The sequence below is a fragment of the Brevibacillus sp. B_LB10_24 genome (assembly GCF_046036945.1).
Taxonomy (GTDB): domain Bacteria; phylum Bacillota; class Bacilli; order Brevibacillales; family Brevibacillaceae; genus Brevibacillus_C.
The window spans coordinates 57,672-115,342 of the sequence record NZ_JBJQOQ010000008.1; the positions used below are offsets into that span (position 1 = coordinate 57,672).

55 protein-coding genes, 1 other RNA gene, 1 riboswitch and 1 other annotated feature (1 of these 58 only partly in view) are annotated in these 57,671 nt (G+C 54.8%); of the genes, 47 read left to right on the forward strand and 9 right to left on the reverse strand.

Annotated features, from left to right (window positions below; all coding sequences use genetic code 11):
* Positions 1 to 10: 10 nt before the first annotated feature.
* Positions 11 to 598, forward strand: a complete 588-nt coding sequence (locus ACI7RC_RS09780) for a Spo0B domain-containing protein (protein WP_408108058.1) — start codon at positions 11 to 13, stop codon at positions 596 to 598.
* Between the two features lie 12 nt (positions 599 to 610).
* Complete coding sequence (gene obgE / locus ACI7RC_RS09785) at positions 611 to 1,888, forward strand: GTPase ObgE (RefSeq protein ID WP_408108059.1); 1,278 nt, start codon at positions 611 to 613, stop codon at positions 1,886 to 1,888.
* 87 nt (positions 1,889 to 1,975) lie between these two features.
* Positions 1,976 to 2,089, forward strand: a riboswitch (SAM riboswitch).
* 64 nt (positions 2,090 to 2,153) lie between these two features.
* Here obgE and ACI7RC_RS09790 read toward each other — a convergent pair.
* The gene (locus ACI7RC_RS09790; protein ID WP_408108177.1) at positions 2,154 to 2,315 is read right to left on the reverse strand and encodes a hypothetical protein; all 162 of its coding nucleotides are present in this window, start codon (positions 2,313 to 2,315) and stop codon (positions 2,154 to 2,156) included.
* Positions 2,316 to 2,490: 175 nt separating this feature from the next.
* Between ACI7RC_RS09790 and ACI7RC_RS09795 the strand changes: the two genes are divergently transcribed.
* The 7 genes from ACI7RC_RS09795 to ACI7RC_RS09825 all read left to right on the forward strand — a co-directional run bounded on the left by ACI7RC_RS09795 (position 2,491) and on the right by ACI7RC_RS09825 (position 9,355).
* Positions 2,491 to 2,937, forward strand: coding sequence for an ACT domain-containing protein (locus ACI7RC_RS09795; protein ID WP_019120135.1), 447 nt, complete (start codon positions 2,491 to 2,493; stop codon positions 2,935 to 2,937).
* 25 nt (positions 2,938 to 2,962) lie between these two features.
* Positions 2,963 to 4,267 (forward strand): homoserine dehydrogenase, encoded by a 1,305-nt coding sequence (locus ACI7RC_RS09800; protein WP_408108060.1) that lies wholly within the window; start codon positions 2,963 to 2,965, stop codon positions 4,265 to 4,267.
* Complete coding sequence (gene thrC, locus ACI7RC_RS09805) at positions 4,264 to 5,346, forward strand: threonine synthase (protein WP_408108061.1); 1,083 nt, start codon at positions 4,264 to 4,266, stop codon at positions 5,344 to 5,346. Before ACI7RC_RS09800 ends, thrC begins: the two co-directional genes overlap by 4 nt.
* A gap of 5 nt (positions 5,347 to 5,351) precedes the next feature.
* Positions 5,352 to 6,287 (forward strand): homoserine kinase, encoded by a 936-nt coding sequence (gene thrB, locus ACI7RC_RS09810; RefSeq protein ID WP_408108062.1) that lies wholly within the window; start codon positions 5,352 to 5,354, stop codon positions 6,285 to 6,287.
* Between the two features lie 19 nt (positions 6,288 to 6,306).
* Positions 6,307 to 7,182 (forward strand): prephenate dehydratase, encoded by an 876-nt coding sequence (gene pheA, locus ACI7RC_RS09815; RefSeq protein WP_408108063.1) that lies wholly within the window; start codon positions 6,307 to 6,309, stop codon positions 7,180 to 7,182.
* A gap of 197 nt (positions 7,183 to 7,379) precedes the next feature.
* Complete coding sequence (gene safA / locus ACI7RC_RS09820) at positions 7,380 to 8,318, forward strand: SafA/ExsA family spore coat assembly protein (RefSeq protein ID WP_408108064.1); 939 nt, start codon at positions 7,380 to 7,382, stop codon at positions 8,316 to 8,318.
* 11 nt (positions 8,319 to 8,329) lie between these two features.
* Positions 8,330 to 9,355 carry a phosphotransferase gene (locus ACI7RC_RS09825; protein WP_408108065.1) on the forward strand — a complete coding sequence of 342 codons (1,026 nt, stop codon included), beginning with the start codon at positions 8,330 to 8,332 and terminating at the stop codon, positions 9,353 to 9,355.
* Positions 9,356 to 9,422: 67 nt separating this feature from the next.
* On the opposite strand, the gene ACI7RC_RS09830 is transcribed toward ACI7RC_RS09825, so the two are convergent.
* On the reverse strand, positions 9,423 to 11,681 hold the full coding sequence (locus ACI7RC_RS09830; protein WP_408108066.1) for a bifunctional 2',3'-cyclic-nucleotide 2'-phosphodiesterase/3'-nucleotidase: 2,259 nt from the start codon (positions 11,679 to 11,681) through the stop codon (positions 9,423 to 9,425).
* A gap of 318 nt (positions 11,682 to 11,999) precedes the next feature.
* On the opposite strand from ACI7RC_RS09830, the gene ACI7RC_RS09835 reads away from it, so the two are divergent.
* The 15 genes from ACI7RC_RS09835 (at position 12,000) to yajC (ending at position 23,121) form a co-directional block, all read left to right on the forward strand.
* Entirely contained in the window at positions 12,000 to 12,569 is a 570-nt protein-coding gene (locus ACI7RC_RS09835; protein ID WP_408108067.1) for a 50S ribosomal protein L25, read from the forward strand.
* Between the two features lie 81 nt (positions 12,570 to 12,650).
* The gene (locus ACI7RC_RS09840) at positions 12,651 to 13,214 is read left to right on the forward strand and encodes a BofC C-terminal domain-containing protein (protein WP_408108068.1); all 564 of its coding nucleotides are present in this window, start codon (positions 12,651 to 12,653) and stop codon (positions 13,212 to 13,214) included.
* A gap of 79 nt (positions 13,215 to 13,293) precedes the next feature.
* Positions 13,294 to 14,568: an ATP-binding protein gene (locus tag ACI7RC_RS09845; protein ID WP_408108069.1), complete on the forward strand. Its 1,275-nt coding sequence runs from the start codon at positions 13,294 to 13,296 to the stop codon at positions 14,566 to 14,568.
* 7 nt (positions 14,569 to 14,575) lie between these two features.
* The gene (locus ACI7RC_RS09850) at positions 14,576 to 14,809 is read left to right on the forward strand and encodes a response regulator (RefSeq protein WP_408108070.1); all 234 of its coding nucleotides are present in this window, start codon (positions 14,576 to 14,578) and stop codon (positions 14,807 to 14,809) included.
* Positions 14,806 to 15,183 carry a DNA-binding domain-containing protein gene (locus ACI7RC_RS09855; protein ID WP_408108071.1) on the forward strand — a complete coding sequence of 126 codons (378 nt, stop codon included), beginning with the start codon at positions 14,806 to 14,808 and terminating at the stop codon, positions 15,181 to 15,183. Before ACI7RC_RS09850 ends, ACI7RC_RS09855 begins: the two co-directional genes overlap by 4 nt.
* Before the next feature lie 90 nt (positions 15,184 to 15,273).
* Positions 15,274 to 15,465, forward strand: a complete 192-nt coding sequence (locus ACI7RC_RS09860) for a hypothetical protein (RefSeq protein WP_408108072.1) — start codon at positions 15,274 to 15,276, stop codon at positions 15,463 to 15,465.
* Positions 15,466 to 15,602: 137 nt separating this feature from the next.
* On the forward strand, positions 15,603 to 16,103 hold the full coding sequence (ruvC, locus tag ACI7RC_RS09865; protein WP_408108073.1) for a crossover junction endodeoxyribonuclease RuvC: 501 nt from the start codon (positions 15,603 to 15,605) through the stop codon (positions 16,101 to 16,103).
* A complete protein-coding gene (gene ruvA, locus ACI7RC_RS09870) occupies positions 16,100 to 16,717 on the forward strand; it encodes a Holliday junction branch migration protein RuvA (protein ID WP_408108074.1) in 618 nt (205 codons plus the stop codon). The genes ruvC and ruvA overlap by 4 nt, the downstream gene beginning before the upstream one ends.
* A gap of 6 nt (positions 16,718 to 16,723) precedes the next feature.
* The gene (gene ruvB / locus ACI7RC_RS09875; RefSeq protein ID WP_408108075.1) at positions 16,724 to 17,722 is read left to right on the forward strand and encodes a Holliday junction branch migration DNA helicase RuvB; all 999 of its coding nucleotides are present in this window, start codon (positions 16,724 to 16,726) and stop codon (positions 17,720 to 17,722) included.
* A complete protein-coding gene (locus ACI7RC_RS09880; RefSeq protein WP_408108076.1) occupies positions 17,719 to 17,937 on the forward strand; it encodes a DUF2905 domain-containing protein in 219 nt (72 codons plus the stop codon). The genes ruvB and ACI7RC_RS09880 overlap by 4 nt, the downstream gene beginning before the upstream one ends.
* Before the next feature lie 146 nt (positions 17,938 to 18,083).
* On the forward strand, positions 18,084 to 20,165 hold the full coding sequence (locus ACI7RC_RS09885) for a SpoIID/LytB domain-containing protein (protein WP_408108077.1): 2,082 nt from the start codon (positions 18,084 to 18,086) through the stop codon (positions 20,163 to 20,165).
* Positions 20,166 to 20,192: 27 nt separating this feature from the next.
* Complete coding sequence (gene queA, locus ACI7RC_RS09890; RefSeq protein ID WP_408108078.1) at positions 20,193 to 21,221, forward strand: tRNA preQ1(34) S-adenosylmethionine ribosyltransferase-isomerase QueA; 1,029 nt, start codon at positions 20,193 to 20,195, stop codon at positions 21,219 to 21,221.
* Positions 21,222 to 21,361: 140 nt separating this feature from the next.
* Positions 21,362 to 21,559, forward strand: coding sequence for a hypothetical protein (locus ACI7RC_RS09895; protein ID WP_408108079.1), 198 nt, complete (start codon positions 21,362 to 21,364; stop codon positions 21,557 to 21,559).
* A gap of 104 nt (positions 21,560 to 21,663) precedes the next feature.
* Positions 21,664 to 22,794 (forward strand): tRNA guanosine(34) transglycosylase Tgt, encoded by a 1,131-nt coding sequence (gene tgt, locus ACI7RC_RS09900; protein ID WP_408108080.1) that lies wholly within the window; start codon positions 21,664 to 21,666, stop codon positions 22,792 to 22,794.
* Between the two features lie 18 nt (positions 22,795 to 22,812).
* The gene (yajC, locus tag ACI7RC_RS09905) at positions 22,813 to 23,121 is read left to right on the forward strand and encodes a preprotein translocase subunit YajC (protein ID WP_408108081.1); all 309 of its coding nucleotides are present in this window, start codon (positions 22,813 to 22,815) and stop codon (positions 23,119 to 23,121) included.
* 58 nt (positions 23,122 to 23,179) lie between these two features.
* Here yajC and ACI7RC_RS09910 read toward each other — a convergent pair whose 3' ends face one another.
* Positions 23,180 to 23,551, reverse strand: coding sequence for a TIGR04086 family membrane protein (locus ACI7RC_RS09910; protein WP_408108082.1), 372 nt, complete (start codon positions 23,549 to 23,551; stop codon positions 23,180 to 23,182).
* 130 nt (positions 23,552 to 23,681) lie between these two features.
* On the opposite strand from ACI7RC_RS09910, the gene corA reads away from it, so the two are divergent.
* Positions 23,682 to 24,659 (forward strand): magnesium/cobalt transporter CorA, encoded by a 978-nt coding sequence (corA, locus tag ACI7RC_RS09915; RefSeq protein ID WP_408108083.1) that lies wholly within the window; start codon positions 23,682 to 23,684, stop codon positions 24,657 to 24,659.
* Positions 24,660 to 24,662: 3 nt separating this feature from the next.
* Here corA and spoVB read toward each other — a convergent pair whose 3' ends face one another.
* Positions 24,663 to 26,243, reverse strand: coding sequence for a stage V sporulation protein B (gene spoVB / locus ACI7RC_RS09920; RefSeq protein WP_408108084.1), 1,581 nt, complete (start codon positions 26,241 to 26,243; stop codon positions 24,663 to 24,665).
* 117 nt (positions 26,244 to 26,360) lie between these two features.
* Here spoVB and ACI7RC_RS09925 point away from each other — a divergent pair, with 117 nt between their 5' ends.
* The 8 genes from ACI7RC_RS09925 (at position 26,361) to ACI7RC_RS09960 (ending at position 37,325) form a co-directional block, all read left to right on the forward strand.
* Positions 26,361 to 26,618 carry a post-transcriptional regulator gene (locus tag ACI7RC_RS09925; RefSeq protein ID WP_408108085.1) on the forward strand — a complete coding sequence of 86 codons (258 nt, stop codon included), beginning with the start codon at positions 26,361 to 26,363 and terminating at the stop codon, positions 26,616 to 26,618.
* Positions 26,619 to 26,725: 107 nt separating this feature from the next.
* Entirely contained in the window at positions 26,726 to 27,961 is a 1,236-nt protein-coding gene (gene secD / locus ACI7RC_RS09930) for a protein translocase subunit SecD (protein ID WP_408108086.1), read from the forward strand.
* Positions 27,951 to 28,895, forward strand: coding sequence for a protein translocase subunit SecF (gene secF / locus ACI7RC_RS09935; protein ID WP_408108087.1), 945 nt, complete (start codon positions 27,951 to 27,953; stop codon positions 28,893 to 28,895). Before secD ends, secF begins: the two co-directional genes overlap by 11 nt.
* A gap of 59 nt (positions 28,896 to 28,954) precedes the next feature.
* A complete protein-coding gene (locus tag ACI7RC_RS09940; RefSeq protein WP_408108088.1) occupies positions 28,955 to 29,896 on the forward strand; it encodes a cation diffusion facilitator family transporter in 942 nt (313 codons plus the stop codon).
* A gap of 73 nt (positions 29,897 to 29,969) precedes the next feature.
* Positions 29,970 to 32,330 (forward strand): single-stranded-DNA-specific exonuclease RecJ, encoded by a 2,361-nt coding sequence (gene recJ, locus ACI7RC_RS09945; RefSeq protein ID WP_408108089.1) that lies wholly within the window; start codon positions 29,970 to 29,972, stop codon positions 32,328 to 32,330.
* Positions 32,331 to 32,345: 15 nt separating this feature from the next.
* Entirely contained in the window at positions 32,346 to 32,858 is a 513-nt protein-coding gene (locus ACI7RC_RS09950) for an adenine phosphoribosyltransferase (RefSeq protein ID WP_408108090.1), read from the forward strand.
* A 329-nt stretch (positions 32,859 to 33,187) separates the two neighbouring features.
* A complete protein-coding gene (locus ACI7RC_RS09955; RefSeq protein ID WP_408108091.1) occupies positions 33,188 to 35,356 on the forward strand; it encodes a RelA/SpoT family protein in 2,169 nt (722 codons plus the stop codon).
* A 766-nt stretch (positions 35,357 to 36,122) separates the two neighbouring features.
* Positions 36,123 to 37,325, forward strand: coding sequence for a copper amine oxidase N-terminal domain-containing protein (locus tag ACI7RC_RS09960; RefSeq protein ID WP_408108092.1), 1,203 nt, complete (start codon positions 36,123 to 36,125; stop codon positions 37,323 to 37,325).
* Positions 37,326 to 37,441: 116 nt separating this feature from the next.
* Here the strand turns inward: ACI7RC_RS09960 and ACI7RC_RS09965 are convergent, their stop codons facing one another.
* Positions 37,442 to 38,293 (reverse strand): hypothetical protein, encoded by an 852-nt coding sequence (locus ACI7RC_RS09965; protein WP_408108093.1) that lies wholly within the window; start codon positions 38,291 to 38,293, stop codon positions 37,442 to 37,444.
* Positions 38,283 to 38,867 (reverse strand): sigma-70 family RNA polymerase sigma factor, encoded by a 585-nt coding sequence (locus tag ACI7RC_RS09970; protein WP_408108094.1) that lies wholly within the window; start codon positions 38,865 to 38,867, stop codon positions 38,283 to 38,285. Before ACI7RC_RS09970 ends, ACI7RC_RS09965 begins: the two co-directional genes overlap by 11 nt.
* Positions 38,868 to 39,215: 348 nt before the next feature.
* On the opposite strand from ACI7RC_RS09970, the gene dtd reads away from it, so the two are divergent.
* Entirely contained in the window at positions 39,216 to 39,656 is a 441-nt protein-coding gene (dtd, locus tag ACI7RC_RS09975; protein ID WP_408108095.1) for a D-aminoacyl-tRNA deacylase, read from the forward strand.
* Positions 39,657 to 39,721: 65 nt separating this feature from the next.
* Here dtd and ACI7RC_RS09980 read toward each other — a convergent pair whose 3' ends face one another.
* Positions 39,722 to 41,308: an N-acetylmuramoyl-L-alanine amidase family protein gene (locus ACI7RC_RS09980; RefSeq protein ID WP_408108096.1), complete on the reverse strand. Its 1,587-nt coding sequence runs from the start codon at positions 41,306 to 41,308 to the stop codon at positions 39,722 to 39,724.
* 184 nt (positions 41,309 to 41,492) lie between these two features.
* Between ACI7RC_RS09980 and ACI7RC_RS09985 the strand changes: the two genes are divergently transcribed.
* The 13 genes from ACI7RC_RS09985 (at position 41,493) to ACI7RC_RS10045 (ending at position 55,371) form a co-directional block, all read left to right on the forward strand.
* Positions 41,493 to 41,666: a hypothetical protein gene (locus ACI7RC_RS09985; RefSeq protein ID WP_408108097.1), complete on the forward strand. Its 174-nt coding sequence runs from the start codon at positions 41,493 to 41,495 to the stop codon at positions 41,664 to 41,666.
* A gap of 82 nt (positions 41,667 to 41,748) precedes the next feature.
* A complete protein-coding gene (locus ACI7RC_RS09990; protein WP_408108098.1) occupies positions 41,749 to 43,263 on the forward strand; it encodes a coproporphyrinogen III oxidase in 1,515 nt (504 codons plus the stop codon).
* 75 nt (positions 43,264 to 43,338) lie between these two features.
* Positions 43,339 to 43,577, forward strand: a binding site (T-box leader).
* A gap of 66 nt (positions 43,578 to 43,643) precedes the next feature.
* On the forward strand, positions 43,644 to 44,912 hold the full coding sequence (gene hisS / locus ACI7RC_RS09995; RefSeq protein ID WP_408108099.1) for a histidine--tRNA ligase: 1,269 nt from the start codon (positions 43,644 to 43,646) through the stop codon (positions 44,910 to 44,912).
* Positions 44,913 to 44,926: 14 nt separating this feature from the next.
* Positions 44,927 to 46,714, forward strand: coding sequence for an aspartate--tRNA ligase (gene aspS, locus ACI7RC_RS10000; protein WP_408108100.1), 1,788 nt, complete (start codon positions 44,927 to 44,929; stop codon positions 46,712 to 46,714).
* 53 nt (positions 46,715 to 46,767) lie between these two features.
* Positions 46,768 to 46,953: non-coding RNA, 6S RNA (ssrS, locus tag ACI7RC_RS10005), on the forward strand.
* Between the two features lie 55 nt (positions 46,954 to 47,008).
* Entirely contained in the window at positions 47,009 to 47,764 is a 756-nt protein-coding gene (locus ACI7RC_RS10010) for a tRNA threonylcarbamoyladenosine dehydratase (protein ID WP_408108101.1), read from the forward strand.
* A 438-nt stretch (positions 47,765 to 48,202) separates the two neighbouring features.
* Positions 48,203 to 48,946, forward strand: a complete 744-nt coding sequence (locus ACI7RC_RS10015; RefSeq protein ID WP_408108102.1) for a GntR family transcriptional regulator — start codon at positions 48,203 to 48,205, stop codon at positions 48,944 to 48,946.
* Positions 48,947 to 49,225: 279 nt separating this feature from the next.
* Positions 49,226 to 50,071: a PfkB family carbohydrate kinase gene (locus ACI7RC_RS10020; protein WP_408108103.1), complete on the forward strand. Its 846-nt coding sequence runs from the start codon at positions 49,226 to 49,228 to the stop codon at positions 50,069 to 50,071.
* 34 nt (positions 50,072 to 50,105) lie between these two features.
* The gene (locus ACI7RC_RS10025) at positions 50,106 to 51,401 is read left to right on the forward strand and encodes an ABC transporter substrate-binding protein (RefSeq protein ID WP_408108104.1); all 1,296 of its coding nucleotides are present in this window, start codon (positions 50,106 to 50,108) and stop codon (positions 51,399 to 51,401) included.
* A 63-nt stretch (positions 51,402 to 51,464) separates the two neighbouring features.
* Entirely contained in the window at positions 51,465 to 52,340 is an 876-nt protein-coding gene (locus ACI7RC_RS10030; protein WP_408108173.1) for a carbohydrate ABC transporter permease, read from the forward strand.
* Between the two features lie 20 nt (positions 52,341 to 52,360).
* The gene (locus ACI7RC_RS10035) at positions 52,361 to 53,197 is read left to right on the forward strand and encodes a carbohydrate ABC transporter permease (RefSeq protein ID WP_408108105.1); all 837 of its coding nucleotides are present in this window, start codon (positions 52,361 to 52,363) and stop codon (positions 53,195 to 53,197) included.
* Between the two features lie 346 nt (positions 53,198 to 53,543).
* Positions 53,544 to 54,518, forward strand: a complete 975-nt coding sequence (locus ACI7RC_RS10040) for an SIS domain-containing protein (protein WP_408108106.1) — start codon at positions 53,544 to 53,546, stop codon at positions 54,516 to 54,518.
* A 19-nt stretch (positions 54,519 to 54,537) separates the two neighbouring features.
* The gene (locus ACI7RC_RS10045) at positions 54,538 to 55,371 is read left to right on the forward strand and encodes a sugar phosphate isomerase/epimerase family protein (RefSeq protein ID WP_408108107.1); all 834 of its coding nucleotides are present in this window, start codon (positions 54,538 to 54,540) and stop codon (positions 55,369 to 55,371) included.
* 73 nt (positions 55,372 to 55,444) lie between these two features.
* On the opposite strand, the gene ACI7RC_RS10050 is transcribed toward ACI7RC_RS10045, so the two are convergent.
* Positions 55,445 to 57,106 carry a methyl-accepting chemotaxis protein gene (locus ACI7RC_RS10050; protein ID WP_408108108.1) on the reverse strand — a complete coding sequence of 554 codons (1,662 nt, stop codon included), beginning with the start codon at positions 57,104 to 57,106 and terminating at the stop codon, positions 55,445 to 55,447.
* Between the two features lie 163 nt (positions 57,107 to 57,269).
* Positions 57,270 to 57,671 carry the 3' end of a substrate-binding domain-containing protein gene (locus tag ACI7RC_RS10055; protein ID WP_408108109.1) on the reverse strand. It continues 516 nt past the right edge of the window, so only the last 402 of its 918 coding nucleotides appear in the window; the start codon falls outside the window, past its right edge; its stop codon occupies positions 57,270 to 57,272.

Sequence of the window (57,671 nt, forward strand, 5' to 3'; positions counted from 1 at the left end):
GTGGGGAAAAATGAACGAACAGCAAAAGGTTTTCACCCGGCAGGCGGATCTGTTGTTAACAGTGCTGAACCAGCAGCGGCACGACTGGTTAAACCATGTCCAGGTACTGCTCTGTCTGCTCCAATTGGGAAGAGTGGAAGAGGGGACGGCTTACTTGCGCCGCATCACCGAGAAGACCCACCTTGAAAGCGGAATAGCGCGAATCAATTCCCCCCTCCTGTCTGTTTTTTTATTGACGTTCAACGCGCTGCATAGCAAGCTGCAGCTTGAAGTAGAGGCAGATCACAAGGTAAATCTGGCTCGGCTGCAGGTGGATGCAAACGACCTGTTCCACTTCGTCAGCGATCTCGTATTTACCGTGATGAAGCATGTCAGAGAGGATCAGGCAGAACCGGCGAGCTTGCTCGTCTCTTTTCAGGCCGCCGAAGAAACGGCGGTACAGCTTCGCTTCGACCTGGCTGACGGCTTGCCCCAGTCGGCGAAGCCGGACATCCGGCAAATCATCGGCAGGGTGAACGGATTGGGAGCCTCTGTAATGACATCGATACATAGTGAAGCGGAATGGGTAGCGGAATTTCTATTTCCCTGCCAGACGTAATGAGGTGAACGAATGTTTGTCGATCAGGTAAAAATATATGTAAAAGGCGGCGACGGCGGCAATGGCGCCGTTTCCTTCCGACGTGAAAAATACGTCCCATTGGGCGGACCGGCAGGCGGCGACGGCGGCCGCGGCGGCAACGTCGTATTCGTCGTCGATGAGGGGCTGCGCACGCTCATCGATTTCCGCTATCAGCGCCATTTCAAGGCCGCGCGCGGTGAAAACGGGCGCAACAAGTCACAGCACGGCGCAGGGGCGGAAGACCTTGTGGTACGGGTGCCGCAGGGCACGGTGGTCAGCGATGCGGATACAGGTGAAGTGATTGCCGATTTGACCGAACACGGGCAGCGCGCCGTCATCGCCAAAGGCGGCCGGGGCGGCCGCGGCAATATTCGCTTCGCCACCTCAGTCAATCCTGCTCCAGAGATTGCCGAGAACGGCGAACCGGGGCAAGAGCGCAACGTGGTCCTGGAATTAAAGCTGCTTGCCGATGTCGGCTTGGTAGGCTATCCCAGCGTAGGCAAATCGACACTGCTGGCCAGCGTAACCGCCGCCCGCCCGAAAATCGGGGCCTACCACTTTACTACGATCACGCCCAACCTTGGGGTGGTTGACCTCGGAGAACAGAGCTTCGTGCTTGCCGACCTTCCCGGCTTGATCGAAGGGGCTCACGAGGGCGTGGGTCTCGGCCATCAGTTCCTGCGCCACGTCGAGCGTACAAGGCTGATCATCCACGTACTTGACATGGCCGGTTCGGAAGGACGGGACCCGTATGAGGACTACGTGCGCATCAACGAGGAGTTGAAGCGGTACAATGCCCGCCTAGAGGATCGTCCGCAGATCATCGCGGCCAACAAGATGGATTTGCCCGATGCCGAGGAACACTTGGCGCGCTTTAGGGAAAAGGTACCCGATGCCCGGATTTACACGATCTCGGCCGCAACCCGGCAGGGCGTGAACGAACTGATGCGGGCGGCAGCCAACCTGCTCGCCGAGCTTCCGGACAAGCCGGTGCTGGAAGAGGTTGCCGAAGTGGAAGAGCGGGTTATTTTCAAAGCGGAGCCGGAGCAGGCCCAGTTCGAGATTTTCAAGGAGAACGAGGTCTTTGTCGTCAGCGGGGAGAAAATCGAAAGGCTGGCCAAGATGACCAATCTCAACAGCTACGATTCGATTCAGCGGTTCGCCCGGTTGATGCGGTCGATGGGCGTCGATCAGGCGCTGCGTGAGCGCGGAGCCCAAGACGGCGATACGGTTCGCATCGGCGATTTTGAATTCGACTTTGTCGAGTAAGATGCTTTGGCATCTGAAGTGATTGACAAACGGAGAAAATCCAGGTAAGATAGGTTCAATTTCAAGAGAATGACAATTTCATACGACTTCTTATCAAGAGAGGCGGAGGGACTGGCCCGATGATGCCCGGCAACCGATCGGATGCGAAAGCGAACGATACGGTGCCAATTCCTGCAAAGCGACGGCTTTGAGAGATGAGAGGATTTGACTTACGAGATGTAACCAAGCCTTCTTCGTCTGCCGAAGAAGGCTTTTTTGTATCCGTTCAGCCTCCGCGCTCGTTGCCTTCCGTGACGCGGGATGAAGCTGACATGCGCCTGCCCCGGATATCGCCGCCAAACTGATCGAGATCGCTCGGTTTGGCTGGGGGTTGGTTATTGCGGCGCTCCGATTTATCGTACTTGCCTCGTCCGCCCATCTGATTCACCTCGCTTTCTCGTACTGGCTTTTAGTCTGTGCAGAACCTGTCGCAGTCATGTAGGGGCGGAAAAAAGCGGGCAGCGCCCGTTTTCACATGTTTTCTCAATTTGGGGTTGTCACCGGGAGAGGAGTTGGTTATAATGTCCTCTATAGAAAAACAAATGTATTCACATGGAGGACAAATGAGTAAACGGGAAGAAAAGTTTTATTTGATCCGTGCGGACATCCTGCCCGAATCCATCGCAAAGACGATTGAAGTGAAGAAGCTTTTGGATTCAGGTGAAGCGGATACGGTAAACGAGGCGGTTGAGCGCGTCGGCCTCAGCCGCAGCGCCTTTTACAAATACAAGGATGGCATTTTTCCGTTTAACGCCTTGATGAGCGAACAGATCATGACGATTCACTTAACGTTGGATGATCGCTCAGGCGTCCTGTCCAAAGTGCTTCAATGTGTTGCAGAAAACGGGGGGAGCATTTTGACGATCAATCAGACGATCCCCCTGCAGGGAATCGCCAGTGTATCCATGTCGGTCGACATGGCAAAGCTGAAGGTTCCCAGTACCGAGTTTTTAGAAAACTTGCATCGTTTGGACGGTGTCCGCAAAGCGGCGATCATCGGCCGCGGCTGATGGGATGAGGATAGGAGGAAAAGGGATGGAAAAACAAACAGTCAACGTGGGATTATTGGGTCTTGGTACGGTAGGAACCGGTGTAGTTCGCATCATTCAAGGCCATCAGGAAGATCTGCAGAAGCAGACAGGACTCGGGATTAACATACACAAGATCCTCGTTCAGGACAAGGATAAGCCTCGCTCGATCGATACGGTGTCAGAATGGATCACGACGGATGCAAATGAGCTTTTGTCCGATCCGCTGATCGACGTAATCGTAGAAGTAATCGGCGGCATTTCGCCCGCGAAGGAATACATTCTGCAGGCGCTCGAACACGGCAAGCACGTGGTTACCGCCAACAAGGATTTGATGGCGCTGCACGGCGCAGAAATCCTGCAAAAGGCTCAAGAGAGAGGCTGCGACGTCTTTTACGAAGCCAGCGTTGCCGGCGGAATTCCGATTCTGCGGGCATTGGTAGAGGGCTTCTCCTCTGATCGGATCACCAAAATGATGGGGATCGTCAATGGTACGACGAACTACATTTTGACGAAGATGACCCAGGAAGGCGCTGACTACGCCGAGGTGTTGAAGGAAGCACAGGAGCTCGGCTACGCGGAAGCGGACCCTACCTCTGACGTAGAAGGGCTGGATGCCGCCCGCAAGATGGCAATCCTCTCAACCCTTGGATTCAGGGCTTCGGTCGACTTGGCGGAAGTAGACGCCAAAGGGATCAGCAGCGTGACCAAGGAAGACATCGCCTACGGAAAGAAACTGGGTTATGTCGTCAAACTGCTGGGGCTTGCCCGTCGTGACGACGATGAAATCGAAGTGAGCGTTCAGCCGACGATGATTCCCAAGGAGCATCCGTTGGCATCGGTCAACGGCGTATTCAACGCGGTCTACGTGCACGGTGAAGCAGTAGGCGAGACGATGTTCTACGGGCCTGGTGCAGGTGAACTTCCCACTGCGACGGCGGTCGTCTCCGATCTGGTGACGGTGGTGAAAAACAAGAAGTTAGGAGTGAACGGACGCGGTATGGTAGCTCCCTACAAAGAGAAAAAACTAAAAACCGACGATAAAAAACTTTCCAAATATTTCCTGCGCCTGATCGTTGCCGACGAACGCGGGGTGCTTGCCCAAATTACCAAAATACTGGCTGACGCGGACATCAGCCTCGAACAAGTTCTGCAGCAGCCGTACAACGGCGGAAAGCAGGCGGAGATCATCATGGTGACACATGTTGCAGCCAAGAGCTCGCTTGACCAGGTAATCGGCACGTTCAGCGACCTGTCGGTGATCAAAGAAGTAAAAAGCTGCTACCGCGTAGAGGGAGGAAGCGTAGAATGAGCCAGTTCAATTCCAGCGTACCACGTCAATCAGGCATCATCAGCCGTTACCGGGAGTTTTTGCCGGTAACGGACCAGACCCCGGAGCTAACCCTGCATGAAGGCAGCACTCCGTTGATCTACGCTCCCAATCTGTCCAAAGAGTGGGGCGTGCAGCTCCATTTTAAATACGAAGGTTTGAATCCGACCGGTTCTTTCAAGGACCGCGGCATGGTGATGGCGGTTGCGAAAGCGATTGAAGAGGGCAGCACGACGATCATGTGCGCTTCGACCGGCAACACCTCCGCCGCTGCCGCCGCTTATGCGGCACGTGCCGGCCTGCGCTGCATCGTGTTGATACCAAGCGGCAACATCGCTCTTGGCAAGCTTGCCCAGGCGATCGCGTACGGAGCAGAAGTCATCGCCATCGACGGCAACTTTGACGAAGCCCTGAACATCGTCAGGGAGATTACAGAGCGCGAGCCGATCACGCTGGTCAACTCGGTCAATCCGTACCGGATCGAAGGGCAGAAGACGTCCTCCTTCGAAATCTGCGATGCGCTTGGACAGGCGCCGGATATCCTGGCGATTCCGGTGGGCAACGCCGGCAACATCACCGCTTATTGGAAAGGGTTTAAGGAGTATAAAGAGGCAGGCCGCATCGAAGCGCTGCCCCGAATGTTCGGATTCCAGGCGGCTGGAGCCGCTCCACTGGTGCACGGCCAGCCGGTGCCCAATCCGGAGACGATCGCTACCGCCATCCGAATCGGCAATCCGGCCAGCAAAGAGGGCGCGCTCAGGGCACTGCGCGAGTCGGACGGGCAGATCGAGGCGGTTACCGACGAAGAGATCCTGGAAGCGTATAAGATGTTGGCCCGTTCGGAAGGCATCTTCTGTGAACCGGCATCTGCGGCTTCACTGGCCGGCATCATCAAGCTGCGCCGCGCCGGCAAATTGGCAGACAATTTGACCATCGCCTGCGTCCTTACCGGAAACGGGCTGAAGGATCCCAATATCGCGATGAAGACAGTGGCAGCTGAGCCGAGTGCGGTTCCGGCGACACGAGAAGCCGTTCTGGCTTTGATTCAACAAAGCAGGTGAATATGGTGAAGAACAAGGTGGTACGGGTCAAAGTACCGGCAAGTACGGCCAATCTGGGTCCGGGTTTTGACGCGATCGGGATGGCGTTTCAATTGTATACTACGCTGGAGATGCAGTTGGCGGAGCAGACGGAAATTCATCTGGTCGGAAATGAACTGACGGCTTTACCCGCGGACAAAAGCAACTTATTATATATAGTAGCGGCAGACCTGTTTGAGCAAGCAGGTCTCAGCGTACCTGAACTGCATATCACTGTAAGCACAGAGGTGCCGTTGACGCGCGGATTGGGAAGCAGTGCAGCGGCGATCGTCGCCGCATTGACGGCTGCCAACGCGCTTGCCGGTGAACCTTTCAGCCGCGAGCAGCTGTTCGCCATGGCCAGCCGCCGGGAGGGGCATCCCGACAATGTCGGCGCGTCCCTGTTTGGCGGCATCGTAGTGGCTGCGATGCCGGAGCAAGCAGACGCGGACGTGCCATATGTCCGGCTGGCTGTGCCCGAGGGGTTGGAGACGCTGGTCGTCATACCGGACTTTTGGCTCTCCACGGAAAAGGCCCGCTCGGCTCTGCCGGACAAATACGAGCGCCAGGACGCGGTCTACGCCGTCGGACACAGCAGCTTGCTGGTGGCGGCGCTGGCACAGGGCCGACTGGATTTGCTGGCGGAGGCGATGCGCGATCGCCTGCATCAGCCGTACCGGTCGGCGTTGGTCCCGGGTCTCGCGGAGATGCTCGCTGACGCTGCCAAACATGGAGCACTCGGGGCAGCGCTCAGCGGGGCTGGGCCGACGATCCTGTTTTTCTTCTCAGGGGAATCCGCTCGCGAATCGCTGCTCCGGTTTGTCGCCCGGACGATGGCCGCCAACGGCATCTCTTACCGGACCATGGTGCTTGCACCCGATCAGTCAGGTACAGAGATAGAGGTGCTGGATCTGTCAAGATAGCACCGGTTAGGAGAGAACCATGGCTAAGCAGATAGCAATATTAGGGCCGCTTGGAACGTTTACGGAAGAAGCCGCCCGTTCCTTTCCCTTACAGCAGGAATACCACCTGAAGACTTTTCCCAGCATCGTAGACGTACTGGCTGCAGTCTCCAAAGACGAGGTCGAATACGGCGTCGTTCCGCTGGAAAATTCAATTGAAGGCTCTGTCACCTCGACGCTCGATTGGCTGCTTCACGAGGTAGAACTGCCGATTTTAGCCGAGTTGGCCATGCCTATTTCCCAACATTTGGTAGTTGCTCCGCGTGAGCAGCTCCTTTCGTTTGCCGAAATCAAAAAGGTCGTCTCACATCCCCAAGCGATTGCGCAGTGCCGCAATTTTTTGCAGGAGCACCTGCCGCACGCCGAAATCGAGTACATGAACAGCACGGCGACAGCGGCCCAGTACGTGAGCGCCCACCCGGACGAACCGCTGGCAGCGATCGGCCCGCGGTTGACCACAGAGATCTACCCGCTGGTGTTTGCCCGCCAAAACATCGAGGATTATCAGAACAACTTCACCCGGTTTGTGCTCGTCGGCAAACAGCCGATCGAATTGCCTCCATCGGAGCGGGAGAAGACGACCGTGCAGGTTACGCTGCCGGAGGATTTTCCGGGGGCGCTGTACCAGGTTCTCGCTGTTTTTGCCTGGCGTAAAATCAACCTCTCGCGAATCGAGTCGCGGCCGACGAAGAAGGGCCTCGGCAGCTACCATTTTGTCATCGATATCGAGCAGCGCATGGATGAGGTGCTGATGCCAGGAGCCTTTGCCGAGATCGAGGCACTGGGCTGCCAGGTGCGTCAGCTTGGCACGTACCCTGCTTATCTGCAGCAGCACACTGTCAAGGAGACTTGCTAGGCAAGCGGTAAGGGACTCCCCCTGCTGCATCATCTTTCACAGAACGCGGTTTTCCCTAAGGGGAGAACCGCTTTTTTCTGCCTTCCGCCGTTCTCCCTTTTATAAAACTTGGGCGCGGCCCGCAGGCGTCTAAGTGAGCAAATCGCCTATGGGTGCATACCATGGTAAGGACCTAGAACGAGGAAGGAGACAACGAAGTGAAAATTCACATTGCTCAAAAAGGCGATACCATGTGGAAAATCGCAAACGAGTACGGTGTCGATTTTCAGGAGCTGCTTCGCACGAACAGCCAATTGAAGAATCCCGATCGAATTTCCCCTGGTGTCAAAATAAAGCTGCCGGCAAAACAAGTCCCGCTCAAATCACGTGAAGACGCCCGCCTTGAAGAGGCGGAGGAGAAGATGCAAGAACTGCCCTCTGCAACAGCCAGTGTACGGGAGGACACGGCGGTAGAGCCGACGGTGCAAACCGTATCGTCTACGGAAAAAGTGACGAGTGCAAGCCCGGTTCCCCCCGCCGGGTGGCCAAGGTGGCCACAGTGGCCGCAAGAGCAGTATCCGGCCGCACAACCAGCCAATCCGTATCAAAACTATGCGCCGATGAGCGCCAGCCCGTATGATCATGTCATGCCGCCTGCCTATCCGCAAGGCCAGGTACCGATGTTTCCCACGCTTCCTTATCCGCAAATCATGCCGCAATACATGCAGCCAGCTGTACAAATGTATCAGGATTCTTCCATGTATTACGGCTCCCAGGGCTACTATGGGGGGCCGATGAACCAACCGGCGCTTGCACCCTACCAGATGCCTGGGCACGATCAGGGAATGGCGATGTCACCGCAGTATCCGTCAGCCATGACGGGCTCGGCGGGCGCCCCGGAATCCCACTATTTTCACAATGATGCCATGGCCAGGATCCACCCGTACGGACACATCCAGGATACGTCCTACTATCATCACGAACCGCCGAGCCGGTCCCAGTGCGGCTGCTCGAGCGGCGGCATGTCACAACCGGCGGTCCCCTCCTACATGAAAGGATCTGCTTTTCCGCCTTACTACGGGATGCCGCCTGCGCCAACTCCTGACGTGTCGCCCAATTGGAGCTACCATTACGATGAATCCTCCTCCTCTTATTAAGGGGCATTCTTATGAATAAAGCGTTTCTTCCCACTTTTGAACGGGTCTTTCGGGTTCATATATACGGGGTGAAGCAGCGCAGAAATGTTTATATGTTAAGGACGAATCGCGGCATGTGGGTAGTCAAAGGCTATAAAGATGAGGAAAAGGCGCAATGGGTGACCACTGTTGCAGAACAACTGCGGGTAAGGGGATTCACCAAGACTGTGGAGTACGTCCAAAGCGTCAGCGGGGAAACTGTCATCCCGATCGGGTCTAGTTATTATACAGTGATGAAAGCGATTGACGGAGAAGAAGCCAGCTACATGTCATTGACCGACGTCAAGAGAGCGATGGCGACCCTGGCCCGGTTCCACCTTGCAGCGCGAGGCTTTCCGCCCGCCCCGGATATGTTCCACTACAAACCGCCGCTCATCGAAAAGTGGGAGTTGCGGCTGGCCGATTTTGAGGAAATCGCCCATTCGGTCGAGCAAAAAGGGGCGCAAAACCGCTTTGAAGAGCTGGTGCTAAAAATGGCTCCTGAAGTGTTGGAAGACGGCTACCAAATTATCAAGAACGCCTTTTACCTGCCGCTGCTGCCGGAGATCCACCAGGCTGCGATGTTCGGGACGCTTGCTCATCGGGACGTCGCCAGCCACAATTTCCTGATCAAGGCCCAGGGAAGCTGCTACATGATCGATTTGGATACGGTAAGCTACGACATGCAGCTGGTTGACGTCGTCCAATTGATCAGTCGAATGATGCTGCTTCAGGGATATGAGATGAATGCCTTCTCGCAGGCGATTGAGCAATACATGATGATCTGTCCGCTGTCTGACCAACAGATTAAACTGATTCATCAACTGCTGCGATACCCTGACAACTTTTTGCGTGAAGTGACCGGCGTCTACCAGAAACGGCCGGGGTACAATCTTCGCGGCGTGATGCAGCTCCTGCAATTGGAATACAAGCTGCGAAACCAGCGGCGTCAGTTTCTGCAGGCCGAGCAGCCGTTGTTTACAGGCGGAGGGTGGGCAGGCTACCTTGGAGCGGGTTGAAACGGGTGACCAAAGGCGAAAAAAGCTGACGACGCGAAGTCATCAGCTTTTTTTGTTTCGGCTTGTGTTACCCAACTTCCACGTCAAAGGCGTCTTCCAGAACAGAGGCCGGCAGGTAGAGGCGGCTGTTCACGACTTTTGCTTCTACAGGAACATCCTTCCCGTTGATGTTGGCCTGGGAGGCGTACAGGATGTAGATGAGCTTGGCATCGCCTTTGGTCAGCGTCACTTGCCGTGTCTTGGCATCGTAATCAACAGTGATGCCGACCGAGTCCGCTGTAGCCCGCACGGGAACCAGTGCGTCTGCTTTTGGTGCCTCCTCTTTCGGGACAGTTGGAGCTGAAGCCGAAGCTTCGTCTTTTGCGGTCAGGTCGAGCGAATACTTGGCAAAGCCGTCCGACTCCTCGGCCAAAAATTTCATGCCGCCCAATTTTTCCGCGAACGGCTTCGCGTCGACAGAGGTTCGGAATGTTACGGTGACATCGCCGTTGATTGGTACGAACGACCAGTTGTTGTCTGCGGTCGGATTGATCGTCTTGTTTGAAGTGATGTAGTCGATAATGATTTGACGGGTTTCGTCCGGTGAATCGACGACGATGTTTTTGCCGTCCAGACCGGGGAAGTTTCCGCCTCCGCCCGCCCGATAGTTGTTGGTCGCAACGAGGAACTTTTGCTCCTTTGTCACCGGTTTGCCCTCGAACTGCAGGTTTTTGATCCGGTTTGCGCCGGGATTGACCAGTGTGCCCTTCAGATCGTAGCGGGACGGTTCCGTCAGATCGATTTGATACGTGACGCCGTCGATGATGTCGTAGTTGTACGTCGGGAAGTTTTCATTGACCAGCGGCTGTTCGCCCGATTTGTTCGGATCAATTTGGTTAAACTGGCCGGCCGAGCGCTCCAGCCATTCTTTCAACTGGCTGCCGTCGACGAGTACCGCTTTTGCCGTATTCGGGTAGACGTACAAGTCAGCCACGTTTTTCACCGCCAGCGTACCGGCCGGGATGTTGGTGTAGTAACTTGCGCCGTTGCGGCCGCCGGCCTTAAACGGGGCACCTGCGGAAAGGACGGGGATGCCGTCGTATTCCGTTCCCTGGATGTTCTTTTCGATGTACCATTTTTGCGCATTTGTAACGATTTGGACGGATGGATCGTCATGTACTAATGAGAAGAAGCTGTTGATCGGAGCCGTCGTCGTGCCGACAGGTCCGCGAACGTATTCAAGGGTTTTGGCATGCTCGTCTTTCACTGCGTCGACGATCTCCTGGTCGACTTCCACAAGCGGTTTCTTATTGGTTTTGTCGTAGATGGGGCGCGCTTCTGTCTGGGCGTCGACGACTTTCCACTTGCCGTCCACCTGCTGCAAGGTCAGATCGACGACGCCGAGATGATCTCCCCAGAAGCCGGGCATGACGGCAGGAATTCCGTTGATTGTCCCTTTGGCCGTATCTACGCCCGCAATGCCTTCAAAGTCTGCGCTTGGGAACAGCTTATGGGCGTGGCCGAAGAGGATCGCATCGATGCCCGGCACGCTGCTCAGATAGTAGGTTGCATTCTCGTCATTGCCTTGCGGAGTTGCCTGTTCGAATCCGGAGTGCGGGATGGCGACAATGATATCGGCGCCTTCTGCTTTCATCTTTGGCACGAACTTTTTCGCCGTTTCGACGATGTCCTTGGCGATCACTTTGCCTTCCAGGTTGGCTTTGTCCCAATTCATGATTTGCGGCGGCGTAAAGGCGATCACCCCTACCTTGAGCGTCACGTCCTTGCCGTTTTCGTCTTTAAAAGTCTTGGTCAGGATTTTGTAAGGCTCAAAGTAGTTTTTGTCGTTGTCCGGGTTGCCGTCTTTGTCGTCGTAGTAGACGTTGGCGTTGACGACGGGAAAATTGGCGCCGGACAAGCTCTGTCCCAGAAAGTCGAGGCCGTAGTTGAACTCGTGGTTACCGATTCCCCCGGCATCGTATTCAAGCAGGTTCATCGCCTTGTAGACGGGATGGGTCTCCCCTGGCTTAAGCGGATTGATTTTGGCGACGTAATCGCCCAGCGGATTCCCCTGAATCAGGTCGCCGTTGTCGAACAGCATGCTGTTCTCCACTTCCTGCCGGGCAGCGATGATCAAGGAAGCGGTCTTTGCCAGGCCAAATTCGTCTGTCGGCATGTCCTGGTAGTAGTCGTAGTTGACGATGTTCGTGTGGATGTCGGTCGTTTCCAGGAGTCTCAGCTTCAACGTCGGCCCCTGGGACTCTGCACCTGCCAGCCCCGGCAGGACAAGAGTACCGAGGAGCAGAGACACAGCCAGAAAACTGCTGGTAATCCCCTTTTTGTTCAAAATGAATCCTCCCTCTATGATCAGATGATAGTATCACAATTTGATATTAGCATATGCGATTCCTCCCGAGTAATGAATTTTCGTAAAGCTTACATAGAATGCGGAGGATTTGACGGGAAATCTATGGAATCAGGCCGAAGCCCCGGTTATCTGCGGCGCAGCCTTGAAAATCCTGAAATCTGCAGGGATTCCGCTTTTTATCCTGCCCGCCCGCAATGATAGAATAAAAGGGCGACGTGTTCGCTATTGTCGTAGTCTAAAAAGGAATCCAAGCACTTCTGCAGATGGCGGGAGGGGCTGGAGAAGGAGGAATTGGCGATGAAGACAATCACAGCGGAGAAACGAGCATTACATGGAAAGAGCGGAGCAAAAAAAATCCGCAAAGCAGGGCGTGTACCGGGAGTGCTGTACGGTCCAGGTCAAGAATCGCAGCTCTTGCAGGTCGAAGGACGGCAGCTGATGGCGATGATTCGGGCGAATGGCTCAAACCGCCCGTTCCGGTTGAAACTGGGCGCCGGCGAAGTGCCGGTCATGATAGCCGAAATGCAGCAAAAGCCGACGTTGCCTGATATCCTGCACATTGATTTCAAGCAGATCAACATGGATCAAGGGATTGCTGCCAGCGTTCCGCTGGTGATCACCGGCAAACCGGATTCGGGGCAGGCGATCCTTCACCTGCACGAGATCGATGTCACTTGTCTGCCAAGCGATATCCCGGCTGAACTGGCCATCCCGGTCGAGGGGCTTCATGTCGGCGATACTGTGACGGTTGCCGATCTGAAGGGTTTACAAAACGTGGAAGTCATGCGAGAGCCTGAGGCCGTCCTGGTCACGATTGAGGAGGCAAGGGGTGCGGCAGATGATGCCGCCGAAGAGGCCGAGGAATAAGAATTGCAGGTTTTATAGACAACGTATAACGACCCCTTTTCATGGCGAAACTGAAAGAAAAGCCGTAAAAGGGGTATTTTTATGAAGCGAATTGGGAAATTACTGATTGTTTCCGCTATGGCAATCGGGGTGTTTGGCGGCACACCCTATCTGGCAAACGTGATCAAAACATGGCAGCAGACTGACCAGCCGGCCGCCGGGCGACTTGAGGCTGAACAAATAGAGCTGGTCCTGCGCCGTTCCTACCTGTGCGGCACCAAGGATGAAGAGAAGCAGCTGTCAAACGGCAAGTCGGCAGAACAACTCCTGTCCGAACACACTGACTGGGAGGTCGTCTCGGTCGAGCCTGAGAGACTGGTCCTGCACAAGCAGGTGAACGATCTTTCCCCCGTCTGCAAAGAGAACGGCTATTTTGGCGTTTCTAGGGACGGCATGCTGGCGCTGTTTAACGGAGTACCGAGCGAAAACAAGGTTATCCAGACGTTTTACCAGATCAATACGGCACGGATGGAGGCAAGTCTGCCGAAGGAAGAGATCGCACACCTCAAAAGCGGCATCAGGGTGCGGGATCTGGCGGAATACAACAGCATTTTATCTACATACAGCGAATTTCAGCTCCGCAAAGAGGAAAAGAAAAGCCAGTAGCTCAGTGCTTGCCGACGCGCTTTTGGCAAAGGTACAATAGGACGAGATTGACCTACAAGCGCGAAAGGGAGGGGCTGCAGTGTACCGTTGGCTGTTGGCTGTTATCGCCGTCATGACGGCGACGGCGATTGCCGGAGAATTGAAGTTCAGCCCGTTTTTTGGCGCTTTTCGCATCAGCCTGGGGAGCGCTGTTTTCTATTTCATGCTGCTGCTGTTTCGGCCCAAATACTTGCCTGCGGTGGGTGTGCTGGTCGGGGTTTTCGTCAGCCTGTTTCGGATGACGCTAGACTGGGGGATGGGCGTGACAGAGAACTGGGCGGCGAGCTACACTGCCCACATGCCGTCAGCCTGGTATTACGTCGCGTTTGCCCTGCTGCTGCAGATCGTGCGGTATCCCCGCTTCCTGTCGTCTCCGCTGATGCTGGGACTGCTTGGCGGAGCGATTGATTTCACTTCCAACCTGGTGGAGCTGGCGGCCCGGATGCTGCTCGAGGGTCGGGACATCGACCCGATCGCCAATTCATCGCTCCTGTTCCTGCTCGGACTGTTGCGCAGCTTTTTTGTCGTGGGGATTTATAATATTCTTGAAATCCGTCAGCTGCGGGCGGTCAGCAAGGAACAGCAAAAGCGGATGGAAACGCTGCTCCTGATCTTGTCCGAACTGCATGAAGAGCGCCTCTACCTGCAGAAGATGATGAAGCATGTCGAGCAGATAACGGCTGGAAGCTACAAGCTGTACCGCAGTTTGGCGGGGGACGTGCGGGCGCGTGAAGCCCTGCGGCTGGCGGAAGAGGTGCATGAGGTGAAAAAAGACGCGCAGCGAATCGCGGCCGGTCTGTCCAAGCTGATCAAACAGGAGCGGGTAACCAATCGCATGACCCTGCAGGATGTTGCGCAGCTGGTGGCGAAGGCAAATACAAAATACGCGGAACATTTGGGGAAGTCCGTCGATATCGAATTCAACCTGCAGGCCAACCGGGAGACAAATCGCTTTTATTCCTTGCTCTCCGTCATGAACAACATCGTTGCCAACGCGATCGAGGCGATCAGGGAGGAAGGCAGAATCACCATCGATATCTTTCCGCGCGGGCAAGACATCTGGGTCGAGATCAGCGATGACGGGCCAGGAATCGTCCAAGCGGATCGCGAATTGATCTTTCAACCGGGATACACGACCAAGTACGATCACGCCGGAAATGCCTCCACAGGCATCGGTTTGACTTATGTAAAATCAACGCTGGACGAATTGGCCGGGTCTGTCGAAGTGACGGAAAACAGGTGGGGCGGTGCCCTGTTCCGCATCATCATTCCGATCAGCTCGCTTACGGCCAGGATCGGCAAAAGGACGGAGTGACAGGACCATGACGAGCTTCTTTCTGATCGACGACGATGTTGCTGCCCGGTGCATGCTGGCGACGATCATCGAGGACAGCGACCTGGGCCGGGTGGTCGGCGAGGCGGAGGATGGCTACGAGATGGAAGAGACGGTGATCCGCTACGCTCCGGACATGCTGATCATCGACTACCTGATGCCCAAACAGGACGGAATTGAGACGATCCGCCGCCTCAGCGGGCTCGGGTATGCCGGGATGTGACCCAGATCATCCAGAAACTGGCCGACAGCGGACCCCACTACGACGAACGCAATTTTCCCGCCTTGAAGGACCTGTATGCCAGCATACTGCCTGACGCTCCTTCTCCCACCCTGGTCGAAAAAGAGGTGAAGGCGATCGAACAGCGCGTCCGACGCTCGGTAGCCCAGGCGCTGCTCAACGTCGCTTCGCTGGGATTGACCGACTACGGCAACCCGACGTTTGAAGGGTATGCCACCAGGTACTTCGACTTTGCCGACGTGCGGCAAAAGATGCGGGAGATTGAAGAAGAGGAACCGCATTCCCGCGTCCGGCTCAATTTGAAAAAATTTTTGTATGCGCTTTACCTGGAGGTGACGGCAAAGGCAAAATCCTGATCAGGCAAAAGCGTCAACTTTTGCCAACATAATCGGGATGATTTCGCCCATAATGAAACGTAACGGCGTTTAAAAAGGGGGAGTCTGTGTATGTCTTCAATGCCACGCGGAAGCTACAAAGACCAGTTCCACCAGCGCTTGTACGTTCAACTGAACCAGGGGCACAACAAGCTTGATTACCGCAGAATCAACATGATTCAGGGCGACATGCGCGAAGGCGTAGACGAATACGCCCACATGCAGCATGACATCAGCGATGCCTTGGGGATGAACAAACACTAGCCGCGCCGTCAGGCCTGACCCGAATCCGGGTTGGGTTTTCTTGTTTTCTGCAGGGCGAGGGGAAATGCATGTTCGCTTTTGCTCCGCGTTGTGATACAGTTAAAGGGAGCATGACGAAAGATAAGCGGAGAGAAAAGATGCGAATATTAGGAATTGACCCAGGAATTGCCATCGTCGGATTCGGCTTGATCGAAAAAACCGGCAGCCGGATCAGACCTGTCCAGTATGGCAGTATCCAGACGCAGGCCGGCTTGACCGTGTCCGTCAGGCTGAAGCAGATCTTTGAGGCGATGCAGCGCTTGATCGAGACCTATCAGCCGGATGAGATGGCGGTAGAGAAGCTGTTCTTTAACCGCAATGTGACGACGGCCTTTACCGTCGGCCAGGCTCGCGGCGTCATTTTGCTGTCTGCCGAGATGGCGGGAGTCCCGATCTACGAATACACGCCGCTGCAAGTCAAGCAAGCAGTGACGGGGTACGGTGCGGCTGAGAAAAAGCAGATCCAGGAGATGGTCCGCCTGCTGCTGCGCCTGAAAGAGACGCCCAAGCCGGACGACGTAGCGGATGCGCTGGCGATCGCGCTGACCCATGAGCAGTTTCGCCCATATATCGACATAGCGGAAGGTGTGCGAACATGATTGATTTTATCGAAGGGGCGATCGCCTACATCGATTCAGAATACATAGTCGTAGAAACAGCGGGAATTGGTTACCGGCTGTTCTGCCCCAACCCTTACGCATTTGTTTCGCGCGAGGGGCATCAACAGCGGTTTTTTACCCATCACCATGTGCGGGAGGACGCGATCAGCCTGTACGGCTTTGGGTCGCGCGACGAGCGTGACTTGTTCCGCCGCCTGCTGGACGTGACAGGGATCGGTCCGAAGGGAGCACTGGCGATTTTGTCTGCGGCGACACCGGAGCAAATCGTCATGGCCGTCGAGCAAGAAAATGTTGCATACCTGACGAAGTTTCCCGGCATCGGGAAAAAGACGGCACAGCGGATGATTCTTGATTTGAAAGACAAGCTGAAGGGCTTTACGCCTTCTTTCATCACCTCTGCCGCCGCTGCCTTGTCCGCTTCCCCTGATGCCGGAACCGGCAGCCTGCAGGAGGCGCTGGAAGCGCTGACCGCCCTTGGCTATACGGATGCGGAACTGGTTAAAGTAAAGGGAGCGCTGACTGAACAGGCTCAGCAGGGCGGCACTGTCGAACAGCTGATCAAACAAGCTCTGGTGCTTTTGGCAAGGGGGTAGAGACAGGTGGAGGAGCGGATTATTACCACCCATATGCAGTGGGAGGATGAAGGGACCGATCTCAGCCTTCGCCCCCGCTTTCTGTCGGAATACATCGGGCAGCAGCAGGTAAAAGAAAATCTGAAAGTCTTTATCGAAGCGGCCAAAATGCGGCGGGAAGCCTTGGATCACGTACTGCTGTACGGCCCGCCTGGGCTGGGCAAGACGACGCTGTCGCAGATCATCGCCAACGAGCTGGGGGTAAACATCAGGACCACTTCGGGGCCGGCCATCGAGCGTCCGGGCGATCTGGCGGCCATCCTGACCAATCTGCAGGAAGGGGACGTCCTGTTCATCGATGAAATTCACCGCCTGAACCGCAGCGTGGAAGAAGTTCTTTACCCGGCGATGGAGGATTTTGTGCTGGACATCATCATCGGCAAAGGACCGAGTGCCCGCAGCGTCAGGCTGGACTTGCCGCCGTTTACCCTGATCGGCGCGACGACGAGAGCGGGACTGCTCTCCTCGCCGCTGCGGGACCGATTCGGCGTGGTCAACCGTCTGGAGTTCTACACCGTCGAAGAACTGGCATTTATCGTCAGCCGGGCCGCCGATATCCTGCAGATCGGCATCGCCGAGGGGGGCGCTGTCGAGATCGCGAAGCGTTCCCGCGGCACTCCGCGGGTCGCCAACCGGCTGTTGAAGCGCGTCCGCGACTTTGCCCAGGTAAGCGGCGAAGGGGTAATTACCGAGGAGATCGCCAGAGAAGCGTTATTGCGGCTGCAGGTAGACGCCTGCGGTCTGGATAACATCGATCACAAGCTGTTATTGGCGATTATGGATCAGTTCGCCGGCGGGCCTGTCGGTCTGGATACGATCGCCGCGACGATCGGTGAAGAGGCCCAGACAGTTGAGGACGTATGTGAACCGTACCTGCTGCAGATCGGCTTTTTGCAGCGGACTCCGCGGGGGCGCATGGCTACCCCGGCGGCATACCAACATTTTGGACGGGAGATGAAAGCGTGAATCCGGTTGCCAAAGTGCTCATTATCGCCGGAGTGGTGCTGGTCATAGCTGGCCTTCTTTGGCAGGTAGGAGGGCGGTTTTTCCCGCTTGGCCGGCTTCCGGGCGACATCGTCGTCGAGAAGCCAAACTTCCGGTTTTACTTTCCGATCGTTACCTGTATCGTGATCAGTGTTGTGCTGTCGCTGATCAGCTATTTGTTTCGGCTGTTTAAATAAGCGAGGGAGAACCGGATGCGTTCTGCCTCGTTTCTCCTTTTTTGGCCAGAATCCAGGAAGGAATTGGCTCAATTTTTGTCGAATCAATCAAGTTGATTCATAAAAATTCGACAAGCGAGTCAGTCTGGGGAGGGGAACGAGGCGCGATGAAAATGTGCAGGATAGCGAAGCAGGCCTTTTTGTTAGCGAGCGCTCTGGCTTTGGCTATCGGTTTCAATAGCGGGCCCGCAGATGCAGCGGAAAAAAACATCCGGGTCGCACTGTTTATCGATGACGGACAGGGGTACCGCAATACCATCCCCGCCGTCACACTGGAGAGCACGAACGACCTAAGAGTAGAGCTGTCCGGCAATGGAGGGAGCTACCAGCTTCCCCGTGTTCGTTCGGCTCGCTTCTCCGTGGACCAATTTGCCATCGTCGCACTGGAGACGGGCAATCTGACAGAAGCGGAGCGAATCGCCCAACAGCTCAGCAAACAAAAGAAAGACGCTTCGATCACGGTGAAGTCGCGCGGCGAGGGTCAGCTGTACCGCGTGGTCAGCGGTTCGTTTCAGACGCTGGAGCAGGCTAATGCCGGGGTTCAGGCAGTAGCTGCGATCACCGGGAAGACGCCAAAGGTGACGGGGCCGTATCATCTCGAGGCGAACACGTTCGCGAGCCGCAGCGAGGCGGAGCAGTGGGAGGCGAAGTTTGAAAGCTCCGGCATCTCCGCTCATACCGTCCTCGTGGAGAGAGGCGGCGACCTGGCTTATGCCGTCTGGGTGGGCGATGAGGTGTCGGAGGCCGCCCGGGATCGCCTGGCGCAAACGGTATCCGGCATGTACCCCGGGTTTGGCTACAGGCAGCCTGCCGATACCGCTTATACGCTCGTTGATCGAGAGGTTGTCGGGAGCGAGCAGATCGATCGGTACGTCTTTTCTCCACGTGCAAAGCTCGGCGTGACAGCCGCGAATGGCGGCGGCGTGCCGCTGGTCACGGTGGCGGAAAGAGAGGGGCGGCAGTACCGCGGTACAATCGAGTTGTCCGCGTACAAGGGAAAATTGGCAGTGGTCAACGACTTGCCCCTGGATGAATACCTGTACGGCGTCGTCGGGGCGGAGATGGTCACCGGATGGCCTCTGGAGGCGCTGAAAGCGCAAGCCGTGCTGGCCCGGACCCGGGCAGTCAGCCAGGGGAACAAGTACGGGATTGCCAATCTGTCCGATACGGTGCTGGAGCAGGCCTACTACGGTTACAGCCGGGAGGCGGGAGATATTCGCCGCGCCGTCGACGAGACCTCTGATGAAGTGATCAAATACCAGGGCAAAGTGATTGAAGCCCTGTTCTACTCCAATGCCGGCGGCCTGACCGCCGATGGGACAGAAGCGTGGGGGAACGCTGTGCCGTATCTCAGGCCGGTAGAGAGCAAAGATACGTATCCACAGGAGACAGCCAATACGTGGTATCTGGTAGAGCTAGCCGACGGGACCATCGGCTACGTCAGGAATGACTACATCAACCTGCTGCAAGCGAGAAACGCAGCGGGACTGCAGCTCGGGGAAGTGAATACCGACAACCTCAACCTCCGGACGGGACCTAGCCCGACGGTCTTCAAAAGCCTGTTCACACTGCCGGTAGGGACCCAGGTGACGGTGATTACCTCTGTTCCGGAGGAGAATGCTTACTCATGGACGAGAGGACCATACACGCCGCAGGAGATCACCGCGATGATCAACGCCAGTCAGCAGCGAAACGGAGGCGCCGCGTTCGGAGTGCCGATTTCCCAATTGGAAGTGACAAAGCGCGGACCGTCCGGACGCGTACTGGCGATGACAGCAAACGGAATGGCGATCGCCGTCTCATCTCCCGACTCTTTCCGCTCCGTCTTTCAGCAGGGGACAAGCAGCCTGCGCAGCACAAAGTTTGACGTGGAGCAAATGGGCACGCTTTCCGTGTTGGGAGCAAACGGCCAGCTCGTCACCCGTTCCACCCAGGGCGGCGCCTTGCAGGCGATTGGCGCAGGCTATTCGCGTCCAGTCAGCGTCGGCGGATCGCGCGAAGACTTCCTCGTCTTCGACGGCAAGCAGTGGCGCGTGGCTTCCAAGCAGCAGAAGTTTTTAATCCGCGGTAACGGAAACGGCCATGGACTCGGACTTTCCCAATACGGGGCAAAGGCGATGGCTGAGGACGGGTATGACTACATCCAAATCTTGCAACACTACTATTCAGACGTAACGATTGAACCGTAAGTTTGACCTCATAAGGAGCACATACACGTGGACATTAACCTTTTTGATTTTGACCTGCCTGAACATCTGATCGCACAGCACCCGCTGCCGGAGCGCACGGCGTCACGGCTGCTGGTGCTGCATAAAGATACCGGGGAGATCGAACACAAGAGCTTTACCGATCTGATCCACTATCTGGAGCCGGGCGATCTGCTGGTGCTGAACGACAGCCGCGTGCTGCCCGCCCGCCTGATCGGGGTGAAGGAAGAGACAGGAGCGAAGGTGGAAGTTTTGCTGCTCAAATCTCTTGGGGATGACCGTTGGGAGACTTTGGTGAAACCTGGAAAAAGAGTCAAACCGGGTACACAGATCGAGTTTGGTGACGGCGTCCTGCGCTGCGTTTGCGAGGACGTGACGGAATCGGGAGGACGCATCGTCCGCTTCCACTATCAAGGCGTCTTCTACGAAGTGCTGGAACGGCTGGGGACCATGCCGCTGCCGCCGTATATCCACTCCCAACTGGACGATCAGGAACGGTACCAAACGGTCTACGCCAAGGAGCGCGGCTCTGCTGCCGCGCCTACAGCCGGACTGCACTTTACCCGTGAATACCTGCAGCAGCTGGAGCAAAAAGGCGTAAAGTTGGCATTTATTACCCTGCACGTCGGCCTTGGCACCTTTCGGCCGGTCAGTACAGAGAACATCGAAGAACATGTCATGCACGCTGAGCACTACGACATATCGCCGCAGACGGCCAAGCTCATCAATCAGGCCAAAGCGGCCGGCAAAAGGGTGATTGCCGTCGGAACCACCTCCTGCCGAACGTTGGAGACAGCGGGTCAGGCACATCAGGGAAAAGTAGCAGCAGCTTCGGGCTGGACAGACATCTTTATCCGCCCCGGCTACACATTTTCGGTGATCGACGGACTGTTGACCAACTTTCATCTGCCCAAGTCAACCCTGGTCATGCTGGTCAGCGCGCTCGCGGGGCGGGAGAATGTGCTGTCCGCCTACCGCAGTGCGGTCGACCATGAGTATCGGTTCTTCAGCTTTGGCGACGCCATGCTGATCGTGTAAAGAAAAGAGGATACGCTGCAGGGGGTGTTCTCGGACACGACTGTCCGGGAGCACCCTTTCTACGTGGATATAATTTAGGCAATGACAGGAAATACTGGAGGGGAAAGCCGTTTAAGTACGAGCCACAGGGGATCAATCTGATGGAAAAGAACATCAAGGTTGCTTACTACTCCATCGGCACCTCCATCTTGATTATTCCCGGACCGCTTGCCGAAATGGTCAAACGTTTCAATCTACGGAGTGGTTCTGCCCCTGGTGCTGCTCGGAGCGTACGCGCTTCGAAAGAGAGCGGGCAGGGGTTAAATACGGGTGTCGGACAAAAACAAATCGGGTCTTGACCGATTTTTGGCTGAACTTTCCTTGTGATTCATTGCCAATCACACTATAATAGAGTTGGCTTATATCTTATTTGACTTAACGACAGATTGAGGAGTGCACAAGTTTGGCCGTTCGCTACGAATTGATAAAAACCTGCAAGCAGACAGGAGCCCGACTGGGCAAGCTCTATACTCCGCACGGAACGATTGACACTCCTGTGTTTATGCCGGTAGGCACACAGGCTACGGTCAAGACGATGAGCCCGGAAGAGGTTCGCGAGATGGGCGCGGGGATTATTCTCAGCAATACATACCACTTGTTTTTGCGGCCGGGACATGAAATTGTCCGCGAAGCCGGCGGCCTGCACCGCTTTATGAATTGGCCGGGAGCGATTCTGACGGACAGCGGCGGATTCCAGGTCTTTAGTTTGAGCAAGCTGCGAAAAATCACGGAGGAAGGGGTCTCCTTTCGCTCCCATCTGAACGGAGAAAAGCTGTTTATCGGTCCGGAAGAGTCGATCCAGATTCAGAACGCCTTGGGAGCAGACATCATCATGGCGTTTGACGAATGCGCCCCGTATCCGGCGGAGTACGATTACGTCAAGAAGTCGATGGAGCGGACGACCCGCTGGGCCGAGCGCTGTTTGCGAGCCCATGCCCGACCCGGTGATCAGGCGCTGTTTGGCATCGTCCAGGGCGGCATGTATGAGGATTTGCGCCAACAGAGTGCCCGCGAACTGACGGCGCTTGACTTTCCTGGATACGCCGTCGGGGGCCTCAGCGTAGGTGAACCGTTTTCGCTCATGTATGAGATGCTGGACTGCACGGTTCCCCTGCTTCCTGCGAACAAGCCGCGCTATCTGATGGGAGTCGGCTCTCCAGACGCGCTGCTGGAAGGGTCGATCCGCGGCATCGACATGTTTGACTGCGTGCTGCCCACGCGTATCGCACGAAATGGGACATGCATGACAAGCCAGGGCCGCCTGGTGATTCGCAACGCCAAATACGCGCGCGATTTTTCACCGCTCGACCCTGAGTGCGACTGCTACACCTGCAAGAATTACACCCGCGCTTACATTCGCCATTTGATTAAAGCGGAGGAGACGTTCGGCATTCGGCTGACGACCTACCACAATCTCTACTTTCTCGTCAAATTGATGGAGAAGGTGCGCCAGGCGATCGCAGACGATCGGCTGGGCGATTTTCGGGACCAGTTTTTCGCTCAATACGGGTTGGGTGAAGATAGATCTTTTTAGACAAGAGGAGGATTTGGCATGCAAGGAATTGAAAGCTTTTTACCGCTGATCATTATGGTTTTAATTTTTTACTTCTTGTTAATTCGCCCCCAGCAAAAACGCAACAAGCAGCGCAACGCGATGCTCGGTGCGCTGAAAAAAGGGGATAAGGTGGTAACCATTGGCGGGGTGCACGGCACGATCCAGGAAATTGACGACAATACGGTCACGCTGCGCATCGCCCATAATGTAAACGTCACCTTCGACCGCGGAGCAGTCAACAACGTGCTGAGCACTTCCAGCAGCACCGAAGCTGCCGCTCCGGCAGCACCGGCAAAAGAAGAGTAGTTTTGCCACGAAAAAAAGCAGGGCATCTCAGCCTGCTTTTTTTCGTCCTTCGGGGAACCTAGCGGCGGGCAGCCATGTTGACCCCGATCACGCCGCCCAGTGCGCTGATGAGAAAGGCGCCAAACAGGTAATACAAGGTCGCCAGTCTCATCGGCGCATCAAAGCCGAGAAACCCGATTAACACCACGAGCAGGAAATAGGTGATCCCGGTCAGACCGCCGTAATACCAGCCGCGGCTGATGCAGCGCCTGCCGGTGATGATGCCGCCGAGCAGCAGACTGATGATGTTGATCGTGTACGTAAAGTATGGCAGCGAGCTTTCTTTCAGATCGGTAAAAGAGAGCAGGATCGCAGTCAATAAAGATCCGGTTAAAACGAGTCCAAGCGTAAACAGAAGCCCCGTAGCGATTGAGGCGGACGTGCTTCGCAAGCAAATCCCTCCTTCTCATATGTTTTTCTACCATCTATATGAAGGGCTTATCCGGCTTATTCATCTCTTCATTGAACTATGCAGCAAATATTGTGTATGATGGATGATGGAACAGATGGGGGTGAGCGAAATGATCAAAACCTATTTTTACAATCACTCGGAGAAAAAAATGTGCCACGATATGGATCTGGCGACAAAAGACGAGTGGCTTCGGTCACCCGAAGATTTGCTGTGGATCGATTTGTATGACGTTGGAAATGACGAATTACAATATATCGGCAAAATTTTTGACTTCCACCCCTTGGCCATCGAGGATTGCTTGCACGTAAGCCCCCGGGCCAAGGTAGACCAGTACGAAGGGTACTATTTCTTCGTCTTCCATGCGCTGCGGTACAATGAAGAGAGCGACAACGAGATTACCACGCTGGAATTAAACGTCTTTTTGGGGCCCAATTACATTGTGACGATTCACAAATCGCCGATGAATACGATTGGCCGCATTGCAAAGCAGTGCCACCGGAGCATGGCGTGGATGAACCGCGGGCCGGATTACCTGCTTTACACGATAGTGGACGGCATCACGGACGAGTACTTTCCGATCATGGATCGCATCAGCGTGCGGATTGACGAGTTGGAAGACGAGATCTTTGAACATCAAATGGAAGAGATCACAGAAGAGTTCCTGGCCTTGAAACGGACGATCATCTTGATCAGGCGGGTCATTTTGCCGCAGAAGCGGATATTTGCCAACGTAAACGGACGCATGTCCTTCGATATATCCGAGGAGAACATGCCGTTTTACACCGATTTGACGGATCACCTGGAACGCCTTGCTGACTCGACTGAAACCTTCCGCGATCTGGTGAACGGCGCACTTGATACGTACTACACGATTATCAACGCCAAGACGACGGAGACCATGCGCGTCTTGACCATTATTTCCACTATTTTCCTCCCGCTTACGTTTATCACCGGTTTGTTTGGGATGAATACGTTTAGCTGGCTAGGGGTGGAGGCAGAACCGATCATGTTTGTGATTGCCTTCATCGTCATGACGGTTGTGCCTCTCGGCATGCTGCGCGTGTTCAAAAAACGCAAGTGGCTGTAATCCCTAGCGGCGAGGAAAGAAGACCGAGAGCTGCTCGCCGATCCAGGGGATGCGCCGGACGTCCTGCTTGCCCAGGACCCGCATGCCGACCAGGAGGATCACATACAGGAGAAAGCAGGAACCGGAACTGAGCAGCAGCATTTTGATGATCGACAGATCGTAGAACAGGTGGTTCGCCATGTACGAGCCGGCATAGCCCATGGCAAGCATGGCGGCGCCAATTTTACAAAACTCGGAAAAGTCGATGGTAAACCCGATCGCCTTGACCAGACTGGCAAAATGCAGGAGAGTGCCCAGCGTAATGCTCAAGTTCAGCGCGATGATCGCACCATAGATGCCGAACGCCGGTTGGGCTGTGACGACAAACATGGCGACCAGCTTGACGGCGGAACTGAACAAAGTGTTCCGAAATACCGTGCTTGCGTAATCCAGCCCCTGCAGGGCAGCAGCCAGCGGGGTCTGAAAGAACAAGAAAACGGAGAACAGCGCCATCTGCCTTAGCAGCACCCCTACATCCCTGTTTCCGTAGAGCAGCTGGCAGAGCGGTTCGGCAAAGACGAACAACAGCACGGCGCAGGGAGCCCCGATGACCAACGTAATGCGCATCGCCTGGTAAATGCGGCGGTGGACCAGGGTGCTGTTCTTCTGGAACGCCGCCTCCGACACGGCGGGAACCAGCGAGATGGACAGCGAATAGGTCAAAAACGTCGGGAAGAGCAGCAAGGGAACGGCCATGCCGGCAAATTTTCCGTACAGGCTGGTAGCCTCATGGGCTTGATACCCCGCTACCAGGAGCGCAAATGGAACTATCATGGGCTCTAATACGTATGCAATAGAGCCGACCAGCCGGCTCATCGTGACGGGAAGGGACATGCTCAAAAGCTGGCGCAGGTTCTCCTGGTTTTGCCTCAGGGATGCCAGCAGCGGCAGTTGGATCAGGCGTTCTGCCGTCTGTCGTCCCTGCCGGCGGAATTGCCAAAACATGTACAATAAACCGGCGGATTCTCCGAAAATAATGCTGGCGACCGCACCGGCAGCGGCGTACTCCACGCCGTTATCCATAAAGGTGACGGTCATCACGACGACGAGGGCCATCCGCACGACCTGTTCAAGCAGCTGGGAAGTGGCCGTGGGTGTCATATTGTGTCTGCCTTGAAAGTAGCCGCGCAGAACGGCGGAAAAACTGGCTAGCGGAATCACTGGAAGCGCGGCCAGCAAGGCCAGATAGGCGCGGTCGTCTGAAAACAGCCAACCGGTCAGCGTCCGCGCCCCCAGGAACATGATGAGGCAGAGTATCAAGCTAATGGTCCCCGTAAGCGTAAGGGAGAGGACCAAGAGGCGCTTGGTTTTGCGGAAGTCCCCGGCTGCTTCGCTCTCTGCCACTTGTTTGGCGATCGCCACGGGAAGGCCGAACGTGGTCAGCGTAATGAAAAAGTACATGAGCGGCACGACCATTTGGTACAGTCCCATGCCTTCGGCGCCGATAATCCGGGAGAGGACGACCCGGTTGATAAAGCCGAGGATTCGCGTGGCAGCCCCGGCGACAATTAAGATGACGGTACCGTAAAAAAACGATTGTCTCATGGGATGGTCCTTTCTTTTGACAAAAAATAGAGTTGAGAAAAGGCAGCTGAGGATTCTATTTTAAGAATATGGACGTGCCCGCCGGGTCATGACAATTTTGCAAAGGAGAGATGAAAGATGGAGTTTCCCGTTGATGCAAGTGAGGAGCTGAAGGCAGAGGTACACATGCTGTGTCTGAGCAAGGCCCAGGAGTTCGCCCTGCTCGGGTACGACAACATTACCCCCGACGATATCTGGAAGTGTGTTTCTGCTTCCTATAAAAAAGAGATTCCGCCAAAACATCAACTGGTAAACGACATCCTTTCGCTGAAGGCAACGAAGTACATGAATTGGCTGATGGTAAATATGTATAAAAACCCAGACAACTTCATTTGACACGCTTTTCACAGGTTGGCTATAATGGGCGTGTTGGTTAGAAAACGGCTTTTTTATTTTTTGTGGGGGACAACCCGCTTGGAAAAGGGAAAGGGGCATTATCGCAAATGATTAAATGGAGTAGGTTCGTGCTCTTCCTGATCGTACTGGCCGCATTGGCTGGTCTGGTGATAACGACGACCGTACCTGTATCGAAGAACATCGTACTCGGTCTCGATCTTCAGGGCGGATTTGAGATTCTATATAAGGTAGAGCCGCTTGAAGCAGGACAGAAAGTAACGACAGATCTATTGAAAGCAACTGCTTCAATGGTAGAGAAACGGGTCAATGTCGGGGGCGTTCAGGAGCCGGAGGTTACGATCGAAAATCCGGACCGGGTGCGTGTAAAGCTGGCCGGGGTGACCGACCAGGAGAAGATGCGCAGCTTGATTGGCAAACCTGCCGTGCTGACGTTCCGCGACGAACAAGGGAACATTGTGCTGCAAGGAAGCGACCTCGCTCCAGGGGGAGCCAAGGTCGGCTTTGACGATTTGAAACGTCCGAAAATTTTATTGAAGTTTGCAAATGCAAGCAAATTTGCCGACGTGACGAAAAACAATCTGGGGAAAACGGTCGCCATCTACCTGGACGACCAGATGCTGACCAACCCGCGGATCAACAGCGTAATCACTGGCGGCAACGCTGAAATTACCGGATCGTACACCCTCCAGGAAGCAAATGAACTGGCCGGGATTCTGAACGCCGGGGCGCTGCCGTCCAAACTGGTGGAGCTGTCGGCCAACTCCGTCGGCGCCAGCCTGGGGCAAATGGCACTGCAGAAGACGATCTACGCCGGGTACATCGGCGGTGCTGTGATCTTCTTGTTCATGCTGCTGGTCTACCGCATGCCGGGCATGATCGCCAACATCACCTTGATCGGCTTTACGTATTTCTGTCTATTGGTACTGGATTGGATGCACGCCACGTTAACACTGCCAGGTATCGCCGGATTTATTCTCTCCGTCGGGATGGCGGTCGACGCCAACATCATCACGTATGAACGTATCCAGGAAGAGATCAAGAGCGGCAAGACGATCCTGTCTGCGTTCCGCGCCGGTCAAAGACGCTCGTTTATTACGATCATCGACTCCCACCTGACGACGATCATCGCCGCACTCGTGCTGCTGTACGTCGGGACGAGCTCGATTCAGGGCTTTGCGACCATCTTGATCATGACGTTGATCGTCAGCTTGATCACCAACGTATTCGGCTCTCGCTTCCTGCTTTGGCTGCTCATCAAGGCCAACATGTTCAAGAAGCCGGTCTGGTACGGGGTAAAGGAGAGTGAAATTCATGAGCTCTAATGCGCAAGATACGGTGATTCGTTTTGATATTGTAAAAAACAGGAGAAAGTTCTATTTGCTCTCAGCTGTCATCTTGACACTGGGGTTAGTCTTCACGTTGATTTTGGGTCTGGATCTCGGAGTCGATTTCAAGGCCGGAACGCGCCTGGACATGTACATCGGCAAAGAGTTTAACGTCGGCGATATCGAGGCGGTTCTGCACAAAGAGGTGCCGGACGTCAAGTTTAAAGACGTAACCAAGACAGGGGATAAAAATCTCTGGGCGACCACGACGTTTGACCAGCCAATCTCCAAAGACAAGCTGGAAACCATTCACGCCGACCTGAAGCAAAAGTACGGCGATCAGGTGGAGCGGCAGGAGTCGACAGTTGACCCGATTATTGCTGACGAGATGGTAAAAAAGGCGGCGATCGCCCTGGTGCTTGCCGCTCTCGGAATCGCCATCTACATCGCGTTCCGCTTCCAGTATTTGTTCGGGATCGCCTGTACCGTCTCGCTTATCCACGACGCTTTTATCCCGATCGCGATGTTCTCCATCTTCCGGATTGAAGTTGACCTTACCTTCGTCGCAGCGATTTTGACGATTGTCGGGTACTCCATTAACGATACGATTGTAATTTTTGACCGGATTCGGGAAAACTTAAGATCGATGAAGGTGAAAACGGTCGAGGACCTGGAGCATCTGGTCAATGTGAGCTTGTGGCAAACGATGCGCCGTTCCGTTTTCACCGTCTTGACGGTGTTTGTAGCCGCCCTGGCGCTGGCCGTCTTCGGCAGTGAGGGAATCCGCAACTTCTCGCTTGCGCTGATCTTTGGTCTGGTGACCGGGACTTACTCCTCGATCTTTATTGCCGCCCAGGTATGGGTGACGTTGAAAAAACGCGAAATGATGAAAAAACGGTTAAAACCGGCAGCAAATCCGAACCAGAGTTAAGTGCGAGGCCGCGGAGGGATCCGCGGCTTTTCTTTCAGCATAGGATAGGAGGGATGATGATGGAGGACCGCTTGGCAAAGGCACAGTTTGGCGCCTGGGTAGGTATCGTTGGCAATTTGGCCTTGGCCGCAGCAAAGCTGACCATCGGGCTTGTCGCCGAGTCCCGTGCGCTGATCGCAGATGCGGCTCATTCCGCCTCCGATGTAGTCGGCTCTGTCGCCGTTCTCATCGGCCTAAGGGCTGCCGAGAGACCCCCTGACGAGGATCACCCGTACGGCCACGGCAAGGCGGAATCGATCGCCGCGATTATCGTTGCGGTGCTGCTGGTAGTGGTCGGTTTTGAAATCGGTTACAAGTCGATCCAATCCATGCTGGTGCCGGTCGCGGCCCCTGGAATGCTGGCGATTTGGGCTGCCGTGTTATCGATGGCGGTAAAAGAGTGGATGTACCGCTACAAATACAATCTGGGAAAAAAACTGAACAGCCAGTCGCTGATCGCCAATGCTCTGGAGCACCGATCCGATGTCTTTTCTTCCTTTGCGGCGCTGGTTGGCATCGGCGGCGCGGTACTGGGCGAATACCTGGGGGTCGGCTGGATGGTGTACCTCGATCCGGTGGCCGGCGTATTCGTCTCCCTGCTCGTCCTGAAGATGGCCTACAAGATCCTGAAGGAGTCGATACACAACACGCTTGATCACGTGCTGCACAGCGAAGAGACGGTCCCGATGGTGCAGACGGTGGAAGCAGTCCCCGGCGTGATCCGGATCGACGACCTGCGGGCGAGAGAACACGGCCATTACGTCATCGTCGACGTGAAGGTGAGTGTCGATCCGCAGATCACCGTGGAGCAGGGGCACACCATCGGCAAGCAGGTAAAACAGGAGCTGATGAACCGATTCGAACGGGTGCGGGACGTATTTGTGCACATTAATCCGTACGACTCTGTCTTTCCGTTTTCTTCCGGCACAGCGGACCATGAGGAACGCGACGTGATCCATTGATTGCGGTTTTTCTGTGTATTGTCAGCCTCTCCCCCATTTACTATAATTAAATACTGGGATTGGAGGGCGGCTTATGTTACGAGCCAAAACACGCTGGCAGCTGGCAGCATGCGACGAGACACGCGCTTCTGAGCTTGCCCGTGAATGCAATATCCCGCCTTTGCTGGCGAAGCTGCTGATCATCCGCGGGATTGATACCGCTGAGCGGATACACGCCTTTTTGAATGTCAGCATCGATCAGTTCCACGATCCGTTCCGATTGGACGGCATGGACGTGAGCGTTGAGCGGATCAGACGCGCGATTTCCGCAGGAGAACCGATCTGCCTCTACGGCGATTACGATGCGGACGGCGTCAGTGCGACCACCTTGATGATCCATGTGCTGCGGCAGCTAGGGGCGGTGTTTGACTATTACATACCCAACCGCTTTACAGAGGGGTATGGCTTACATACAGATGCGCTTAAAACCATATACGACCGAGGATTTAAACTAGTCGTCACAGTCGATACGGGAATTAGTGCCGCCCGGCAAGTCGCTTACGGACAGGAGCTGGGTCTGGACATCATCGTGACGGATCACCATGAGCCGCCTGCGGTGATACCGGATGCATTGGCTGTCATGAATCCGAAGAAGCCTGGCTGTTCCTACCCATTTGACATGCTGGCGGGAGTGGGCGTCGCGTTTAAACTGGCCCATGCCTTGTTGGGGCAGCCGCCCATGCATCTGGCAGATATCGCAGCGATCGGGACGATTGCCGATCTCGTTCCCCTGGTGGACGAAAACCGCCTGCTGGCCAGCTTCGGTCTAAGGGCGCTCAATCAGACCAGACATCCTGGACTCAAAGCACTCATCCGGGTGTGCGGATTGGAGGAAAAAGAGCTTACGGCCGGCCACGTCGGCTTCGGCCTGGCTCCTCGCATCAATGCCGGCGGCCGACTGGAGACTGCCGAGGCAGCGGTTCGCCTGCTGGCCTCCGACGACGCCAAAGAAGCGGCCGAACTGGCCCAGACCTTGGATGATTTGAACCGGGAACGGCAGGAACTGGTGCAAACGATGACGGAAGAAGCGGAGGAAATGGTGAGAAACCACTTTCCCGCCGATCAGAACAGCGTCCTCGTGCTGGCGAAAACCGGCTGGAACGTCGGGGTAGTGGGGATTGTTGCCTCCCGCCTGGTCGAAACGTTTTACCGGCCGACGATCGTGCTCGGAATCGATCCGGACACCGGGATGGCAAAAGGCTCTGCCCGCAGCATTGCCGGGTTTGATCTGTATGAAGCCTTGACTGCTTGCCAGGAGCTCCTGCCTCACTTTGGCGGGCACACGATGGCGGCAGGGATGACGCTTCCAGTCGAAAATATCGAGCAGCTTCGGGAGAAGATGAATCAGATTGCCCGCGAACGCCTGTCCGCGGACGATTTCATCCCGCAAACCCGCGTGGACGCCGAAATCCAGCTGGATGCGATCGACCTGGAGACAGTCTCAAGCCTGCAGCGGCTCGCTCCCTTCGGTATGGGAAATCCCACTCCGTTGATCCAGCTTGCTGACGTATACGCCAGCAGCATGCGGAAGATCGGGCGGGACGACTCCCACCTGAAATGCATGTTTGCTGCTGACGGTGAGGGACGCAGCCTCGATGCGATCGGGTTCCAATTGGCGCCGCTGATGGAACATCTGACGCCGGGAGCAAGGATCCAGGTGGTGGGAGAGCTTTCGCTCAACGAATGGAACAACCAGCGCAAACCCCAGTTGATCATTCGCGATCTCGCCGTTCCCCATAAACAGGTCTTCGATTGGCGGGGCAGCAGGGAAAAACAGCAGAAGTGGCTCACCCTGTTGCAAGGAGCAAACGTGGCTACTGCCGTTTTTCAACCGGAGAACTATCAGCAGCTCCAGCAGTATCTGGCGCAGTCGGAGATGGCTTCCTGCCTTTTGATGGACGGCGCCGAGATGCCAGCTGAAGCTGCCAAAGCTGACACACTCGTCTTGTACGATTTGCCAACGCAAAGGGCTGCCCTGGAAGAGGTGCTGTCCGGCATGAAGCAGACCAAGCGCTTGTACTGCCTGTTTGGCGATCCGGAATTTTCATTTGAACAGCTTCATTTTCCCAGCCGCGACCAATTTAAAGGGCTTTATCAAATCTTTCACCAGTACAGGCAAGTAAAAAAGCAGCATCTTGACTCGTTAGCCCGAAAACAGCGCTGGACGCGAGCGACGCTCGATGGCATGCTGGCTGTTTTTGTCGAGTTGGGATTTATCCGGGAGGAGGGCGAGCAGTTCTCACTCCATCCGGAGCCGCAAAAGACGGCACTGGACAACTCGCCGCTTTATCGCAGGTGGCAGGAGCAGACCGAGCTGTACACAGAGCTGCTGCTCTCTTCCCAGGAAGAGTTGACCCGTTATTTGAATCAATGGTGGCCGGAAACCACCGCTTAGGAGGCTAATTGCCATATGAACTTTAAAGAACACATCCGTGTCATTCCAGATTTTCCCCAACCGGGCATCCGCTTCAAAGACATCACCACGCTCTTGAAAGAGGGGAAGGTGTACCGGGCGGCCATTGACGAACTGACTGAATTTGCCAAGGCCTACGATGTGGATCTCATCGCCGGGCCGGAAGCGCGCGGGTTCGTCGTGGGAGCGCCCATGGCTTATGCGCTTGAAGTCGGTTTTGTCCCCGTGCGCAAAGCCGGTAAGCTGCCCTACGAGTCGATCAAAGCGGAGTACGGCCTGGAGTACGGCAAGGACTCACTGGCCATGCACGTAGACGCGATCAAGCCGGGGCAGCGCGTATTGATCGCAGACGACCTGCTGGCAACTGGCGGAACGATTGCGACCACGATCAAACTGATCCGGCAGTTGGGCGGAGAAGTGGTGGCGGCAGCGTTCCTGATCGAGCTGTCCTACCTGGAAGGACGCAAGCAGCTTGGTGACATTCCGACCAAGTCGCTGGTTACTTTTTAAAGCGGGCGAGACACGCTGACACTTGAACAAACGGCCGGATGGAACCGGCTGATCAGGCGCTGGCTCGATTTACATCAGACGAGAACGCATACAGCTTTACGGTACGGGAGCCCTTCCATAAGGGCTTCTTTTTTTCATCGAGCGTGGCTGCTTTGCTTGCCGGAGCCGAATTTCCCCCAGAACGATCTTTACAAGTCAGTGAGATTGCAAGATAATAATATGAAGCACATTTTTAAGTCATTTCTGTACAAGCCATAGGAGAAGCGACAGCAATGGATATCTTTGACCCTCCTGCAAATGACTTGATATTTTGAAAAGGGAAGGGAACTATGACAACGGGCATCGATGAAGTCATCAATCAAGTGTCTAGCTATATGTCAGAGTCGGATATCCAACTGGTGAAGCGCGCCTACGAGATCGCCAAGCGAGCGCATGAGGGACAGGTGCGTAAATCCGGCGTGCCTTACATTATGCATCCGATCGCCGTCGCCGGGATTTTGGCGAATCTGAGGATGGATGCGGTGACGATCGCCGCGGGTTTTTTGCATGACGTAGTGGAGGACACCGAGATTACGCTGGATACCCTTCGCCAGGACTTTGGCAGCGATGTGGCAGCCCTCGTAGACGGCGTAACGAAGTTGGAGAAAATCAAATACAAGTCAAAAGAAGAGCAGTTGGCGGAAAATCACCGCAAAATGCTGGTCGCGATGGCCAAGGATATACGCGTGATTCTGATAAAACTGGCGGACCGTCTGCATAACATGCGAACACTGCGCCACATGTCCGAAGAAAAGCAGCGCGAGATATCGGACGAGACGCTGGAGATCTTCGCTCCTTTGGCGCACCGTCTGGGGATTGCCTCGGTCAAGTGGGAGCTGGAGGATACCGCGCTGCGCTATCTGAATCCGCAGCAGTATTACCGCATCGTCAACCTGATGCAGAAGAAGCGGGCAGAGCGGGAAGAGTACTTGAAGGAAGCGGGCAGCACGATCCAGGACAAGCTGCGCGAACTGCACATCGAGGCGGAAATTTCCGGGCGGCCCAAGCATATCTACAGCATTTATAAAAAGATGCAGACGCAGAACAAGCAGTTCAACGAAATCTACGACCTGCTGGCGCTGCGGATTATCGTCAGCGACATCAGGGACTGCTATGCGGTACTGGGCATCGTCCACACGCTGTGGAAGCCGATGCCGGGCCGTTTCAAGGACTACATCGCGATGCCAAAGCCGAACATGTACCAATCGCTGCACACGACGGTGATCGGACCAAAAGCGGAACCGCTGGAGGTGCAAATCCGCACCTGGGATATGCATCAGACGGCGGAATTTGGTATTGCTGCCCACTGGGCTTATAAGGAAGGCAAGGGCGGCGTCGTCCAGGGAACGTTCGAAGAGAGACTGGGCAGCCTGCGGGAAATCATCCAGGGCGGACAGGAAGAGGCGCCCAACGCGCAGGAGTTCATGGAATCGCTGAAACAGGACTTGTTTTCCGATACCGTGTTTGTCTTTACCCCCAAAGGAGATGTCGTGGAACTGCCCAAAGGCTCTGTTCCGCTCGATTTTGCCTACCGGATTCACTCTGCCGTAGGCAACCGCTGTATCGGCGCGAAGATAAACGGCAAGATCGTCCCCCTCGACTACTTGCTTCGGACCGGCGACATCGTGGAAATTCTCACGTCGAAGCATTCCTACGGCCCGAGCCAGGACTGGCTGAAGATCGCCAAGTCAGCCCATGCCCGCAACAAAATCAAGCAGTGGTTCAAGAAGGAAAAACGGGAAGAGAACGTAGCCAAAGGGCAGCAGATGATCGAGGCGGAAATCAAGGCTCGCGGCTTTGAAGTGAAGGCGGTCATGACAGAGGAGAACCTCAAGGAGGCGGCCGCCAAGTTCAACTTCCAGGGAGAAGAGGACATGTACGCTGCCGTGGGATACGGCGGCTTGACGGCTTCGCAAATCGTCACCAGGCTTACGGACAAGCTGCGGCGTGACCGGGAAGAACAGCAGGTTCCCGAGGTCAAGCCGGCACCCGCGCATCACGTCCGGCGCAGTGAGTCCGGCGTGCGGGTCGAAGGCGTGGAAAACCTGCTGGTGCGGATCTCCCGCTGCTGCACCCCAGTTCCGGGCGACGATATCATCGGGTTTATCACGCGCGGCCGGGGCGTATCCGTCCACCGGCGCGATTGTCCGAACGTCCTCGCGGAGGACTGCAGCGAACGGCTGATCCCGGTATACTGGGAAGGCGATCTGAAGCACAACTACAACGTCGACATCGAGATCACCGGCAGCGACCGCAACGGACTTCTAAACGACGTGCTGCAAGTCGTCAGCGAGACCAAGACCAACATCTCAGCCGTCAGCGGCAAAGCGGACCGCAACCGCGTCGCGACGATCCACATGACGATCGCGATCAGCAACATCGACCACCTGCAAAAAGTGGTGGAGCGGATCAAACGGATCAAAGATATCTACTCGGTCAGGCGGATTCTCAATACGTAAACGTAACGGGTGGCATCAGCAGCGCTGGTGCCGCCCGTTTGTATTGCGGCGGACTGTTGTTTTTTAAAATTGCAACTGTTAGAATAGATTGATTATAATGGGGGGTAATAAGTTCAAACGGAGGGTAGCAATCGTGAATGGGTTGTATCTCACCATCGGTGTGATTTTGTTGTTTGCAGGTTTTTATTTCTTCTTTAGATCGTCTCCGAGTCTGAGAAAAAGGGATGAACACAACAGTAAAAATCCCATAGATGATTCAGGATTTCTCAATAACAGAAACAACAGCAATATGTGATCATGCCTGGCAGGGGGGAGGTTGTAAGAAATAGATTGAAGAGGGGAGGCTTTTTATGATCAACGTACGGGCAGGAAGAGAAAAACGGAGCGAGCGCAGGCCTTGGCAACGCCAACCCAGTCGGAACGGAAAAAAACGGCACACGCTTGTCGACCAAATGCTACGTTGAAATACTTCCAGTCCTTTTTGGTCGACGTGCCGTTTTTTGGAGTGGAGACGGACACCCCGGCTTCCCCGCAGGCGTGCCACGAACGAAGCGAGCCCGTTTTTTTCTTCCCCACCACTATGTTCGCACAAACAAATCCCCGCTGAAACTACTTTCACAGTTTCTCCTGGAGTAATAGTTTCCAATTTTGGTTTTATATGTTATGCTGTAATGTGATTAAACGTTTTAATATAGAGAGGAGACCGTCGAAGATGAAAAAGGGGCAAAAGAGGTTTTTTTGTCTTTTTCTAGCAGGTCTATTTTTTTTGAGCAGTTCGGGCCCTGCTTTTGCAGCAACAAAGCAACAATTCATTGATCAGGTTCGGAATGAGTACCTTGGTTATGAAAAGAAAATGTCTGCTGCCTATCAGACATTTCAAGAAGGTTCGGCCAAAAAATACGAAGATTACAAAAAGTATCAAACGGAGTCATTTGAGCGATTCGCCAGACAAGCAGAGCAAGATGCGCAAAAGCTGGACAAATGGCTCAGTCAGGATCTGGAGAGCGTAACAAAACAATATCGCGGAGATTCTGCCAAACTCAGGGATTACACCAATAAAATCAACCCCAACTATTTAAGCAGTCCGATGCAGCAGTATACCAATAGTACGAATCCCAACTATCTTGGCAGTTTCATGATGAACTATAAAAATGCGGTGAACGAGAATTATTTGAACAGCCCGATGATGAAATTCAAGAACGCAGTAAATGAAAATTATCTGAACAGCCCGATGATGAAGTATAAAAATGCGGTAAATGCGAACTATCTAAACAGTCCCATGTTTCACCTGAAGAATGGAAGCAACACAAACTATCTGAACAGCATTATGTATAAATACAATCGGGGCTCTCTATCCCAGCAGGAAGCCGTCAAACAGTGGGGAGAGTTGTACAAGACAGAGACCCAGGCCATTCAGAACATCGGCAATCGATCCATGGAAGAGATCAAGCAAACCGAAGCTGCAGCAAAAGAGGCCATTTTCAAGCAAAAGTGCACAACCGTTCAAGGGATTTTAGACCAGCGAAAGCAAACACTGGAAACCATTGCCAAGCTGCATCAAGAGTATTTTGGGGAAGAGATCAGCTTTGAACCTTTGATTCCTGACCTCGGCGAAATCAATGTCCTGCTCAATGGCGAATGGCTCTGTTTTGAACAACCCCCAACCCAAATCAACGGGAGTACCCTGGTTCCGATGCGGACTATTTTTGAAAAGCTTGGAGTCGACGTAACATGGCACCAGGAGACCAGTTCCATTACAGCCACGAAAGGATCTACGAAAATATCCTTGACGATCGACAAACCAACGGCAACAGTCAACGGCCAAACCATCACTCTCGGGACACCTCCCCGGTTGATCAATAGTTATACCATGGTTCCCATCCGTTTTGTCAGTGAGTCCCTGGGGGCCGAAGTCAATTGGGATGAAGGAAGCAAAACGGTGTTTATTACTTTAAAAGAATCCGACTAATCTTATAGAATCGCCTTGCCATTCGCGAAAAAGAAAAGGGACGCCTCTGCACGCAGAGAGCGTCCCTCAAGCTATATTTCAGCTTTTTGCTTGATGATAAACGGCTTATATCCTCTTTAGCTAGCAGCTGGGGAAGGAGCAGGGCCAGCACCTTCTGTTGGAGGTGTGTTTTGCATTTTTTCCTTTGCTTTCTCGATTTCTTCCTTCTTCAGAGGTGCGCCAACCTTGAAGCTTTCAATAATTTTGCCCAGTGTCGCCGTATCAAAATCGTCTTGCGCATACAGCTCGACCGTAAAGCCATTGTTCTCCCAAATCACAATCCCGTTTGCGAAGTAAACTGTGGTTTCTTTGATCACTTCTTTTTTCACTTCGCCTGTGGTACCGATGCCGTTTTCTCCCCCCTTGGAAATCAGGAAGTTAACGGTTTTCTCGCCTTTTTCGAACTGTACTTCCGCCATGTTATTGCCATGAATGACTGTGTTGACGTACTTGTAATCTGCCAGCCAGGATGGGGCTGGGAAGTTTAGCCCCAATACGGCACGAGCTTCTTCCACAGTCAGATTAGGACGTACCTGCAATTGAACCTCGCGGGAAGCATCGCCCGCTGCTTGCTCAGATGCGCTATTATCTGCAGATACAGTCGGTTCCTTGTCGTATTGGACGATTTGCATATTTCCCACCTGAAAACGTGCCAGAATGGTTTCCATCATATTTTGTGCAAAAGAGGTAGTCGAGAAAACACTTGTCAAAATAGCAACAGCCATAGCACTTACGGTTACAGTTTTCCATGTATTTTTTTTCATTACGATCTCATCCCTTTTCTTAAAATTTGGTTGAATGGTTCCTGATCTCATTTTGAACGTGAGACGATGGTAGATTCGATCTTTGGAGGCTTTGTCAGTAAGCTCCAGATTGGTAAGCAAGTTGGTTAGATCAGGAAATTCATCTACATTCCGCCTATTTTTCATATTGAAAACCTCCTTTTTCCAGTTCTTGCTGCAGCTTCTTTAGACATCTGTAGAGGACTACACCGATATTTGAACCGCTGACTCCGAGCAGGTCAGCAATTTCCGCGTTTTTCAAACCGGCTGCATACTTCATGCCAATGATGTTACGTTCCTTATCGCTCAGCTTTGCCAGAGCCTTGTACAAGATTTCGTTGCTGTCATCAAGGATGACAATTTCTTCCGGAGATGACCTTGGTAAAATCATGTCCAGAATTGAATCCAGCGAAAAGGTGACTCTTTTTTTCTGTGAGCGGAAGTAATCAGCCACAGCGTTTCTAGCTATCGCAAACAACCAAACTTCAAAATTGGACTTTTGTGGCGAGTAACTGTTGTATTTTGAAATCACTACTTCAAATACATGACTGCAAATCTCTTCCGCTTCATAGTGGTTGTTGATACGGTAGCAAATATATTTGTAGACACGGCTATAGTATGCATCGTAAATCGCAGTAAATTTTTCTTCTGACATGATCCCCTTTTGAAGATCACGAATGTCGCTGTGGCTGATTCCTGTATTCACTTGAGCAACTTCCAACTACTTCTCCTCCCCTCACTTATGAGATACAACCAATAAAGGGATAACAAAACAAATTGCGCAATTTGTTGTGGTTGTGTGAGCCTCACATTAGTTAATACGGAAAACGAATCTTTTTATTAACAAATTGGTTTGGAGAAATGCTTTACATATGGAAAACGTGAGATATTATCAACTAACTGCAGAGGAATAAGAGCGTTCAAGCTGCTCACAGTCCTTTTTGGTCGACGCGCCGTTTTTGGGAGTGGAGACGGACATCCCAGCTTCCCTTGAATATACTTTCACATGACGCTCGTCCCCCGAACTGATATAATGGCCCATATACACAGTTTTGGAGGATATTCACCCATGAGAGTCGTCGTTCAGCGCTCGCAAGCAGCACGTGTCACGGTAGCCGGAGAAGTGGTTGGCCGGATCGAGCACGGCCTGGTGCTGCTTGTCGGCATCACCCATGAAGACACGGAAAAGGAAGTTTCCTACGTAGCAGAAAAAGTGGCCCATCTGCGAATTTTTGAAGACGCGGAAGGGAAGATGAATCACTCTGTTCTGGAGACAGGCGGACAGATCTTGTCCGTCTCCCAATTTACCTTATACGGGGACTGCCGCAAGGGACGCCGGCCTAATTTTATGGCCGCCGCCCGTCCCGAGCAGGCGGAGCCTTTGTACGAATTGTTTAACGAGAAGCTGCGGGAAAAAGGACTGGTCGTGGCGACCGGCAAGTTTGGCGCCATGATGGAAGTCAGCCTGACAAACGACGGTCCGGTCACCCTGATCGTCGAAAGTGAATAAAAGACAGCCGCCCAGCCTCCAATGTTAGATGGAGACTGAGCGGCTGTCTTTTCTTTCATGATTGATTATTGGCCGGACTGGAAGTAACTTACGATCCCTTTGCAGATTCCCTCTGCGGCGAGAGCCTGGTGCTGTGGATCGCGGGCGTTGGCCTCGTCCTCGACATTGGTCAAGAAGTTGATTTCCGTGAGGATCGAAGGCACCGGGTTTTCACGCAGGACGAAGTAGTCGCCGTAGCGGGCGTTCATATCCTTGTACTGCGTTGCCCGAACCAGTTCGGTTTGAACGTGGGAAGCGAGCTTGCTGGACTTTCCCTTGTCGTAATAGAACACAATCGTACCGTTGGTAGCCGTGTTAGGATGCGTGTTGTGGTGAACGCTGACGAACAGATCGGCCTTGTTTTGCTTGGCAATATCTACCCTGTTCTGCAGCGTCGGATAGCTGTCATCCGTACGGGTCATGATCACCGTAGCTCCGGCAGCGGCCAGTTTTGCCTGCAGTAACTGCGCCACCTGCAGGTTGACTTCCTTTTCCAAGGTGTTGTAGTGCGAGCCGGTGGCTCCGCCGTCCTGTCCGCCGTGTCCGGCATCGACGACGATGACCTTTCCTTTTAGCGAGTCCGCCGTGACGACGACCGGCGGTTTATTAGCCAGATCATCCACCAGCCAGTTTGCCACCCAGCCTGTCTTGTTATCTGCTGTTTTTACCTGGATCCAATCGCCCTGTCTGGCAAGCACGGTCAAGCTTGTCCCGTTTGCCAGCGTGGCGATCACCTGTCCATCCAAAGATGGTGTGGCCCGCAGGTTCAGGTTGTCCACATTTACCCGCACGGTTTCCGCTGTCGGGGTGGACGGTGAAGCAGGCTGATCCGGCGCCACAGGACCGATGTCAGGCGGCGGCGCTGTCGACGAGCCGGGTGTTTGTGGCGGCGCCTTCAGGATCCATCCCTCGCGTCCGTCGTAGGTGATTTTTGACCAGCCGTTGGACGTGCCGAGAACCGGCAGAGTGTCGCCAGCGCTGAGCTGGCCGATGGTCTCATACGTTTCTCCCGGACCCGCATGGACATCCATGGTGTCTAGTACGGTGATCGTCTGTTTGGGCTGTTCGGCGGGCGGTTGGGGCGTAGCGGCAGCCTCCTTGCTTTCCTCTACCAGCCAGCCGGCCACCCAGCCAGTCTTCTGTCCGCTTAGTTGAATTTGCATCCAATCCCCGTCTTTCTTCAGGACGGGGTAATTCGTCTTGGGATTGATCTGCTGGATCACGGCTGACGTCGTATTCGGAGCCGTGCGAACATTCAAGCTGTCCACTTTACTCTCAATGTACGATTTGCCCGCCGCTGCCGGCGCAGTCGGAGGAGAGGATGGCTTTGCCGGAGGTGTAACCGCTTTGGCGTATTGGCTGGTGATCCAACCCGTCTTTCCGTTTGGCAAGGTTATTTGATACCAGTCATTCTTTTGGGCAACGACTGGCAGCGTTGTTTTGGCGTTGACACTGGAGATCACGTCGTATGTAAGGCCGGGGCCGGAACGGATATTCACCCGATCTCCCGTTACCTCAACATGGCTGGAAGCGGCATCAGCGGCATAACCTGAAGCGAGACAGACAGCGAGAAGCAGACCGGTACCAGCAAGCTGTTGCAGTCGAGTAAACACGTATGTACATCCTTTCTACAATGTTCTGCTGTTTCTTACATCTCATTCTCATTCGACTTTTTCCCTTGATTTTCCTGCATCAATCGACAAGTTTCTTCGCAGGTTTGGATCGCTCCGAAACCGGAGAGACTACAAGGAAAAGGCAAGTGCCGGCACAATCTTGCCCCGACGCAGGAGGAACACAATGCGACAATCTTTTAAAGGAACGGTTGCGCAACAGATGAACAACAAGGGCGTATCGGTCGACTTTCACGATTTCCTGGAGCGGGAGTCGGCCATGAGCGATGTGGAATTGTCCCGGGAGTTTCATCTCAGCATGAAAGACGGGCGTCAGCTCCGCGGAAAAATGACGCGTTAAACCTGCCAATCGCTTCAGGTTGACGGTCTTCCCCCGGACCGTTACACTTGGCGTAGCGTACTTTGCAAAGCAGGTGACTTTCATGATCCAGATCAAATGTGCAGGACATACATTTGAGCGGGAGATCGGCTTGATCCTCGCTCTGTTTTACGAAGACCCCGAGATCGTGTACGTCGGCGACTGGGATGACAGCCAGTCCGGCATGCGGATTTTTCTCTCGGTCAACCATACCGGTCGGGGAGCCGAGGCACACGGCAGGCTGCAGGCCGAAGGCCGGGAGTTCTCCTTTGACTATACCCGGCCGTACGTCGGCGGCGATCCTAAAGCGGTGCAGAAGACGGCCAAACAAGCGGTCAGCTACACTCTGCTCTGCCTGTTGGAGCAGCTGACGGGGATCGAGCAAGGGTGGGGCATCCTCACGGGAATCCGTCCCACAAAGCTGCTGCACAAGCTGCTGACCTCCGGGATGAGCAGTGAGGAGGCTCATCGCCATCTCAGGGAAGACTACATGGTCCGCCCGTACAAGCTGGAGCTGCTGCAGCGCATCGTCGACCGCCAGCTGCGGGTAGTGCCTGATTTTTACCAGATTGACCGGGAGCTCTCGATCTACATTGGCATCCCCTTTTGTCCGACGAAGTGTGCCTACTGTACGTTTCCTGCTTATGCCATCGGGGGACAAAAAAATTCCGTGGGCGGTTTTCTGGAAGGGCTGCGCTACGAGATCCGCTCCGTCGGCGAGTGGCTCAGGCGGCACGATATGCGGATTACTTCGATCTACTTCGGCGGCGGGACGCCGACCAGTATCACGGCGGAAGAGCTGGACAGCTTGTTTGCCGAGATGCACGCGTCTTTTCCCAATCTGGAACACGTGCGCGAACTGACCGTCGAAGCGGGACGACCGGATACGATTACGCCGGAAAAGATTGACGTCATGAAGAAATGGAAGGTTGACCGGATCAGCATCAACCCGCAGTCTTTTACCGATGAGACGCTGCATGCCATCGGCCGCCACCATTCCGTGCAGGAAACGGTGGAGAAATACCGGCTGGCGATGGAGATGGGATTGACCAATATCAACATGGACCTGATCATCGGCCTGCCAAACGAAGGACTGTCCGATATGGAGCACAGTTTGGCCGAAGTGCAAAAACTGATGCCAAGCTCGCTGACGGTCCACACCCTCTCGTTCAAACGGGCTTCGGAGATGACGCAAAACAAGGAGAAGTACAAGGTGGCCGGGCGGGCGGAAATCCAGCAAATGATGGAGCTGGCCAGCCGGTGGACGGAAGAACACGGCTATGTTCCCTACTACTTGTACAGGCAAAAGAACATACTCGGCAACCTCGAAAACATCGGCTACTCCCTGGAAGGATACGAAAGCATCTACAACATCCTGATGATGGAAGAGGCGCAGACGATTCTCGGGCTGGGATGCGGCGCCGTCTCGAAGCTGATGGCACCCGGTTCGGGCAAATTGACCCGCTGGGCGAATCCGAAAGATCCCAAGACGTACAACGACACGTATAAACAGCTTGTGGCCGACAAATTGCGGGATTTGGATGAACTGTACAACAAGGGTGCAGAGCTTTCCCGGTAAAAAACATTTTTGTGGGAAGCAGTCATTGACTCTGTTTCGACAATTTGCTATGATTCGGTAATAAGTTTTCACATTTTGCATCTGATGATGGGACCGAGTAACCAGGCAACGCATAGCCAGAGAGGAAGTGTCCAAGGCTGTGAGCACTTCTCTATGACGACTTGGCGAATGACTTCCCGGAGGACCCGCTGCGAACAGTAGTGATACTAAGTAGCTGCAGGCGTCAGGCCGACGTTACCGGCCGTAAAAAGCGGGATACTTGTATCCAAAAAGGGTGGCACCACGGGAGTTACAACCAACCTCTCGTCCCTGACGCAAAGCAGATGCTTTCGTCAGAGGCGGGGGGTTTTCTTTTTTAGGTCAAAGAGGAGGGTTAGGACATGTCCAAGATTCAAATCCCGCGCGGTACGCAGGATATCATGCCGGGAACCGTCGAGCTGTGGCACTATGTAGAGCAAAAAATCCGCGATCTCTGCCGACGTTTCAATTACCATGAGATTCGCACGCCGATTTTTGAACACACCGAGCTGTTCCAACGAGGAGTCGGGGAGACGACTGATATCGTCGAAAAAGAGATGTACAGCGTCGAGTGGCGCGGCGAGGGCGGGTTGACATTGCGGCCGGAAGGGACGGCGGGAGTCGTTCGCTCCTATGTGGAGAAGAAGCTGTACGGCGCGCCCAACCAGCCGACCAAGGTGTACTACCTCGGCCCGATGTTTCGCCATGAACGCCCGCAGGCCGGACGCTTCCGCCAGTTTACCCAATTTGGCATCGAAGCGATCGGCGCCGTCGACCCGGCGATTGACGCGGAAACGATTGCGGTAGCGATTCGCCTTTACCAGGAATTGGGGTTGAAGGGATTAAGCGTCGAATTAAACAGCGTCGGGACTCTGGAGGATCGGGCCCGTCACCGGGTAGAGCTGGTCGCTTTCCTGAACAACGTCCGCAGCGAGCTGTGCGAGGACTGCCAGTCGCGGATTGACCGCAATCCGCTGCGGGTGCTCGACTGCAAGAACGCGAAGTGCCAAGCGCTGACGAAGGACGCCCCCTCGATTCTGGACTACCTGAGCGAGGAATCGGCAGCCCACTTTGCAGCAGTGCAGTCCTATCTGACCGATCTGGAGATTCCCTTCACAGTAAACCCGAGATTGGTCCGCGGGCTGGATTACTACACGCAGACCGCCTTTGAGATCAAGATGGCGGAGATTGGCGCCGTGGAAACGCTCTGCGGCGGCGGACGCTACAACGGCCTGGTGGCCGAGCTGGGCGGCGAAGACATGCCGGGAGTCGGTTTTGCGCTGAGCATCGAACGGCTCCTGCTCGCACTGGAAAAACAGGGAGTAGAGCTGCCTGTCGATACAGCGATCGACTGTTACGTCGTCATCCAGACGCCTGAGGCGAAGCGGCAGACCTTTCGCCTGCTGGACCAGCTGCGCAGTGCCGGCCTGACGGCGGAGATGGATTACCTGGACCGCAAGATGAAAGCCCAATTGAAAGCGGCAGACCGCCTGCAGGCCCGCTACACGCTGATCATCGGCGAAGCCGAACTTCAGGCAGGCACGGTCGTCGTCAAGGAGATGGGCACCGGGGAGCAGCAAACCATGTCGGCAAATGAAGCAGTAGCAACGCTTACCAGCAAGCTGAAATAGAGTGGAGGATCGTTATGTACCGTACAATCTTTTGTGGAGAAGTGAACAAAGAGCATTTGGGCCAGGAGATTACGCTGAACGGCTGGGTGAACAAGCGCCGCGACCTGGGCGGGGTCATCTTCATCGACCTGCGTGACCGCAGCGGCATCGTGCAGGTGGTATTCAATCCGGAGGTAAACAAGGAAGCCTGGGAGATGGCAGACAAGGTCCGCAGCGAATACGTCCTGTCGGTGAAGGGAAAAGTGATTGCCCGCGATCCGGAGGCCGTCAATCCCAAGCTGAAAACAGGGGAAATCGAGATCGCTGCTTCCCAGATCACCATCGTGAACGAAGCGAAGACGCCGCCGTTCCAGATTGAAGACGACCTTGACGTAGACGAGCAGGTGCGGCTGAAGTACCGCTATCTCGACCTGCGCCGTCCGGAGATGCAGCGCACCTTCATCCTTCGCAGCAAAGCGGCCAAAGCGTTTCGCGATTTCCTTGACGGACAAGGCTTCCTCGAGGTGGAGACGCCGATACTGACGAAGAGCACACCGGAAGGGGCCCGCGACTACCTGGTGCCGTCCCGCGTCCATCCGAGCGAATTTTACGCTCTGCCGCAGTCGCCGCAGCTGTTCAAGCAGCTCTTGATGGTCTCCGGATTTGAGCGCTACTACCAGATTGCCCGCTGCTTCCGCGACGAAGACCTGCGGGCGGACCGCCAGCCGGAGTTCACACAGGTGGACATCGAGACCTCGTTTTTGCCGATGGAGGAGCTGCTGCCGATGATGGAGCAGATGGTGGCCCACGTGTTCAAGCAGACGATTGGCATCGACGTGCCGACGCCCTTCCCGCGCCTGACCTACCAGGCAGCGATGGACCGCTACGGCTCTGACAAGCCGGACGTGCGCTTTGGCATGGAGCTGGTCGATGTTTCCGACGTCGTGGTGAACAGCGGGTTTAAGGTGTTCGCCAGCGCCGTGGAAAACGGCGGCAGGGTGAAGGGCATCAACGCCAAAGGGTGCGGCCACTACTCCCGCAAGGAAGCGGATGACTTGATGAAGTTCGCGGCCCGCTACGGAGCCAAAGGGTTGGCCTGGATCGGCCTGAAGGACGGCGAATTGAAGGGGCCGATCGCCAAGTTTTTCAGCGAGGCCGAACTGGCAGAGTTGAAAGCGCGGCTCGCCGCCGAAGAAGGCGACCTGCTCTTGTTCGTCGCCGACAAGCCAAAAGTGGTGGCTGACGCCCTGGGAGCGCTCCGCCTGAAATTCGGCCATGAGCTGGGCCTGATCGATCACAGCCAATTCGCTTTCCTCTGGGTGGTAGACTTCCCGCTGGTGGAATGGGATGAAGAAGCAGGCCGCTATGTCGCGCTGCACCATCCGTTTACCCGTCCGAAAGACGAAGACCTGCATCTGTTTGATTCCGATCCGGGAGCCATGCGGGCGCAAGCGTACGACATGGTCCTCAACGGGTACGAGCTGGGCGGAGGATCGATGCGGATCTACAAGCGGGACGTGCAGGAGAAGATGTTCAAGGCGCTCGGCTTCAGCCCCGAGGAGGCGCAGGAGCAGTTCGGCTTCCTGATGGATGCCTTTGAGTACGGCACACCTCCGCACGGTGGCATTGCACTCGGTCTTGACCGCTTGATCATGCTGCTTGCCGGCCGGACCAATCTGCGCGAGGTCATCGCCTTCCCGAAAACGGCCAGCGCTTCCGACTTGATGATGAATGCGCCAGACGCAGTGGATCCGGCACAGCTTCAGCAGCTCCACATTGCCGTGACGGCGGAAGAGGAAGAAGAAGCGAAGGTAAACGCGTAAACGGGGTGTTCGCTGCCTGTTTTTCGCTTCGCCAAATGGGAGATAATAGGATGAGAGTCCTGCGATGTACGTGACTGCCAATCGTTTTGAGCCACAATGATTGTTCAGGGAGTTCCCCGTCCGTTGATCAAAAAGACATGCCTCTGACTTAAGTGGACGTCTGGCTTGATTCGGCAGAACACCCACCTGCCCAAAGCAGGTTCAAAACGCAAGGGAGGCCACGGCATAACGGGGCTCTTTCCCGTTTTCGTCCGCATTGATTTCGATTTAATCTCATCTGAAAGGTTGTTCGTTATGCTCCATCAATTTTCCCGGTGTGAATTGGCGTTCGGGCCGGAAGGGCTGGAAAAGCTGAAAGGGAGTGCTGTGGCCGTGCTGGGGGTAGGCGGGGTAGGCTCGTTTACCGCCGAAGCCCTGGCCCGTACCGGAGTAGGCAAACTGGTCCTGATCGACAAGGACGTCGTCGATATTACGAATATTAACAGGCAGATCCATGCCAACCTGGGGACGATCGGTCAGCAAAAGGTCGAGCTGATGAAACAGCGCATCGCCCTGATCAACCCGGAGTGTGAAGTGGTGACGATGCAGATGTTTTACAACGCTGAGACCGCATCAGAGCTGTTCGCCCACCGGCTGGATTACATTGCCGATGCGATGGATGTCGTCTCCGCCAAGATTCACCTGATTCTCGAAGCGAGGAGACGCGGGATCCCGATCATTTGCAGCATGGGAGCAGCCAACAAAATGGATCCAACCCGGTTTGAAGTGGCAGATATCTCCCGGACCAGCTACGATCCGATCGCCAAGGTGATCCGCCGCGAACTGCGCAAGGAACGCATCTACAAAGGGGTCAAGGTGGTCTACTCCAAGGAGATTCCGGTACCCATCCACGCCGATGTCCTACAGCAGGTCGTCGTCAATCCGGACTCGCCGATCCGCAAGGTGACCCAGCCTCCGGCAAGCAATGCCTTTGTGCCGTCTGTTGCCGGATTAATCATGGCCAGTGTGATCATTCGCGACCTCGTCGGCTGGCAGCCCGTAAAAGGGTAGCCGGATCGGAGCGCGGGGGGACAGCGTACAACAGAGCACAGGGGTATCAAGAATGAAATAGAAAAAGACGCGGGGTGCAGTTCATCAACTGAAGTGCACCTCGCGTTTTTCCTAAACGGTGAACCGTTTTACCTGTTCTGACAGCTTGTTGGCCATTTGCGTCAAGGACTCTGAGGCCGCGTTCATCTCCTCTGTCGAAGCGGTTTGCTGCTGCGATGCGGCGGCCGCCTCCTGGATGTCATTAGCGGCATCCCTGGACACCAGGCTAGGAGTATGAAAAAATGTCTATCCCGACAAGATGGAGGGCTTAGCGTAAAGCTTCGTTAAAATGTTAGGCAGGACAAAGTTGGCGGAATAGTTTGGATTATTTATCATATAGTTAGTGGTATATACCGCTAGCAAAATGACCAATCATCACAACGCGAATAGGAGAGAGTTATGATCGATCGTAACAAGAGAGGTTCTACGTCCGTTCCTTTTTACAAACAGTTGAAAGAGATTATTGTCGAAGAGATTGAAAGCGGCAAGCTGCAGCATGGAGACAAGCTTCCCTCAGAGCGGGATCTGGCCGAGCAGTTCAACATCAGCCGTATGACGGCGAGGCATGCCATCTCCATTCTGGAGCGGGAAGGAGTGGTGGAGCGCCGCGTGGGAGCAGGGACATTTATCGCCCGCAAGCGGATTGAGATGGATTTTATCACGTTCAACAGCTTTACGAAAACGATGCTGGAGCGGGGGATGGTGCCCAGTACGAGGGAGATCCAGATCCGTAGGGATAAGGCGAAATCGGGTCTTGCCAAAGTGCTCGCAATCGAGCCAGGAGAAGAGATCGTCATGATGAAGCGCCTTCGGCTTGCTGACGATATTCCTGTTGCGCTGGAGGAATCACTCATTCCCGTCAAATTCTGTCCCGGGATTGAAACGTATATTGGCTACGACGTCTCCCTCTATCAAGTGCTGGAAGATCAATACGGCATCAAGCTGGTCAGAGCGAATCAGTACATGCAGGTGGGGGTGTCAGATGAGGAAGAGAGTAAGCTCCTAAAGATCAAAAACGAAAGCCCTTGCATTCTGCTGGAGGCGGTGGCGTTCGATACGAACGGCCGGCCGATCGAATTCTCCAAGTCGATGACGCGCAGCGACATTGTCAAATTCTACATGGAGCTTAATTTACAAAAATGATGTGATTCGCAAGAGAGATATTTTTTTTCGATGAAGTGGTATATACCGATTGGACAGCGAATAACGTTGGAATTAAAAATATAACCTATATTTTTATGACCTTATATAACAATCGATGAACTTATAAAAAGGGATGGTTAACGTGAACGAACATATGGAGCAAGGCCCTTAGGCGATGAAGAATCGCCGCTGATGACGACCGTTGCAGCAGCGGGTACTGGCGCGTTTGCGGCCGAGTATGCAGAAAAGTGAGCGATATTGTGGGGGGGGGGAGGAGACATGTTGCACGTTTTTGGGGTCGGTGACAACGTCGTTGACATGTACGTCCATACGAAGATGATGTATCCCGGAGGAAATGCGCTCAACTTCAGCGTCTATGCCAGCCAACTGGGGGCGCGATCCTCCTACCTCGGCGTTTTTGGGAGCGACAGGGCGGCAGCCCACATCATTTCCGTGATGCGGGAGATGGGCATTGACGTATCGCGCTGCCGGCACCATCAAGGGGAGAACGGCTACGCGATGGTGGACGTAGTGGAGGGTGACCGGGTGTTCGTCGGGGGAAACAAGGGAGGAGTGCAGCGGCACTATCCCATCAGGCTGGACAGCGAGGATCTGGCCTGGCTGGCGGGGGCGGATCTGGTTCATTCCAGCTGCTACAGCGGGACGGAAGAGGAGATCGGCAAAATCGCGGCGCTTGGCGTTCCCGTCTCGTACGACTTTTCCGCCGACTGGAACGACGCCTATCTTCGGAAGCTCTGCCCGTACGTCACCTGCAGCTTCCTCTCCTGCAGCCACCTCTCCGACGAAGCGGTCAAAGAGGTGCTGGAAGCGGTGAACCGCTACGGCAGCCGGCTTTGCCTGGCGACGATGGGCACGCGGGGGGCGGTGTTTTACGACGGGACTTCGTTCTACCGTCAGGCCCCGCAGCTGGTGACAGCGACCGATACGCTGGGAGCGGGGGATTCGTTCTTCACCGCATTTATCCTGAACTACCTGGCCGGGCGAAAAGGGGGCGCCGCCGCTTCCGATTTCGGATTGATCACAGAGAGCCTGAAGAAAGGTGCTGCTTTCGCGGCAAAGACGTGTCTGGTTGACGGCGCGTTTGGCCACGGCGTTCCGTTTTAACACTTTTCAATGAATCAAGGAGGGTTGAATCGAGATGAAAACCGGCAAGGTAATAAGCATGCTGCTTCCTGTGCTGTTGGCGGTTTCGGCGGCGCTGACCGGCTGCTCCGGCCAAAGCGCGGCAGGGGATGGAAAGATCCAGTTGAAATTTTTGGAAAAGTGGCCGCAGCCAGAGTACGCTCCCTACTTTGAGCAGATTGTAAAGGACTTTGAAAGCTCTCATCCCAACATCAAGATTAATATGGAAGCGGTTGCAGACGAGCCGATGAAAGACAAACTGCGCGTCGTCATGGGCGGAGGTGACGTGCCCGATATCACCTTCTCCTGGTCAGGAGAATTCGCCCGCAAGTTCGTCCGTTCCGGGGCGGCACTTGACCTGACGAAGTACCTGGACGACGATCCGGAGTGGAAGAAAAGCTTTATCCCCGCCTCGCTGCAGCCGTTTGTTTCGGACGGCAAGAACTACGGGATTCCGCTGCGCTTTAACGGTAAGTTTTTTGTCTATAACAAGGATATGTTCGCCAAGTACAACCTGCAGAAGCCGAAAACCTGGCAAGAATTCCTGGCCGTCTGCGATAAGCTGAAAAGCGCCGGAGAGACACCAATCATCTTCGGCAACGAGCCGCCGTGGCCATCGATCCACTACCTGACAGGATTAAACCAGAAGCTAGTCGGCACCGAGGTTCGGCAAAAAGATTACGATCCGAAGTCGGGAGAATTCACTGATCCCGGTTATGTCAAAGCGCTGGAGTACCTGAAAGAGCTGCAGGTGAAGGGCTACTTCGGAGGCAACGTCAACTCTACATCGCACGACATGGCCAAGCAGATGTTTTTCGCTGGAAAAGGGGCCATCTTCTACCTCGAACTGGAAGAATTCCCCGACGTAGAGAAAAACATGGCGGGCAATTGGGACTTTTTCCCGATGCCGGACATCCCGGAAGGAAAAGGGAACCAGAAGTACATCACCGGGGCACCGGACGGGTTCATCGTCTCATCCAAGACACAGCATCCGAAAGAAGCGCTGGAGTTCCTGAAATTCCTAACCAGCAAGGAAAACGCGGAAAAGCTGGTCAAGACGCTGGGCTGGCCAAGTCCGATCACCGGAGCCGTGAACGAACAGACCGCGCTGAAACAGGTGGTGGAAGGGGTCGACATCATGAAAGAGTCGGAAGGCATGGCTGAATGGCTCGACACGGACGTCCACGCCAAGATCGCCGACACTTATCTGTCCAACCTCCAACTGCTGCTGAACGGGACGAAATCGCCGGAACAGATCATGAATGAGGTCCAGGAGGTCGCTCAGGATGTAAAAAAAGAAGTGTCGCAGTGATCGACAAGGGAGGGGTTCTTCCTGAGGAGGCCCTCCCTTTACCAGGGGGGATCGATATTGAAATTGTACCAGAATAGGCGCACCGCTCTCCTGTACGTGCTCCCGGCGACGGTGTTAATCCTGGTGTTTATCTTCCTGCCGATCGTGATGAACTTCGGTTACAGCCTGTTTCGTTGGAACGCCTTTTCCACGGAAAGGGTGTTCGTCGGAGTGGAGTACTACCGTCGGCTGTTCACCGACCCCGTCTTCTATGTCGCCTTAAAAAACAACGCACTCTACGCCGTCATTTCGATCGTGTTTCAGGTCGGGGGCGGGCTGATCGTCGCCGCTATCCTCGAGGAAAAGTTCATGCGCAGGCTGCAGCCCTTTTTCCGCACCGTCTTCTTCATCCCGTCGGTCATGTCGCTTGCGGTGGTAGGCTTGATGTGGCAATTGCTCTACAATCCGGACATCGGTTTGATCAACAGTGCGCTGAAGGCGGCAGGGCTGGGGGACCTGGCCCACGCCTGGCTGGGCGACAGCAAGACGGCCATCTTCGCAGTTATCGCCGTCTCCCAGTGGCAGTTTACCGGTTACATCGCCATGCTGTTTTTAATCGCGATGCACAAAATTCCGTCGGAGCTGTACGAAGCCGCGATGATCGACGGGGCCAGCCGGATTCAGACGTTTTTCCACGTCACCATCCCGCAAATCAAGGAGATGATTCTGGTGGCGGCGACGATTACGGTGATCGGGGCGTTCAAGGTGTTTGACGAGGTTTATGTGATGACATTTGGCGGTCCGGGCCGCTCGACGGAAGTGCTGGGCACCATGCTGTATCGCTCCGCTTTTCGTAACGACGAGATGGGCTACGCCTCGACGATCGCAACGGTGATCTTCGTCATCACGCTCATCCTGTCGCTGCTGCAGTTGAAGCTGTCCAGGACCGGGCAGGAGTAAGTCAACGAGGGGGAGATGAAATGGAGGGCCGAGCTTTTTGGAACAAGACGCTGCACGCCGTCATCCTGATTTGGTTTTTCGTATACGCAATCTGTGTGATTTACCCGATTTTCTGGCTGGCGATGAACGGGCTGAAGACAAATAGCCAGTTTTTCCTCGACACCTGGTCGCTCCCCACAGAGTGGCACTGGGAAAATTACAAGGCTGCCTGGGCGGCGGGAGTTGGGAAATACTTTTTAAACAGCGTGCTGGTTACCACTGTCTCTGTCGGCCTCGTGCTCCTAATCAGCTCGCTGGCCGCCTTTGCGCTAAGCCGGTTTGAATTTAAAGGACGGCAGATCCTGTTCATTCTGATCTTGAGCGGCTTGATGCTGGCTCCCCAGGTCAGCCTGATTTCTCTTTACAAAATGCTTCAACTGCTTGGCATCTACAATACGTACTGGGCGCTGATCATCCCGTATGTGGCGTTTCACGTCCCGTTTGCCGTTTTTCTGATCCGTTCGTACTTCCTCTCTCTTCCCCGGGAAGTAGAGGACTCCGCCTACATTGACGGCTGCAACAGCTGGGGGGTATTCTGGCACGTGATCCTGCCGATGAGTAGACCGATTATCGCTTCCACGGCGCTGCTCACCAGCATGTCGATCTGGAACGAATTCATGTTCGCCATGGTTTTCGTGGAAAACGCCGACTTGCGTACCATACCGGTCGGGCTGATGAACCTGCGAAGCCAGCTGAATACCAATTTCGGCGTGCAGCTGGCCGGACTGGCGATCTCCGCACTGCCGATGATCGTGGCGTTCATTCTGTTCCAGCGCCAGTTTGTCCGCGGATTGTCAGCGGGCAGCGTTAAGGGGTAAGTCACTGAAGGCGCATTAGCGGGTTTTCCCACGCGGTCCGGGGAGGCTGCCACAGGCAGGCTGGATTGGCAGGGCAATCTCGCTTTGGCGGGAGAGCCACCGAACCTGACGCCGTCTGAATCAGCACTGTTTCAGGGCAGCTTCCACCGAGTGAAATTCGCGGTTTTGTCCTTTAAACGGATGAGACCGGCGATTTTTCGGACCAGTGGTATATACCATAAAAACAACGGTTTGGGAGGGGAGAGGAGTTGTCTGTTTGCAGTATGCGGGCAAGCCCGGCGGAAGTGGTTATGTCGGGTTCGCAGCAAAGCTCTGCCAATCTGAAAAAGGGAAAGGGGAATGAACGATGAATCAGCAAGTGCAAAAGGCGTTGGAGGCGGTAAAGGAGAGGGAGGTAAAGCGGGTGTTTTTCGTCGCGTGCGGCGGGTCGTCCGCGCTGATGTACCCGAGCAAGTACCTGCTCGACCGGGAAGCGAAAACGATCACTTCCGATGTGTACAACGCCAATGAGTTCATACACCGAAATCCCGCCACCCTGGGGGAAACCTCGCTGGTGATCTTGTGCTCGCACTCCGGCAAGACGCCGGAAACCGTGGAAGCAGCCAAATTTGCCCGGGAGCGGGGGGCATTGGCCGTCTCCCTGACGTTTGAGGAGGGCTCGCCGCTGGCCCAGGCGTCCGACTTCGTGATCAAGTACGCCAAAGCCAGCTACTCTGATGAAGTGGTGGCGAAGGACAGCGATTACTACATCATGTACCAGCTGGTGGCCGGCCTGCTCCACCAAAAAGAGGGATACGAAAAATATCAGCCGATGATGGTCAGCCTAGAGAATCTGCAGGCCGTTTACGAACGGGCCAAACAGCAGTTTACGGAGCGGGCGAAAGCGTTTGGCGAGCAGTACAAGGACGCGAAGATCATCTACACGATGGCCAGCGGGTCCAACTACAGCGCTGCCTACATCTTCGCCGTCTGCATCCTGATGGAGATGCAGTGGATCCACTCCCATCCTATTCACGCCGGGGAGTACTTCCACGGGCCATTTGAGGTTCTCGACAAAGACGTGCCCTTCATCCTGCTGCTTGGTCTGGATGAGACGCGGCCGCTGGAAGAGCGGGCGCTAAACTTCTCCCGCCAATACGGAGAACAGTTGATCGTGATCGACGCGAAGGAGGTGGACCTGACCGGCATTGACGATGCAGTCAAAGGGTATATCGCTCCACTCGTGCTCAACAAGGTGCTAGGAGTCTACGCGACCGCCCTGGCCGAGGCTCGTAACCACCCCCTGAATACGAGACGGTATATGGGCATAGTGGCCTATTAAGGCTAGGCGGAGAAGAAGCATGACGAGGCTGCGCAGATCGCAAATCACCGGGATGAACTTTCACTACATCCGCTACCCGTTTGCCCATTTTCTTGAGGCGATGGTGCGGTATGGGATCGACAGGATTGAACTATGGGGGGCATCTCCACACTTTTACGTGGAAGAGGCTTCTCCAGCGGATATCAAGCGGATCAGACGCGAAATCGAGAGCCGCGGACTGAAGCTGGTCTGCTTTACGCCGGAGCAGTGCGTCTACCCGATCAACATCGCCGCTGAGGAAGGGGCGATACGGGAGCGGAGCGTCGCGTATTTTATCAAATCGCTGGAAGCGGCGGCGGAGCTGGGAGCTCCCCTATTGCTGGTCACCTCGGGGTGGGGCTACTTCTCCGCACCAGTCGGGGAAGCTTGGAAACGGTCGAGGGAATCGCTGGAGCGGCTGACACAGCACGCGGAGCAGCTCGGCGTCACGCTGGTGTTGGAGCCGCTGCGGCCAGAAGAGTCCAACCTAGTCACCAATTTGCCGACATTGGCCCGGATGCTTGCTGAAGTCCGCTCGCCCTGCTTGAAGGGGATGGTCGATACGGTTCCGCTGGCAATCGCTGGAGAAGAGCTGCAAGCGTACTTTGACCGGCTGAAGTCCGACCTAGTGCACATCCATTTTATCGACGGCAGGCCAGGGGGACATCTGGCCTGGGGTGACGGCCATCTGCCGTTGGAGAACTACCTTGAGACGTTGGAGAAAAACGGGTACACCGATTCTTTAACTCTGGAGTTTACATCAGACCGCTATGTGACGGCGCCGGATCAAGCAATTGAACAGACGCTTCGTACATTGCAGCCTTATTTTCACTGATGGGGCAGGGGTGCCAAGAATGAAATAGAAAAAGACGCAGGGTGCAGTTCATCAACTGCACCCCGCGTTTTTCCTAAATGGTGAACCTTTTTACCTGTTCTGACAGCTTGTTGGCCATTTGCGCCAAGGACTCGGAGGCTGCGTTCATCTCCTCTGTCGAAGCGGTTTGCTGCTGCGATGCGGCGGCCACCTCCTGGATGTCGTCTGCGGCAATCGTCGCCAAACGGGCGATTTCGTCTGCATCGCCGACGATGCGTCCGGTATCCTGACGGATCGTTTGAGCCGCCTGGTTCATTTGCTCAATCTGCCGGTTTACATCTTCGACCGCCTTCAGGATCTGCTGGAAAGCTTGTCCGGCGGCTCCTGCGCCCTCTCTGCCTACCTGAACGGCCCGGGTAGTCTCGCCCATCGAACTGACAGCGTCTTGAATCTCCGTATTGATCGAATAGACCAATTGGGAGATTTCCTCGGCAGATTGCCGGGACTGCTCTGCCAGCTTCCGCACTTCTGTTGCCACGACGGCAAAGCTTTTCCCTTGCTCGCCGGCACGAGCCGCTTCAATTGCTGCGTTCAGCGCCAGCAGATTTGTCTTCTCACTGATATCCTGGATAATGGAAATAATTCCTATAATCGCTTCTGACTGCTCGCCCAACAGGCGAACTGCTTCTTCTGTCGTCTGCACCTTGGTACTGATCTCGTCCATCTCACGGGCCAGTCGAGACAATGTTTGCTCACCCTCATGCGCGTATTGTGTCGCGACGGCAGAATCTTGGTTGACCCGGTCGGCAAAGGAAGCAATCTGTTCAATATCCCGCCCCATTCTGTGCAAAGTGGCGGTCGTCGTCTGCACGGTTTCTTTTTGGCGCTCCGACCCCGCCGCAATCTCTGCCGCCGCGATGGAGATTTGCTCGGAGGCCCGGGCGCTCTCGCCGGCACTTGCGGTCAGTTCTTCCGAAGCACCGGCTACTTGCTCCGACACATCCTGAACTTCTGCCATCATCTTGCGAAATACCGTCAGCATTTCGTTAAACATCCGCGACAGCTGCCCCAGCTCATCCCCCGACGTGACAGGCACCTGCTGTGTCAGGTCGCCCCTTTCCGCTTTTTGCATCGCCCCGACCAGATTTTTTATCGGCCGGATCAGGCGGCTGACGATCACGGCCCCGGCGAGCAGCGCAACAGCGCCGGCGACGACGGTAATGCCGAGAATAATGGTTTTGCTTTTTTCAAACGGTTTGAACAAATCGTCCTGGTAGCTGCCGATGACCAGCATCCAGCCGTTCGGCAGCATTTCGAAGGCGGACAACTTCGTTTCGCCTTCCCAGTCGTATTCCACCCACCCTTGCTTGTCTGCAAACATTTTTTTGGCAAAGTCGTAACCGCTTAGATCTTTTCCTCTCGTATCGTCGGAAGGGTGGATGAATGCCACGCCGTTCCCGTCCATCAGATAAGCGTAACCGGTCATGCCGTTTGGCTGGTAGTAGGCATCCCCCACCTCATAGACGATCTTGGTAATTTCTTTCAGTTCTTCCGGGCCGGGTGACTTCGTCTGGGTGTAGGGAGCCAGCTCCTTCGCTTTCAGTTTCGTTATGTACCTGAGATCTTCAATGGTTACGTTGTAAATCCCTTGCTTGGCGTTCTCATACTGAAAATAACCCGCCGTCAAAATGGGCACCAATGTGATGAAAACCAGCGTCAGCAGCATTTTGTAGCGGATGGAAGTTCTCTGCAACATTCTCTACTCCTCCAATAAGCAACCGAAGTCTGATGGTAATTTGGTGCTATTTTACCATTGCTAGGGTGAGAACGAGCAGAAAAGTCATCCGGAAATATGGTAAAATTGTGTCTAATTACCCGAAAAAGGCAAGGCCATTCGACCTGGCTTGCCTCTGCTTTGGTCATGCTTCATACAAGATATGTCCTGTCTGCGATACGTCGTAACCGCCAACCGCGGCCAACTCGCCCTGGAAGGATGCGGACCGCAAAATATCGCTGACCAGCCTGATGACCTCGTCATTCTGAGGCGTTCTCAGCATGACGAGGTCGTACCGCTCTTTCATCAGCGGGACGAATTCGACGCCGACGAGATATGCCGCCTTTTCGATCCCGATGCCCACATCTGCCTCGCCGGTGGCGACGGCGCCAGCCACCCCGAGATGGTTGGCCTCTTCGTGCCCATAACCGGCGATGGCCTGCGATGAAATGCCGTGGAGCCGCAGCTGCTCCTCCAACAGGACCCGCGTCCCGGAGCCCTTTTCCCGGTTGACCATCTTGATTCCCGTCTTCTGCAGATCAGACCA

Bases quoted from the DNA above. Each gene is read 5' to 3' on its own strand.
- ACI7RC_RS09780 (WP_408108058.1), top strand. From the start codon at position 11: ATGAACGAACAGCAAAAGGTTTTCACCCGGCAGGCGGATCTGTTGTTA.
- obgE (WP_408108059.1), top strand. From the start codon at position 611: ATGTTTGTCGATCAGGTAAAAATATATGTAAAAGGCGGCGACGGCGGC.
- ACI7RC_RS09795 (WP_019120135.1), top strand. From the start codon at position 2,491: ATGAGTAAACGGGAAGAAAAGTTTTATTTGATCCGTGCGGACATCCTG.
- ACI7RC_RS09800 (WP_408108060.1), top strand. From the start codon at position 2,963: ATGGAAAAACAAACAGTCAACGTGGGATTATTGGGTCTTGGTACGGTA.
- thrC (WP_408108061.1), top strand. From the start codon at position 4,264: ATGAGCCAGTTCAATTCCAGCGTACCACGTCAATCAGGCATCATCAGC.
- pheA (WP_408108063.1), top strand. From the start codon at position 6,307: ATGGCTAAGCAGATAGCAATATTAGGGCCGCTTGGAACGTTTACGGAA.
- ACI7RC_RS09825 (WP_408108065.1), top strand. From the start codon at position 8,330: ATGAATAAAGCGTTTCTTCCCACTTTTGAACGGGTCTTTCGGGTTCAT.
- ACI7RC_RS09835 (WP_408108067.1), top strand. From the start codon at position 12,000: ATGAAGACAATCACAGCGGAGAAACGAGCATTACATGGAAAGAGCGGA.
- ACI7RC_RS09840 (WP_408108068.1), top strand. From the start codon at position 12,651: ATGAAGCGAATTGGGAAATTACTGATTGTTTCCGCTATGGCAATCGGG.
- ACI7RC_RS09850 (WP_408108070.1), top strand. From the start codon at position 14,576: ATGACGAGCTTCTTTCTGATCGACGACGATGTTGCTGCCCGGTGCATG.
- ACI7RC_RS09860 (WP_408108072.1), top strand. From the start codon at position 15,274: ATGTCTTCAATGCCACGCGGAAGCTACAAAGACCAGTTCCACCAGCGC.
- ruvC (WP_408108073.1), top strand. From the start codon at position 15,603: ATGCGAATATTAGGAATTGACCCAGGAATTGCCATCGTCGGATTCGGC.
- ruvA (WP_408108074.1), top strand. From the start codon at position 16,100: ATGATTGATTTTATCGAAGGGGCGATCGCCTACATCGATTCAGAATAC.
- ACI7RC_RS09885 (WP_408108077.1), top strand. From the start codon at position 18,084: ATGAAAATGTGCAGGATAGCGAAGCAGGCCTTTTTGTTAGCGAGCGCT.
- ACI7RC_RS09895 (WP_408108079.1), top strand. From the start codon at position 21,362: ATGGAAAAGAACATCAAGGTTGCTTACTACTCCATCGGCACCTCCATC.
- yajC (WP_408108081.1), top strand. From the start codon at position 22,813: ATGCAAGGAATTGAAAGCTTTTTACCGCTGATCATTATGGTTTTAATT.
- corA (WP_408108083.1), top strand. From the start codon at position 23,682: ATGATCAAAACCTATTTTTACAATCACTCGGAGAAAAAAATGTGCCAC.
- spoVB (WP_408108084.1), bottom strand. From the start codon at position 26,243: ATGAGACAATCGTTTTTTTACGGTACCGTCATCTTAATTGTCGCCGGG.
- ACI7RC_RS09925 (WP_408108085.1), top strand. From the start codon at position 26,361: ATGGAGTTTCCCGTTGATGCAAGTGAGGAGCTGAAGGCAGAGGTACAC.
- secD (WP_408108086.1), top strand. From the start codon at position 26,726: ATGATTAAATGGAGTAGGTTCGTGCTCTTCCTGATCGTACTGGCCGCA.
- secF (WP_408108087.1), top strand. From the start codon at position 27,951: ATGAGCTCTAATGCGCAAGATACGGTGATTCGTTTTGATATTGTAAAA.
- ACI7RC_RS09940 (WP_408108088.1), top strand. From the start codon at position 28,955: ATGGAGGACCGCTTGGCAAAGGCACAGTTTGGCGCCTGGGTAGGTATC.
- recJ (WP_408108089.1), top strand. From the start codon at position 29,970: ATGTTACGAGCCAAAACACGCTGGCAGCTGGCAGCATGCGACGAGACA.
- ACI7RC_RS09950 (WP_408108090.1), top strand. From the start codon at position 32,346: ATGAACTTTAAAGAACACATCCGTGTCATTCCAGATTTTCCCCAACCG.
- ACI7RC_RS09955 (WP_408108091.1), top strand. From the start codon at position 33,188: ATGACAACGGGCATCGATGAAGTCATCAATCAAGTGTCTAGCTATATG.
- ACI7RC_RS09965 (WP_408108093.1), bottom strand. From the start codon at position 38,293: ATGAAAAATAGGCGGAATGTAGATGAATTTCCTGATCTAACCAACTTG.
- dtd (WP_408108095.1), top strand. From the start codon at position 39,216: ATGAGAGTCGTCGTTCAGCGCTCGCAAGCAGCACGTGTCACGGTAGCC.
- ACI7RC_RS09985 (WP_408108097.1), top strand. From the start codon at position 41,493: ATGCGACAATCTTTTAAAGGAACGGTTGCGCAACAGATGAACAACAAG.
- ACI7RC_RS09990 (WP_408108098.1), top strand. From the start codon at position 41,749: ATGATCCAGATCAAATGTGCAGGACATACATTTGAGCGGGAGATCGGC.
- hisS (WP_408108099.1), top strand. From the start codon at position 43,644: ATGTCCAAGATTCAAATCCCGCGCGGTACGCAGGATATCATGCCGGGA.
- aspS (WP_408108100.1), top strand. From the start codon at position 44,927: ATGTACCGTACAATCTTTTGTGGAGAAGTGAACAAAGAGCATTTGGGC.
- ACI7RC_RS10010 (WP_408108101.1), top strand. From the start codon at position 47,009: ATGCTCCATCAATTTTCCCGGTGTGAATTGGCGTTCGGGCCGGAAGGG.
- ACI7RC_RS10015 (WP_408108102.1), top strand. From the start codon at position 48,203: ATGATCGATCGTAACAAGAGAGGTTCTACGTCCGTTCCTTTTTACAAA.
- ACI7RC_RS10020 (WP_408108103.1), top strand. From the start codon at position 49,226: ATGTTGCACGTTTTTGGGGTCGGTGACAACGTCGTTGACATGTACGTC.
- ACI7RC_RS10025 (WP_408108104.1), top strand. From the start codon at position 50,106: ATGAAAACCGGCAAGGTAATAAGCATGCTGCTTCCTGTGCTGTTGGCG.
- ACI7RC_RS10035 (WP_408108105.1), top strand. From the start codon at position 52,361: ATGGAGGGCCGAGCTTTTTGGAACAAGACGCTGCACGCCGTCATCCTG.
- ACI7RC_RS10040 (WP_408108106.1), top strand. From the start codon at position 53,544: ATGAATCAGCAAGTGCAAAAGGCGTTGGAGGCGGTAAAGGAGAGGGAG.
- ACI7RC_RS10045 (WP_408108107.1), top strand. From the start codon at position 54,538: ATGACGAGGCTGCGCAGATCGCAAATCACCGGGATGAACTTTCACTAC.
- ACI7RC_RS10050 (WP_408108108.1), bottom strand. From the start codon at position 57,106: ATGTTGCAGAGAACTTCCATCCGCTACAAAATGCTGCTGACGCTGGTT.